Origin of the sequence: Amycolatopsis sp. NBC_01286, assembly GCF_035982555.1 — a bacterium.
Classification (GTDB): Bacteria; Actinomycetota; Actinomycetes; order Mycobacteriales; family Pseudonocardiaceae; genus Amycolatopsis.
Window position 1 is genome coordinate 2,373,935 of sequence record NZ_CP108428.1, and the last position, 57,266, is coordinate 2,431,200.

Genomic DNA, 57,266 nt, shown 5'->3' on the forward strand with positions numbered 1-57,266 from the left:
ACGGGACACTGCCCGGCCCCGGCATGTTCACGCCGCCGGGACCTCCGCCAGGACCGCCGCCCGGACCCCCACCGGGGCCGCCGCCCGGACCGCCGCCGGGTCCGGTTCCGTCGCCGTTGCCGTTCTTGTCGTCCTTCTTCTTGCCGTTCTTGCCCTGGTCGACGTCGACGTTCTCCTGCTGGCCCTGCAGCGCGGAGTACGTCGGCATCTTCTGGCCGTTGTCGTTGCTCGACTTGTAGTAGGTGTTGAAGGCGTCGACGTTGGCCTGGCCCTTGGTGTTGTAGTCGCGGATCGCCCGGTCGGTGTCGGTCGTCCACGGCGTCACCGCGTTGAGCAGGTTGTTCTTCGGCGGGTCCTTCGGGACCTCCTGCACCTGGGCGTGCACCGTGGTGAAGGCGTTGTTCTGCTCGCCGAGGTACTTGTCGGAGTCGGTCAGCTTGGTGCCCGAGTCCTCCATCCAGGTCCGCAGCGGGTGCGCGCCCGCGTTCTGCGCCGCCTCGGAACCGCCGCCCGTCCAGGCCGCGTCCATGTCCTTGGCCAGGCCGTCGATCGTGGTGAGCCGGTCCTGGTAGGCGCCCTTCAGCCGGCTCGCCGCCGCCTGGCCGTTCGAGATCGAGCCCGTGCCGGGGCCGGTGGTGATCTGGTTCCAGATGTCGTAGCAGTCGATCTTGCGATCACCCTGCACGGAGTTGTGGTCGTCCGAGTGCGTCGTCGCCATGTTGTACGCGGCGAACCCGCCGAGCAGGACCAGTTCGAGCATCTCAGCCCCCCATCAAGGTCTGGATCATCGACTCGCCGAACTTCTGCACCACCGCGCAGGGGTCCGTCGCGCCGGTACCGTTGTCGTACTGCACCAGGATGTTGACCGCCAGCTGGTCGGTCACCCCGATGAAGACGCCGCACTTGCCGTCCTTGCGGTCGTCGACCGCGGCGGCGTAGACGGCGGGGTACCCGTAGGCCTGCGTCTCTTCGAAGTAGGCGTCGTTCGCCTTGGTGTCGTAGACGTCCTGCAGGCCGTTCTTGTTCGCCGTCACCGTGGTCACGTCGATCTGGTTGCCCGGATCGGCGGCCTCCTGGAAGGTGCAGCTCGGGCCGTTCGCCGTGGTGCGCGGGGTGCCGTCGCCGAGGGCGAGCTTGGCCCGGCCGGTCGCGTCGATCGTCGTGCAGGCGTCCGACGTGATGTTCGCGGTGTTCAGCGGGCTCGGCACCCGCGGCGCGGAGTCGGCCGCGGACCGCGACGTCTCGCTGCCGCCGGAGTCGGCGGTCGGCGCCGGGTTGGCGGTGCCCCCGGTCTTGCTGGAGCAGCCGGCGACCGCGAGCACGGCGAAGGCCACGGCCGGGACGGCGAGCAGTCGGCGGTTCACGTGGCCTGGTTCCCCGTCTTCGAGAGGTCGGCCTGCGTGTCCGACTCCTTGGTGGTGATCTTCTGCTTCGCGGCGGTCAGCGCCTCGATGTAGTTCTTGACGTATTCCTGCATCTTCTTGTTCTGCTCGAGGAACGCCTTGCCGGACGGGTTCGCGAGCTTCTCCCAGTCGCCGCTGGCGAACTCCTTGCCGGGCGCCTTGACGTTCGCCATCAGGTTGGCGTCGTCGTAGTCGCGCTTCAGGTCGGCCTGGAGGTCCTGCCACTGCTTGATGACGCCGTCGATCTTGGCGGCGTCGAACGTGAACCCGCCGCCACCGGCCGGCGCGGACATGTTGACCTCGTTACCCATCCGGATCCATCCCCTTCGCGTCCCCGCCCATTCTCCTACGACGTGGCCGTTGTGTCCGGGGTTCCCCCGAAACGCGTGAAGGCGGGCCGCCCACCAGGGGCGACCCGCCTTCAGCACGTGCTACTGGCTACTTGGCCTTGACCTCGAGCCGGACCTCGACCTTGACGTCGGGGTGCAGCCGGGCGCCGACCGAGTGCTTGCCGACCGTCTTGATGTGGTCGCGCAGCTCGATGACGCGCTTGTCGAGCAGCGGGCCACCGGCCGCCTTGATCGCGTCCACGATCTCGGCCGAGGTGATCGAGCCGAAGAGCTTCTTCGAGCCCTCGGCCGACTTGCCGGTGAGCTGGATGGCGCCGAGGCCCTCCAGCGTCGCCTTGATCTCCTTGGCGTGGTCGAGGTCGCGGATGCGACGGCTCTCCTGCGCGCGCTGGATCGTGCGGACGTTCTTCTCCGCGCCCTTGGTGGCCGCGATCGCGTAACCCCGCGGGAGCAGGTAGTTGCGCGCGTAACCGTCCTTGACCTCGACGATGTCGCCGGGGCCGCCGAGGTTGGCCACGTCGGTGGTGAGGATGATCTTCGCCATCTCCGGGCCTCCTTAGCGCGCGGTCGAGGTGTAGGGCAGCAGCGCCATTTCGCGGGAGTTCTTGACCGCGATGGCGATGTCACGCTGGTGCTGGCTGCAGTTGCCGGTGACGCGACGGGCACGGATCTTGCCGCGGTCGGAGATGTACTTCCGCAGCAGGTTGGTGTCCTTGTAGTCGATCAGTTCCGGACGGCCCTTTTTCTCGGCCTTGCAGAACACGCAGACCTTCTTCTTGGGCTTGCGAATGGGTGGCTTGGCCACTGGTTACTCCTGGAATTCAACTCTTGTGGATGTGTACGAGATCAGAAGGGAGGCTCGTCGGAGAAGCCGCCGCCACCGCCACCGCTGCTCGCGGCCGGGGCGGAGCCCCACGGGTCGTCGGCCGGCATTCCGCCGCCACCGCCGCCACCGCGGTTTCCGCCGCCACCGCCACCGCCGCCGCCGAAGTCACCACCGCCGCCGCCACCGCGGCTGACCTTGTTGACCTTGGCCGTGGCGTAGCGCAGCGAAGGGCCGATCTCGTCGACCTCGAGCTCGACGACGGTGCGCTTCTCGCCTTCCTTCGTCTCGAACGACCGCTGCTTCAGCCGGCCCTGGACGACGACGCGAGCGCCGCGCGTCAGCGACTCGGCGACGTTCTCCGCCGCCTGCCGCCAGATGTTGCAGCGCAGGAACAGCGCTTCGCCGTCCTTCCACTCGCCCGACTGCTTGTCGAGCGTGCGGGGCGTGGACGCGACGGTGAAGTTCGCGACCGCCGCACCGGACGGGGTGAAACGCAGTTCCGGGTCGGACGTCAGGTTGCCGATCACCGTGATGACGGTGTCTCCAGCCATCGGGAATACCCTTCGGCTCAGGCCTTGGCGGCGACGACGGGCGGCTTGGCCGCGGCGGCGCGCTTGATCTCGCGACGCATGACCTTGGTGCGGAGCACGGTCTCCTGAAGCGACAGCTGGCGGTCCAGCTCCTTCACCGCGTCCGAAGACGAGTTCAGGTCCAGCAGGGCGTAGATGCCCTCGGCGTGCTTCTTGATCTCGTACGAGAGCCGGCGCCGGCCCCAGACGTCGACCTTCTCGACGCTTCCGCCCGAAGTGCGGATCACGTTGAGGAAGGTGTCCAGCGTCGGAGCGACAGTGCGCTCGTCGAGCGTGGGGTCCAGGATGACCATTACCTCGTAATGGCGTGACACAACCACTCACCTCCTATGGGCTCGCGGCCACGGACTGTCCGTAGCAGGAGGGTTTGTCCAGGTAAGGCTACCTGGGGGTGCCGATCGGGCCGGACGGCGGGGGTCGGCTGGGGCTCAGGCGGCCCGGCGCAGGACCCAGGTCCGCACGAGCGCCGCGGTGACGCCGGCGAGCACGATCACCGCGAGCAGCATCGGCAGCTGGACGTCGTCCGGGCCGACGGGCGAGGACATCGACTGCGCGTTGCCGGCGTCGCGGATGTCGGCGCCCTGGCCGGCCTGGTCGCCGGTGCCGACCTGCGGCGCGGAGGCGTCACCGGGCAGCGTGCCGTTGGCCGGGTAACGCACCCCCGGCGCGACGGCGGTGCCCGGGGTCGCGGTGGGAAGGCCGCTGTAGTCGCGCATCGGCGCGGTGCCGCCACTGCCGCCCGCGGTGCCCGGGTTCAGGTTCGAGAGGTTGCCGGTCGAGCCGCCGCCGGGGCTGGTCGCGGTCCCGCCGCCCTGCTGCGCACCGGTCCCGCCGGCACCGGGCTGGCCCGGGGCGACGTAGTTGGTGGCGATGGTGGTCAGGCCGCAGCTCTTGGCGACGCTCGCCGAGACCGCGCCGAGCACCTCGTTCTTGGTGCCGTCGAGCACGCCGAGACCGTTGGAGCCCTTGAGCGCGGTGGCGACCGCGCTGCCGACCGCGGAGCCCGCGATCGTGCCGCCCGCGGCGTTCGGCACCTGGCCGACGGCCAGTGCGCCCTTGCCCGCGATGGTGTCGGCGATCGTGTTCGGCCACACCGAGAGGGCGGTCCAGAGGTGGGAGTTCACGTAGTCCTGCGCGCCCTTGCGGACGATCTCCTTCACGGAGGTGCCCTGCACCGCGACCGTGTCGCCCATGCTGCCGTTCACCGAACCCGTGCAGGTGCCGGCCAGCGTCGTCGCGGCCGAGGCGGTGCCCGCCGACAAGAAGGCACCCCCGGTGACGAAGGTGGCGATGGCGGTGACGGTCAGTGCGCGGCGGGTCGTCTGCCAGGTGGGGATCTTCCGCACGAGCACTGACCTCCGGAGGTCTATCGGGGCGTCGTCCTGGGCAACAGCAACACCAGGTGTACCAGGATCAACGACGGGGGTACGTGAAAGATACTCGGCAGTCGGCTCAATTGGCAGCGGCCATCCGGCGGAGCACCCAAGTGCGGACCAGGCCCGCGCTGACTCCGGAGAGTGCCAGAACGGCGATCAGCAGGGGCAGGTTCGACCCGTTCGTGAAACCGTCCTGTGCGGACGGTAGCGCTTCGGCCCGTCCCGCGGTCTGGATCCCGGAGTTGCCGGCGGCCGCGTCGTTCGGTCCGGTGAGGCCGTACTGCGGGGCGTAACCCGGGATCTGGCTGCCGTACCGGATCGCCGGCGACGGCGTGAACAACCCGGCCGTCGCGAACGGGATGCCGCCGTAGTCGCGCATCGGCGCGTAACCGGAGCCGACGGAGAACGGGAAGCCGCCGAACACCGGGCTCGTCGCGAAGCCGGGCAGGAGCGGGCTGTTGGCGTCCGGGATCGGGGTGGTGCCCTGCGGGGTCCCGCCCTGCGGCGCGCCCCCGGTTCCGCCCTGGGCGGGCGGTTGCTGCGGGTTGCCACCGGTGCCGGGCGCCGGGGACTGCTGCTTGCCGCCGCCGGTCAGCGTGTTCAAACCTTGCTGAGTGCCGCTGGTCAAGCCCTGGACGCTCTGGTTGATCGCGCTGGCGGCGGGTGCGCCGACCCCCGGGAGCGGCGAGACGACGGTGTTCACCACGTTGACGGTGACCTGGCAGAGGGTGCCGAGGATGGCATTGAGCGTGCCGGTGAGCACCTTGGTGCCCTCGGTGACTATGCCGAGGTTGATCGTGGGAATGCCGAGCACGCTGCCGGTGATCTTGTCGCCGGGTTTCGCGGTCACGGTGCTGCCGCAGGGCACGGTCTTCGTCTCCGCGGCCGAGGCGGTGCCTGGCATCCCGAGCACAGCCGAACCCGCGAGGACGAACGCCGTCGCACCGACCGCCGTTGCTCTGCGTGCCCGGTTCTCCATGCTCGCCGCCCCTCGTCTCGTGCCCTCTGCCCAGGACAACGACGTTAAGGCAGACGAGTAACGCCCGCTCGCTCAGGAATGTCCGGCATTCGAGTGGAAGCGGGCGTCACGGTGGGTGAATCTCACGCGGGGCGGCGGCGGATCCAGGCTCGGACGAGGGCCGCCGCGACGATCGCGAGGGCCAGCACCGCGAGCAGCATCGGCAGTTTCGCCGGCGGCGTGACGCCGGGGAGCGCCACCGCGGAGCCGGACTTCTGCTCGTCGACCGTCGGGACCTGCGCGCCCGGGATGATCTGGGCGATCACCGGCACCTGCACCAGGCTGCCGGGCAGCAGCGCGGCGTTGGTGAAGACGCCCGAGATCGCGTCACCCGGCAGGCCCGCGCCGCCGGAACCGGGACCGGTGAGCACCGGGCCGAGGCTGTCGCCGGGCGGGGTTTGCCCAGGCGGCGTCTGCCCCGGCGGCGTCGTCGGCGGGGGCGGCTGCTGGGGCGGCGTCGTCGGTGGCGTGCCGGGCGGCACGGGCAGCTGCGGCACGCCGACGTCTTGCAGGATGCTCTGTGTCGTGTTCCCGACGGCGTTGACCGTGCCCTGCGCGACGGGGCAGACGGCCTTCGCGGCGACGTCGCCGACCACCGGGACGTCACCGAGGCCGAGCGCCCGCACGGTGTCGCCGACCGGGAGGGTCAGCAGGGGCGCCGAGCCGTTCGTGTTCTTCGCGCTCGAGTCGAGGCCGACGGTCAGCCGGTCCGGGGAGTTGAGGGGCGCGCCGGCGTCCAGGAGCAGGCCGTTCGGCCCGCTGCGGGCCTGGCCGTTCTGGAGGGTGGCCGCGCAGTCGCCGCCGAGGGTCGGACTGGAAGCGGCGCTCGCCACGCCCGGTGCCGCGAGGGCGGCGGAAGCGGCGAGCGTGAACCCCAGTGCGGTGATCCGGGCGACGTGCTTCCCCATCGATGCCCTCCGGCAGTCGGACCAATCTGGATCACGGAACGCGCTCACGGTACTCCACGAGCGTCACCATCCGGGTCCGCAGGCCGAAGTTCATCCGGGAGTAGCGTGCTCGGCATGCTGATTGGCGCCCATGTCCGTGACGACGACCCGTTGACCGCGGTCGCCGACCGCAAAGCCGACGTCGTCCAGTTCTTCCTCTCCGACCCCCAGGGCTGGAAAGCCCCGAAGCCGCACCCCCACGGCGAGGCCATCCTGGCCGACCCGGTCGAGGTGTTCATCCACTCGCCGTACCTCATCAACGTGGCGTCGCTGAACAACAAGATCCGGATCCCGTCCCGCAAGAACGTCACGCAGCACGCGGACGGGGCCGCCGCGGTCGGCGCGAAGGGCCTGATCGTGCACGGCGGGCACGTCGGCGCCAACGACGACGTCGAGGCCGGGCTCGACAACTGGCGCAAGCTCTTCGAGCGCGAGCAGGAGAAGGGCGGCTTCAAGGTCCCGATCCTGATCGAGAACACCGCCGGCGGCGAGAACGCGATCACCCGCGACCTCGAGGTCATCGCCCGGTTGTGGGACAAGGTCGGCGAGTTCGGCGCCGGGTTCTGCCTGGACACCTGCCACGCCTACGCCGCCGGCTGGGACCTCGCGACCGCCGTCGAGAAGGTCAAGGCCATCACCGGCCGGATCGACCTGGTGCACCTCAACAACTCCCGCGACGAGTTCGGCTCGACGCGGGACCGGCACGCGAACGTCGTCGAGGGCGAAGGCACGATCGACCCCGAGGCCCTGGTCGCGGTCGCCCGCGAAGCCGGTGCCCCGGTGATCGTCGAAACCCCGGCCGACGGTCAGGCCGCCGACATCGCGTACCTGAAGGAACAGCTCGCCTAAACGGCCACGGCCCGCCGGCGGCGCCGGGTGGCGTTCGGGATGATCACGTCCCGGGCGCCGTCGAGGAAGCCGCCGGCCGGGTCGTCGTCGCCGGCGATCCGGACCAGGTCGGTCGCCGGGCGGTAGATCTCGCGGACCACCAGCACGCACAGGCCGACGACGGCCAGGTCGCGGAGCACGACCGTGCCCAGGAAGAAGCCTTCGGGCAGGCCTTTGTGGTCGACGCCGAGGTAGTAGAACATCCGCGGCACCCACACCAGCGCGTCGATCAGCATCCAGCCGAGCAGCAGCCGCCAGCGCGGGATGGCCAGCACGGCCAGCGGCACCAGCCACAGCGAGTACTGCGGGCTCCACACCTTGTTGGTCAGCAGGAACGCGGCCACGACGAGGAACGCCAGCTGCCCCAGTCGCGGCCGTCGCGGCGCCGCCAGCGCCACGTACGCGATGCCCGCGCAGCAGGCCAGGAACAGCACGGCGATCGTCCAGTTGAGGTAGGTCGGCGGCTGGTTCTTCTGCAGCACGCCGTCGAACCCGGCCCAGCCGGTCGTGTACGAGAAGACGTTGTAGAGCGAGTCCGGGTCCATCGGCCGCAGGGTGTTCAGCCGGAAGAACTCCCACCAGCCGCGGGTCGCGGTGAGGATGAACGGCGCGTTCACCGCCACCCACGTCACGACGGCGGCCGCGGCGGTGCGCCAGAACGGCGTCAGCTTCCCCGCGCGCAGGCAGAGCACGAACAGCACCCCGAGCAGCAGCAGCGGGTAGAGCTTCGCCGTCGCGCCCAGGCCGAGCAGGAGCCCGGCGAGCAACGGCCGTTTCCGGGACCAGGCGAGCAGGCCGGTGGCCGTGAACGCGGTCGCGATCGCGTCGAAGTTGGTGAACGCGTGCACCAGGACCAGCGGTGACGCCGCCACGAGCACCATGTCCCACGGCCGGCGTTTCATCGTCCGGCCGGTGGCCCAGACGGTGATCAGCCAGGCCATCGACAAGAAGAACGCGGAGATGTTGAAGTAGATCGCCACGGGCAACGCGCCGGGCAGCCAGCCGGTCTCGGCGATGTTGAGCCAGCCCGCCGCGAGCTTCGCGTTCACCCACTGGAAGAGCCCGGTGAACACCGGGTACTCCATGTACCGGGTGTCGTTCTCCGCGGTCTGCGAGCTCTCCTTCCACGACGTGTAGTACGGGAAGGTGCTCGGCCGGTCGAGCCGCTCGGAGCTGTAGAGCGGCACGATGTCGGAGTAACACATCGCGACGAACGGGCGGCCCGCGCGCCAGTCGAGCTGGGTGGCGCCGCTGGAGTCCTGGTACTGCTGGATGCAGGAGCCCTTGCCGAACCAGCAGAGCATCAGGGCCAGCGTCGCCAGCAGCAGCCCGACGCGCTGCGGGGACCAGAACCAGTGCCTGCCGACCGCGGCGTGCTCGCCCAGCGGCCCGCCGACGGGTCTGGTGACCGCCGCCGCGAGTGGGTCGTTCCAGCTCGGGACGACCCGATCCGCCCTGCTCAGCGTCACGGGGCCGGGGTCCGGCTCGCGCGTGGTCTCCTCTGGCACGACCGGGATGTTATCGGTGATCGCCCGACGGCGAAGTGAAGGCGACGATCATGCCGGATTCGCGTAGTACGAGGCCAGGACCTCGGCGGCCGCGCCACGCGTGACGATCTCCTCGCCGAAGGAGTCCTCGACGACCTCGATGCGCTGCCAGTGCGGCAGCGGCAGCAGCTCCTCGAGCCGCTCCGAAACGGCGTCACGGTAAGTGCCCGGTTCGTCCCGCACCGCGCGTCCGGCCAGCACGATCCGTTCCAGATCGAGCACCTGGACGAGGTCGGCGAGGCCGATCCCGAGGAAGCCGGCGGCGGTCCGCGTGTCGGGGGCCTGCTTGGCCATGATCTCGACGCAGCCACGCCGCCCGCAGGCGCAGCGGGGGCCGTCGTAGGCGATCGTGGTGTGCCCGAACTCACCCGCGTTGGTCCGCGGGCCGCGGTAGAGGTGCCCGTCGATCAGCAGGCCGACGCCGATGCCGGTACCGACCAGCACGACGGCCGTCGCCGTCGGCTCGCCGTGCGGCCACAGCTGGGCGAACGCGGCGGCGTTGGTGTCCTTGTCCAGCACCACCGGCAGCCCGGTGCGCTTCTCGAGCAGGTCGCGCAGCGGGACGTCGTGCCAGCCGGGCATGCTCGTCGCGTCGCGGACCAGGCCGGCGAGGTGGTCCAGCGGGCCGACCGCGCCCAGGCCGAGGCCGAGCACTCCGAAGCCGTCCGCCAGTTCGAGCGCGGTGGTCCCGATGGCTTCGACGGCCTGGTCGGGGGTGAACCCGACCGGGAGCGGGCCGCCCGCCGTCTCCTCGACCTCGCCGATGAGGTTGGTCCGCAGCACGCGGTACTCGTCGCGGTCGAGGCGCGCGCCGAGCGCGTGGCGGGCGCCGGAGCGGACGGTCAGCTGCGTGCGGGGCTTGCCGACACCCGCGGACGGCTGCCGCTCTTCGTCCAGGAGGCCGGCGTCGAGCAGTTCGGGCACGATCTTGGACACGGCCTGCTGGGTGAGGCCGGTGCGTTCGGCGAGCTCGACCCGGCTGAGGCCACCCGCTCGCAGGATGTGCGTGAGCAGGAGGGCGCGGTTGTGCTCGCGCACGTTGCGCAGGTTCCGCCCGGTGGCCGCCATGGTCTAGATCTTCGCACGCCTGGTCAATTTCGCAACACTGTTGTTTAATGGGCGCCATGGTTGACTGTTTAATGGGCGCCATGGTTGACGACTTGCGGGTGGGCATCCTCGGCTACGGCATCGGGGGACGCGTCTTCCACGCACCGCTGGTGGCGGCGACGCCCGGGCTGACCCCCGCGGTGATCACGACGTCGAGCAACGCCGTCCAGGCGCGCACCGACAACCCCGGCGCGGAGATCGTCCCGGACGCCGACGCGTTGTTCGAGCGCGCGGGCGAGCTCGACCTGATCGTGGTCAGCACGCCGAACCGCACGCACGTCCCGCTCGCGCTGCGGGCCATCGCGGCCGGCGTGCCGGTGGTCGTCGACAAGCCGTTCGCGCCGACCGCGGCCGAGGCCGAGCAGGTCGTCGCCGCGGCGAAGGCGGCCGGCGTCGGGCTCACCGTCTTCCAGAACCGCCGCCTCGACTCCGACTTCCTCACCGTGCGGCAGGTCCTCGACTCCGGCCGCCTCGGCGAGGTGTTCCGCTTCGAGTCCCGCTACGACCGCTGGGTGCCCAAGCCGAAGGACAACTGGCGCGAGTTCGGCGACCCGGCCGAGGCCGGCGGGCTGCTCTACGACCTCGGCGCGCACATCGTCGACCAGGCGCTGCAGCTGTTCGGCCCGGTCACCCGGGTCTACGCGGAGGTCGACCGCCGCCGGGCAGGCGTCCAGGTCGACGACGACGTGTTCGTCGCGCTGCACCACGCGAACGGCGTCCGCTCGCAGCTGTGGGCGTCGGCGCTCGCGGGCACCCAGAACCCGCGGTTCCGCGTGCTCGGCGACCAGGCGACGTTCACCAAGTACGGCCTCGACGTCCAGGAACCCCAGATCAAGACGGGCATGCGCCCCGGCGACGACGGCTGGGGCGTGGAACCGGCGGCGGACGCGGGCAAGATCGGCGTCGGCAACGACGTCAAGACCGTGCCCACCGAAACCGGCCGCTACGAGCAGTTCTACGCCCAGGTGCGCGACGCCCTGCGCGGCGAAGGCGAGTTCCCGGTCGACCCGGAGTCGTCGGTCGCGGCCCTGCGCGTGATCGAGGCGGCGCACCGCTCCGGCGTCGAAGGGATCGTCGTCGAGCTCTGACCCCCGGACCGGCCGTGACCTCGGTGTCCCCCAGCTCCGAGGTCACGGCCTTCTTTTCGGCTACAGGGGTCAGCCGCCCGGATTCGGGTCGCCGCTCTGGCCGGAGTCGTTGCCCCCGTTGCCGTTCCCGTTGTTCCCGGTCGTGTTGTTCCCCGTGGTGTTGCCGTTGTTGCCGCCGCCGTTGCGGTTGCGCTGGCGGTCCTGCAGCTCCTGAAGCCGTTGCTGGAACTGGCGGAGCTGGTCCTGCTGTTGCTGCCGGTCGCCGGGCTGGCCCTGGTTCCGCTGGTCGCGCGGCTGCTGCTGTTGCTGTTGTTGTTGCGGCGGCGGGGGTAGCTGGACCTGCACCTGCTGCTGGTCCACCGGCGAGCTGATCGCCGCGACGCGGTCGAAGCGTTCGGCCGGTTTGCCCTGCAGGTACAGCTGCATGAAGCGGTCCCAGATCGGGCCCGCCAGCGTCGACCCGAACAGCGGCGCGCCACCCGGGCCGTGCAACGCCTTGTCACCGTCGCTGCCCACCCAGACCGCCGCCGAGACCGACGGCGTGTAGCCGACCATCCACGTCTGGGCGTTCGCGTTGGCGGCCGACGCCGGTTCGTCGTTCTGCGGGGTGTGCTGCTGGGTGCCGGTCTTGCCCGCGCACTCGTGGCCGGCCGGGCAGGTCAGGTGCGAGAACTGGATGACCGGCGCCAGCGCCGCCGTCACGTTGCCCGCGATCTGCGCGCTCTTGGCCGCGTCGTTGTCGGCGAACGCGTCCGTGGACCGATCCTGGGCTTCGTACGCCGTTTCGCCGTTCGCGTTGGTCACCTTCTGCACGAAGTGCCGCTGACGCTGGACGCCGCCCGCCGCGAACGTCGCGTAGCCCGAGGCCATGTCCGCCGGCGTCACCTGCGTCGCGCCGCCGCCGATCGAGATGTTGTTGTCACCGGTGAACAACGCGCTGCGGCCGCCGTTGTCCTTCGTGCGGATGCCCGCTTCCTGCGCGGCTTCCGCCACCCCGGACGGCTTCGTCACGTTCAGCACCATGTCGTAGAACACCGTGTTCGTGGACCGCTGCATCGCCTCCGCGACCGTGCACTCGTCGGAGCAGCTGCTGCTGTCACCCGCGTTGCGGATCGGCAGGTTGACGCCGGGGAACGTCCGCGGTGAGGTGCCGTCGAACCGCGCGTCGAGGCCGCGGCCGAGCTTGAGGAACGCCGCCAGGTCGAACGGCTTCATCGACGACCCGGGGTTGTGCGCCTCGTCGGCCCAGTCGCGGCCGGCCTGGTCTTCGCCGTTCGGACCCTTCACCACCGGATCGCCGCCGTAGTAGGCGAGCACGCCGCCGGTCTTCGGGTCGACGGCGACCAGCGCATCGAGGATCTGGGTGTCGGTCTGCTCGGCCATCTGCTCGGTCACGGCCTGCTCGGCCGACTGCTGCGCCTGCGAGTCGATCGTGGTGAACACCTGGAACCCGCCGCGGTAGTACTCCTGCTCGCTGATCCCCTGCGCCGCCAGCTCGGCCTTGACCTGCTTCTTGACGAACGGGTTCAGCGCGCCGGCCTGCTTGCTCTCCACCAGCGGGATCGGGGCCGGGAACTTCGCCGCGGCGCGCTGGGCCGGTGTCAGGTAACCGTTCTTGAGCATCCGGTCCAGCGCCGTCGTCCAGCGGGCCGTGGCGACGGCGGTGTTCTCCGAGCGGCCCGGCTGCTGGATCAGCCCGGCCAGCAACGCGGCCTGCGAGTAGTCGAGCTGGCCGACGTCCTGGCCGAAGTAGGCCTGCGCGGCGGCCTGGATGCCGTACGCGCCGCGGCCGAAGTAGATGATGTTGAGGTAGGCGGTGATGATGTCCGCCTTCTCGTAGGTCTGGTTCATCTTGAACGACTTCGCGAGCTCGGTCCACTTGCGCGTGAGCGTCGGATCGTCGTCGCCGGACGCGTTCTTGATGTACTGCTGGGAAATCGTCGAGCCACCACCGGACCCGCCGGTGACCTGGTTGTACGCCGCCCGCAGGATGCCGCCGACGTCGAAGCCCGAGTTCGTCTCGAACGACGCGTCCTCGGTCGCGATCACGGCTTTCTTGACGACGTCCGGGATCTGGTTCGCCGCCAGGATCTGCCGGTTGCCGCCGGTGGGCACGTCCTTGCCCATCTCGGTGCCGTCGCGGTAGAGGTACGTCACGGCTTGGCCCTGCGCCTGCGCGACGGTCTCCGGTGACGGGACGTCGACGGCCAGGTAGGTGATCGCGAACGCGATCCCGGGGACGACGACGAACAGCCCCGCCGCCACGTACCCGATCCGCCGGATCCGCCGCCAGCGCCGTTTCCGCACGTCCTGCTCGGTGCTCGGCCGGGGCCGCCGCGGCGGCTGACCGGGGCGGGGCAGCAGGATCGGCACCGTCGGCGGGTCGTCCGGCTCGGTGCCGTTGTGGACGTGGTGGGTGATCAGCTCCGGTTCGCTGCCCTGCAGCCCGGCGCGGGGCAGCGGCCGGGCGCCCGGCCGCCGGGGACGTCGGCGGGGATCGGGAGCGCGACCGCGCGAAGTGCGGGTTCGGTCGTTGGTCACGGGCCGGCCTCCACGGTGGGCTGCGGACGCAGTCCTCTCGGAGGGCACACGTACCGCGGCCCACCGTGGTTCAGGCCGTCAGTGGCCCGGATCGTCCCCCGTGGTCGGCGTCTCCTTCGACGACGTCGGCTTCGTGTGCTTCGGCGTGCTCTCCTGCGACGACGACTGGTCGCCGCCGTGGCCGTGGTCGCCGCCGTCGTTCCCGCCGTTGTCGCCCTGGTCGCCGCCCTGGTCGGGGTTCTCGCCCGTGGGCGTCGCGTCGGTCGTCGTCGCGACGTCCGACGACGGCGGCGGGGCGACCTCGCCGCCGATGCGATCCACCTTGTCGAACTTCTCGCCCGGCTTGCCCGCCAGGTAGAGCGACATGAACTTCTGCCACATCGGGCCGGCGATCGTCGAACCGTAGATCGGCGAGTTGTTCTTGCCGTGCAGCGGCTTGTTGCCGTCGCCGCCGACCCAGGCCGCCACCGAGACGGACGGCGTGTAGCCGACCATCCACGTCTGCGAGTTCGCGTTCGCCGCCCACGACGGCTCACCCGCGGTCTTCGTGTGCTGCTGCGTCCCGGTCTTGCCGGCGCACTCGTGGCCGGCCGGGCACTTCAGGTGCGAGAAGTCGATGACCGGCTTCAGCGCTTCGGTGACGTTCCCGGCGATCTGGCGGCTCTTGTCCGAGTCGCTGTCGAACGCGGGCTTGGCGTCGGTCGGCGCTTCGTACGCGACTTCGTCCTGCCCGTTGACGACCTTCGTCACGAAGTGCCGCGCGCGCTGCTCGCCGTTGGCCGCGAAGGTCGCGTACGCCGAGGCCATGTCGACCGGCGTGATCTGCGTTTCGCCACCGCCGAGCGAGATGTTGTTGTCCTTGGTCGAAATGATCGACTGGCCACCGTCGTCCTTGGTCGTGACGCCGGCCTCCTGCGCGGCCTGCTTGACCGGGCCCTGCTTCGTGTCGTTGAGGACCATGTCGTAGAACACCGTGTTCGCCGAACGCATCATCGCCTCGGAGACGGTGCACTGCGTCGAGCAGCTGCTGCCCGGGCCGGCGTTGCGCACGACGCGGCCGTCGAACGTCCGGTTGTTGGAGCCGTCGAACGTCGAGTCGAGGCCCTTGCCCATCTTGAGGAACGCCGTGAGGTCGAACGCCTTCATCGACGAACCCGGGTTCTGCGGGGTGTCCGCCCAGTCGCGTCCGGCCTGGTCCTGCCCGTTGACCTGGATGATCGGCTTGCCGCCGTAGTAGGCGAGCACACCGCCGGTCTTCGGGTCGACCGCGACGAGCGCGTTGAGCAGCTGGTCGTCGACCTGGCCCTTCATCGCGTCGGTGGCCGCCTGTTCCGCGGCCTGCTGCGCCTTCGGGTCGATCGTCGTGTGCACCTGGAAGCCGCCGGAGTAGTAGCGGTCCTCCGGGATGTCGTGTGCGGCGAGCTCGTCCTTCACCTGCTGCACGACGAACGCGGGCGGTGCGCCGGCCTGCTGCTTGCTGTCCTCGAGCGGGATCGGCGTCGGGAACTGCGCCGACTGGCGCTCGGCCGCGCTGATGTAGTTGTTCTTCAGCATCCGGTCGAGCGCGGTGGTCCAGCGGTCGTGCGCGACCTTGTCGTTCTCCGACCGGCCCGGCTGCTGGATCAGTCCGGCGAGCAGCGCCGCTTCCGAGTAGGTCAGGTCCTTCGCGTCCTTGTGGAAGAAGGCCTGTGACGCCGCGCCCACCCCGTACGCCCCGCGCCCGAAGTAGATGATGTTCAGGTACGCGGTGATGATGTCCTTCTTCTCGTACGTCTGGTTCATCTTGAAGGACTTGGCCAGCTCGGTCCACTTGCGCGTCAACGTCGGGGCGTCGTTGTCGGTGGCCTTCTTGATGTACTGCTGGGAAATCGTCGAACCGCCACCGGTACCGGCGGTGGCCTGGTTGTACACCGCGCGCAGCAGGCCGCCGACGTCGAAGCCGGAGTTCGTCTCGAACGACGAGTCCTCGGTCGCGATCGCCGCGTGCTTCATGATGTCGGGGATCTGGTCCGGGCTGAGCAGCACGCGGTTGCCGCCGCGCGGCACGTCCTTGCCCATCGGTGAGCCGTCGGCGTAGAAGTACGACACCGCCTGGCTCTGGTTCTGCGCGACCTCCGTCGGCGACGGGACGTCGACCAGGAAGTACGTGATGACGAACGCGATCGCCGGGAGCACGACGAACACCCCGACGACGCCGTAGCCGACGCGCCGGATGATCTTCCAGCGCCGCTTCTTGCGTTGTTCCGGGGTGAGGACCGGCTTGCCGTCGCCGTCCGGCTCGACGTCGTCGTAGGCGTCCTGCTCCTCGTACGCGTGGTGCGTCATCAGCTCGGGCCCGCCGCTCATCGGCGGCGGCTCGGGCCGGTAGCCGCGCGGCTGCTGCCACGGCTGCTGCGGCTGCGCCGGAGGTTGCTGCTGCGGCCGGCCCCCGGGCGGCGTCGGCGGGCGGCGCGGGCCCTGGCCGCGCGGTCCCTGTGGTCCGGACGGCCCCTGACGGCGCGGATCAGGACCCTGGCCGGGCCAGGAGCGGGATCGATCGTCGGGCACGGGGCAGTCCTCCAGTCAGTGTGGGCGGCAATGGTCGCCACCCCTGTGTTGGAAGGGACGCGCGTGAACCCCGTGGGTTGCCGGATGATCACCCCGGAAACGGTTCAGGGCCCTCCGCGCGATCGCGGAGGGCCCTGAACGTCGGCTAACCCGGGCCTGCGCCCGGTGGGGCGGCGATCCCGCCACCACCTCCGTTGCCGAACGTGTTGCCGATCCCGGGATCGGGGGTTCCCGGCGGGCCGGGTCGCGTCCGGCTCGTCTTCGTGGTCGACGTGTTCGTGTCGGTGTCCGTCGGCTCGGTGCTGGTGGTCGTCTCCGGGGTGCTCGGCGGCGGCGTCGTGGTGGTCGGCGTGTCCGGCGGCTTCGACTGCGTGGTCGTCACGTCGTTGACGTCCTTGCCGATCGCCTGCACCTTGTCGAACTTCTCCGCCGGTTTGCCCTTGAGGTAGAGCTTCATGAAGTTTTCCCACGTCGGACCGGCGACGGTGGCACCGAAGATCGGCTTGTTCTTCGGGTCGTGCAGTGGCTTGTTGCCGTCACCGCCGACCCAGACCGCGGCCGACACGGACGGCGTGTAGCCCACCATCCACGTCTGCGCGTTGCGGTCCTTGTACGCGGCCGGGTCGCTGTCCTTCGCCGTGTACTGCTGCGTACCGGTCTTGCCGGCGCACTCGTGGCCGGTCGGGCACTTCAGGTTCGAGTGCGCGATGACCGGCTGCAGCGCCTCGGTGACGTTGCCCGCGATCTGCTGGCTCTTCGACGCGTCGTCGGCGAACGCCGGGTTGGTCTTGATGTTGTTCTCGTCGAACTCCACCTCGTCCTGCCCGTTCGTCAGCTTCCCGACGAAGTGCTGCTCGTGGTAGACGCCGCCGCTGGCGAACGACGCGTACGCCGCCGCCATGTCCTCCGGCGTCACGGCCGTGCCACCACCACCGAGCGAGATGTTGTTGTCGTCGGTGTAGAGGACGCTCTTGCCGTCCGGCGCGACCTTGACCCCGGCTTCCTTCGCCGCTTCCGCGACCCGCGACGGCTTCGTCACGTTCAGCACCATGTCGTAGAACACGGTGTTCGCCGAGATCTCCATCGCCTTCGCGACGGTGCAGTCCTTGCCGCAGCTGGCGCTGTCACCCGCGTTCCGGACGACACGGCCGCCCAGCGACCGGTTGTTCGAGCCGTCGAACGTCTCGCCGAGGCCCTTGCCCATCTTCAGGAACGCCGTGAGGTCGAACGCCTTCACCGACGAACCCGGGTTGCGGGCCTGGTTGGCGCGGTCCTGGGCGATCTGGTCCTTGCCGCTGGCGTCCTTCACCAGCTCCGGACCGCCGTAGTAGGCGATCACCCCGCCCGTTTTCGGGTTGACCGCGACCAGCGCGTTCAGCAGGTTCTCGTCCGTCTGGCCCTTCATGCCTTCCTGGGACGCCTGCTCCGCGGCCGCCTGGGCCGCCGGGTCGATCGTGGTGTAGATCTTCGCGCCGGTCGAGAACAGCTTGTTCTCGTCGTAGCCCTTGGCCGCCAGCTCGTCCTTGATCCGTTGCTGGAGCTGGTAGGTCATCTTCCCCGAGTCCTGCTCCTTGTTGGAGTTCTTCGCGATCGGGGTCGGGTACTGGAAGCCGGCGCGCTCGTCCGCGCGCAGCCACTTGTTGGCGACCATCTGGTCCATCACGTACGCCCAGCGCTTCTGGGCGTACGCCTCGTTCTCCGAACGGCCGGGGCCCTGGATCAGGCCGGCCAGCAGGGAGGCTTCGGAGGCGTTGAGGTCCTTGGCGTCCTTGTTGAAGTAGGCCTTGGCGGCCGCCTGGATGCCGTTCGCCCCGCGTCCGAAGTAGACGATGTTCAGGTAGGAAGTGATGATCTCTTCCTTGGACTGCTGGTTGTTCATCTTGAACGACTTCGCCAGCTCGGTCCACTTGCGGGTCAGCGTCTGCTGGTCGTTCTGCGTCGCCTGCTTGATGTACTGCTGGGAGATCGTCGAACCACCGCCCTGGCCGCCGGTCACCTGGTTGAAGACCGCGCGCAGGATGCCGGTGACGTCGAAGCCCGAGTTGGTCTCGAACGTCGCGTCCTCCGCCGAGTAGACGGCGTGCTTGACGACCTCGGGCACCTCGCCCGGCTTCAGCAGCTGGCGGTCGCCGCCCGGGGGCAGCTCGCGGCCCAGCTGCTGGCCGTTGGCGTCGAAGTAGGTGATCGGCTGGCTCTGCAGCGCCTTGATGCTCTCCGGCGTCGGCACGTCGACCAGGAAGTAGGTGATGACGAACGCGATCGCGGGCACTACGACGAACAACCCGAAGAAGACGTACGCGCACCGGCGGATGATCTTCCAGCGGCGCTTCTTCTTCTGCGCCGGCGTCAGGACCCTCTTGCCCTTTTCGTCGAGCTCTTCCTGAGGCTCGACGTCGTCCGCGTACTCGTTGAAGGCGGCGTCTTCGTAGCCGTCGTCGTACGGGTCGCGGCCGATGTCGTCGGTGCCGTTGTGCGCGTGGTGGGTGATCAGGTCCGGCTCGCGCCCGGGCGGCGGCACCGGGCGGCGGCCGGGCGGTGGCTGGCGGAAGCCCTGCGGCGGCGACCCGGGCGGACCCTGCTGCGGCCGCTGGCCGGGCGGCGGCGGGACCGGCCGGCGCGCGGGCATGCCCTGCTGCCGGGGTCGCTGCGGACGGCGCGCGGGTTCGTCGGCGGGCCACTGGGGACCGCTTTCGTCGCCGGCCGGCCACTCGGGCGCGGCGCCACGGCCACTGGGGACACCGCGCGGCGGCGTGCCGCGCTGGGGTCGCCGGGGGGCTTCTTCGCCGGGCCAGGCCGGTGCGGGGTCTTCCCCCGGCCACGGGCCTGACTGGGCACGGCGAGGTGCATCTGGCTCCTGGCCGGGCCAGGAGCGGTTGCGATCGTCGTTCACGAATGGGCCTCCCAGACCGGCGCCCGGTAGTGCGCCGTTCTGCGCTCTTCAGCGGTAGTGATGCAGCTCACCGGCCCGCGGTCCTTCGCGGACCGTCGGCCGGCTCCCCCGTGCCGAGGACGTACGACCGGACCAGGTGGTTCCAGTGGCACGCCCGGCACACCTCGACGTCGTACACGGTGAACTCGGCGAACGAGCCGGCCATCCTGGCCAGCTCTTCGGGGGTCCTCGCCGAGCCCGCGACGTGCTTGAGTTCGTCACCGTAGACCCAGGACACCAGGGTCAACGGTTCCTGGCGGCAGATCGGGCAGGGCTGGTCACCGGCCCGGCCGTGGAACTTCGCCGCCCGCAGCAGGTACGGGCTCGCGTCGCAGGCCTCGTGGCTGCCGACGCGCCCGGAGCGGACTTCGGCCAGCAGCGCACGGCGCTGCAAGGCGAAGTCCACGACCTGCCGCTGGTTAATCACCAGGACAGAGTACGGGCTCTTCCTGTGTGGTCCACGCCCCCTAGCGTGACCTCTCTCGCGACCGGTGGGGACACGCCGGACGTTCGATAACTCTCCGGTGACTTTCGCCCACGATCTGCTGATCTCGCCTGTTGGCTTCGCCACTTCGATGTATCGGGGCGATATAGTGGCTGGGTAGGTTGAACCGAGGCGATCATTCGGAGCAACGCCGATCGCCGAGGTTTGTTCCCGGAAGGGGGTGCGGTGTGCTGGAGTTCGCGATCCTGGGTCTTCTGCATGAAGCGCCCATGCACGGGTACGTGCTGCGCAAGCGGCTGCACGACACGCTCGGCACGCTCCGGACGTTCTCGTACGGCTCGCTGTACCCGACCCTGCGGCGGCTGCTGCGGGCCGGGTACCTGGTCGAAGAGCTCGACGAAGCCGACGACCGAGCGTGGTCGAGGCGGGGAAAGCGGGTCTACAAGCTCACTGCGGAGGGCAAAGAGCGCTTCAGTGAGCTGCTCGGCGACGCCGGGCCGCAGACCTGGGACGACGAGGGGTTCGGCGTGCACCTGGCCTTCTTCTCGCGGACCCCGGCCGACGTGCGGATGCGGATCCTCGAAGGCCGGCGGCGGCGCGTCGAAGAGCGCCGCGAAGGTTTGCGCGCCGCGCTGGCCAGGACCGAGGAGAGGATCGATCGCTACACCCGCGAGCTGCACCGGCTGGGCCTGGAGACCAGCGAGCGGGAGGTGCGCTGGCTCAACGAGCTCATCGCGCACGAACAACACGAACAAGCCGAGCGGCAGGGTCCCGAGACCTGAGCCGGGCGGCCGCGCCGCAGCGTAGCGGCAGACCTACTGAACAGACACGGATTGAAGGAGAAACCCCCATGGGCGAGAACCGCCGCGTACGGGTGGCCATCGTGGGCGTCGGCAACTGCGCGGCGTCGCTGGTCCAGGGTGTCCAGTACTACCGCGACGCGGACCCGGCCACCCGCGTCCCCGGTCTGATGCACGTCGACTTCGGCGGCTACCACGTCCGCGACATCGACTTCGTCGCCGCGTTCGACGTGGACGCCAAGAAGGTCAGCCGCGACCTGTCGGAGGCGATCTTCGCGTCCGAGAACAACACCATCAAGATCGCCGACGTGCCGCCGCTCGGCGTCACCGTCCAGCGCGGTCACACCCACGACGGCCTCGGCCGCTTCTACCGCGAGACGATCGAGGAGTCCGACGAGACCCCGGTCGACATCGTCGCCGCGCTGCGCGAAGCGAAGGTCGACGTGCTCGTGTCGTACCTGCCGGTGGGCTCCGAGGTGGCCGACAAGTTCTACGCGCAGGCCTGCATCGACGCGGGCGTCGCCTTCGTCAACGCGCTGCCGGTGTTCATCGCCTCCGACCCGGAGTGGGCGAAGAAGTTCACCGACGCCGGCGTCCCGATCGTCGGTGACGACATCAAGTCCCAGGTCGGCGCCACCATCACGCACCGCGTGCTGGCGAAGCTGTTCGAGGACCGCGGCGTCCAGCTCGACCGGACGATGCAGCTCAACGTGGGCGGGAACATGGACTTCCTGAACATGAAGGAGCTGGAGCGCCTCGAGTCGAAGAAGATCTCGAAGACCCAGTCCGTCACCTCGCAGATCGACCGCGACCTCGGCAAGGCCAACATCCACATCGGCCCGTCCGACTACGTCCAGTGGCTCGACGACCGCAAGTGGGCCTACGTCCGGCTCGAGGGCCGCGCCTTCGGCGACGTCCCGCTGAACCTGGAGTACAAGCTCGAGGTGTGGGACTCGCCGAACTCGGCGGGCATCATCATCGACGCCGTCCGCGCCGCGAAGATCGCGCTCGACCGCGGCATCGGCGGCCCGATCCTGTCGGCCTCCTCCTACTTCATGAAGTCGCCGCCGGAGCAGTACGACGACTCCACCGCGCGCGACGCCGTCGAGAAGTTCATCCGCGGCGAGCTCGAGCGGTAGAGCAGTCCCCCCGTCGAAGGCCGTCACCGCTGGTGGCGGCCTTCTTCGCGTGGTGCACTAAACCGGTGGGGTGGGGCGCGCGTGAGCGTGGTGTGAGTGCGAGCGTTGGGGAGAGCGTGCCGGGGGACCTGGGCGCGCCGACCTTCCACGCCCTGTTCCAGGAGTACTTCGCCCAGATGACCCGGCTCGCGCACCTGCTCGGCGCGGACGACGCGGAAAACGTCGCCCAGGAGGCTTTTGTCAAGCTCCACCAGCGCTGGGACACCCTGACCGACCACACCCGCGTGGCGGGTTACCTGCGCGCGACCGTGGTGAACATGTCGCGGTCGCGCACCCGGCACCTGCGGGTGGTCCGGCGGACGCCGCAGGAGCTGCCGCCGGACGAGCTGTCGGCGGAGGTCCGGGCGGTGGCCAACTGGGAACACCAGCGGATCCGCGCGGTTCTGGGCAAACTGTCCAGGAGGCAGCGCGAGGTGCTGGTGCTGCGCTACTGGCTGGACCTGAGCACGGCGGGCATCGCGGAGACGCTGGGGATCTCCCCGGGCACGGTCAAGGCGACCACGCACCACGCGATGGAGAATCTGCGCAAGCACCTGGGGGACGACCTGGGAGGTGAGCGATGACCGACCTCGAACGCAAACTGGCCGAGACACTGCGGGAGCAGGGCGGGGAGGTCACGCCCGACCTCGCCGGCGCGTGGGCGGAGCAACTGCGCCGCCAGCGAAGGCCGCGAGCGGCCCGCCGCCGGTTGACGGTGCTGGTCGCCCCGCTGGCCGCGGTGCTGGTGGTGCTGACGAGCGTGCTGCTGGCCACCCAGCTGAACTCGGCGCCGACTCCGGTGCCGCCCGCGAGCCGGGGCCAGGAGCTGACGCTGCCCAAGCCCGAGTACTCGCCCGTGGGTCTTGTCGAGAAGGGCGAGCCGATCGCCCTCACCGACTTCGCGGGGCAGACGGACAACTGGACTTCCTACGCGGTCTTCGCCTCGGCCATGGGCACGACCTTGTTCTGCGTCGAGGCGTTTCCCAAGGGGCTGACCGGAGCACCGGTCCACGGTGAGGTGGCGTCGCAGTTCGGCACCAAGTCGCCGTCGTGCGTTCCGCTCTCGACGGGCACCGTGTGTGCCGGGTACGTGGGCGAGACCGGCGGCCCGTTGCCGGCGGGCAAGGCGATCTACCTCGTCAACCCGGCCGTGCGGGAACTGAGTCTCTTCGACGCCAAGGGCGACCTGAGCCAGGCCAAGCGGGTCGGCATGCTGGGCCAGCAGCAGCTCTTCCTCGCCGACGTGACGCCGGGCTCGCCGCCGGTGCGCTTCGACGTCAGCTCGGACGAAGCGCGTCCGGCAAGTCGGTGATCTTCTCCACCACCGCCGTGGCCTGCTTCAGCACCTCGGGGTCCGGCGGGAAGTGCGGGTTCGGCACCGCGTAAACCGCCATCCCGGCCGCCAGCGCCGACCGCAACCCGTTCGTCGTGTCCTCCACGGCCGCGCACTCCGCCGGCGCCACGCCCAGCAGCTCCGCCGCCCGCAGGTACACGTCCGGCGCCGGCTTGCCCGCGCCGACCTGCTCGGACGACACCGCCGCGCCCACCGGCAGGCCCGTGACGTCCAGGAAGCCCTTGATCAGGATCACCGGCGACGAGCTGGCGATCGCCACCGGCCACTTCTTCGCCACCGCCCGCACGACGTCGACCGCGCCGTCGATCAGCGGCGGCCGCTCGGCGTACCGCGCGGCCATCCGCTTGACGACGATCGTCGCGATCTCGGGTGGCGTGAGCCGCGCGCCCAGCTCTTCGACCAGGTAGCGCGCCCATTCCGGGGTGCTCATCCCCTGCTGTGCGCGCGTCGCCTCCTCGCGCCAGGTCCCGCCGTGTTCGGCGACGACCGCGCGGCGGACCTCGTCCCAGATCCGCTCGGAGTCCACGAGTACGCCGTCGAGGTCGAAGATCACCGCGTCCATGCCCCGAGCGTAGCTTGTGAGCCGACTTACTTAGCCACCCTTACTAATATTTGTTAGCATGGCTAAGTGACTTCCCCGATCGCCGATCTCGCCCACCGGCTGCGGCCGCTGGTCTTCCGGCTGTACCACCAGGTGCGCCGCCAGACCCCGCAGCTGACGCTGACCCTCACCCAGGGGTCGGTGCTGAGCGAGCTGGTCAACGGCGGGCCGCGGCGGATGAGCGCGCTGGCCGAGTTCGAGAAGGTGAAGCTGCCGTCGATGACCGACGTCGTCAGCCGCCTCGAACGGCTCGGGCTCGCCACCCGCGCGCCGGACCCCGCCGACCGGCGGGCGGTGCTCGTGGACGTCACCGACGAGGGTCGTCGCTTCTACGCCGAGATGGTCACCGCCCGCGAAGAGTTCCTTCGCGAACGCCTGATCGCGATGGACGACGCCGACCGCGCCGCGATCGAAGCCGCCCTGCCGGCTCTCGCCAAGCTACTCATCGACACGAAGAAAGAAGCACTGATCAGTGATGAGCGCTGAACACCACTCGAGCCTGCTGGACGCGGTCAAGGGCCAGCCCAAGCAGGTGTGGATCACCGCGTTCGCCGCGGTCATCGCCTTCATGGGAATCGGTCTCGTCGACCCGATCCTGCTGTCCATCGCCAAGGGCCTGGACGCGACGCCGTCGCAGGTCACCCTGCTCTTCTCGTCCTACCTCGGCGTCCAGGTCATCGCGATGCTGGTCACCGGCGCGGCGAGCGCGAAGTTCGGGCCGAAGCGCACGGTGCTCGTCGGGCTGACGCTGATCGTCGCGGCCACCGCGCTGTGCGCGGCCGCCGGCTCGATCGAGCAGCTCGTCGGGCTGCGCGCGGTCTGGGGCCTCGGCAACGCGTTCTTCATCGCGACGGCGTTGTCGGTGATCGTCGGCGCCGCGACCGGCGGCCAGTCCGGCGCGATCCTGCTCTACGAAGCCGCGCTCGGTGTCGGCCTGTCGGTCGGCCCGCTGCTGGGCGCCCTGCTCGGCAGCATCTCCTGGCGCGGCCCGTTCGTCGGCACGTCGATCCTGATGGCCGGCGCGCTCGTGCTGTGCGCGATGTTCCTGAAGGGCGACAAGCACGAGAAGCGTGATCCGATCAAGCTGCTCGACCCGCTTCGCGCGTTGAAGCACACCGGCCTGCTGCGCACGTCGGTCGCTTCGGCGCTTTACACCGCCGCGTTCTTCACGGTGCTGGCCTGGTCGCCGTTCGTCCTCGGCTGGAGCGCCATCGCCGTCGGCCTGATCTTCTGCGGCTGGGGCCTGTGCGTCGCCGTCGCGGGTGTCGCGCTCGCGCCGCGGCTGGCCGCCAAGCTCGGTGAGCGTCACGCCGCGGCGGCCGCCGTGTTCGGGTACGCCGTGCTGATGCTCGTGCTGGCCGTGCCGAGCAAGCCGGTGCTGGTCGTCGGGATCATCGTCTCGGGGCTCGTGTCCGGGCTGCTGAACACGCTGTTCACCGGCACCGCGATGTCCATCAGCGACGCGCCGCGCCCGGTCGCCAGCGCGGGGTACAACTTCTGCCGCTGGCTCGGCGGTGCCGTCGCGGCGACGCTGGTCGGGCACGTGGCCGAGTGGTTCGGTTCGCCGCAGGCGCCGTTCGTCGCCGCCGCGGTGCTGTGCGTCGTCGCCGGTGGCCTGCTCTCGCTGCGGGAGAAGAAGGCGGACGCGCACGCCGTGCCGCAGGAAGCCGCGCTCGTCGGCGAAGAGTTCTGACGAAGGCCAGTCCGGCGTTCACTCGAATGTCTGTATTGACTGGTTTGGGAGACTTACGGTCGGTTCGTTCCCGAACTCCCACCATGGAGGCCTCGTGCCCGACCGTCTGCTCCCGCTCTTCCCCGCCCACCCCGGCGGCCGCTCCTCGGTCACCTGCGAATACCGCTGCGGCAACGCTTGCGCGCACCCCGAGCCGAACGAGTCCGGGAACGCGTACTTCGGTGACGTCGTCAAGGACATCTCCCGCCGCCGGGTCTTCAAGGCGGGCGCCGTGATGGCCGCCGCGGCGGGCGGGTTCGCCGCGCTCTCGGGGACGGCGTCAGCTTCGAAGCCGCGTCCGGCGCCCGGAACCGACTTCGACCCCGTCCCGCCGAACAAGCTCGACGCGGTCGTCGTCCCGGACGGTTACGCGCAGCGCGTCGTCATCCGCTGGGGCGACCCGGTGGTGCCGGACGCGCCGAAGTTCGACTTCACCAAGCAGACGGCGGCCGCGCAGGCGAAGCAGTTCGGCTACAACAACGACTTCGTCGGCGTGATCCCGCAGGACGCGCTGGGCCTGAACAACTTGCTCGTGGTGAACCACGAGTACACCGCCGAGGTGCACCTCTTCCCGGCCGACCAGTACGACCCGGCGAACCCGACCGAGGAGCAGGTGAAGATCGCCTGGGCGGCGCACGGTCTTTCGGTGCTGCAGGCCCGGCGCGACCCGGTCCGCGGCGGCCTCGAGGTCGTGCCGAGCCGGTTCGCCCGCCGGATCACGCTCGACACCGTCTTCGAGGTCCGCGGGCCGGCCGCCGGTTCGAAGTACCTGAAGACGTCGGCCGATCCGAGCGGGCGCAAGGTCCGCGGCACGCAGAACAACTGCTCCGGCGGCGTGACGCCGTGGGGCACCGTGCTTTCCGGCGAGGAGAACATCCACCAGTACTTCGCGAACTCCGAGTCGGTCACCGACCCGGTGGCGGCCGCGAGGCTGAAGCGGTACGCCATCGGCACCGGCGCCAGCACCCGCAAGTGGGAGCGCTTCGACAAGCGCTGGGACGTCTCGCAGGAGCCGAACGAGCCGAACCGGTTCGGCTGGGTCGTCGAAATCGACCCGAACGACCCGCACTCGACGCCGGTCAAGCACACCGCGCTGGGCCGCTTCAAGCACGAGGGCTCGAACATCAAGATCACCGCCGACGGCCGGGTCGCCGCCTACTCCGGGGACGACGAACGTTTCGAGTACATCTACAAGTTCGTCTCCAAGGGCAAGTACAAGCCGGGCAAGAGCGCGCACGCGCGGCGGCACAACTCGGCGCTGCTCGACGACGGCACCCTGTACGTCGCGCGCTTCACCGGCGACAGCCCGGCGTCCGAGATCGACGGCACCGGCAAGCTCCCGGCCGACGACGAATTCGACGGCACCGGCGAGTGGCTGCCGCTGGTGAGCGGCGACAAGTCCTTTGTGGACGGATTCACCGCCGAGGAGGTCTACGTCTTCACCCGGCAGGCCGCCGACCAGGTGGCCGCCACGAAGATGGACCGGCCCGAGGACATCGAGCCGAACCCGGTCACCGGCCGGATCTACGCGGCGCTGACCAACAACAGCGACCGCGGCGCGGCGGGCAAGGCGGGCGTCGACGAGGTGAACCCGCGCGTGGCCAACCGGAACGGGCAGGTGCTGGAGTGGGCGGAGGCCCGCGGCGACGCCGCGTCGACGACGTTCTCGTGGCGGCTGCTGCTCGTCTGCGGCGACCCGGCCGCCGCCGACACGTACTACGGCGGCTTCGACAAGAGCCAGGTCAGCCCGATCTCCTGCCCGGACAACGTGGCCTTCGACCGCCACGGCAACCTCTGGGTCTCGACCGACGGCAACGCGCTCGGCGCGAACGACGGCCTGTTCTCGGTGCCGGTGACCGGCCCGGAACGCGGCCACGTCAAGCAGTTCCTGTCGGTGCCGCCCGGCGCCGAGACGTGCGGCCCGAACGTCACCGACCACGTCGTCCTCGTCGCGGTGCAGCACCCGGGTGAGAACGCGGCGAGTTCGGCGACTCCGACGTCGCACTGGCCCGACGGCGGCACCGCGCAGCCGCGGCCGTCACTCGTTTCGGTGTGGAAGAAGGGCCGCTTCGGGCGGCCCGGCCGCATCGGCGAGCGCTGACGCAGCGGGCTCGCGCCGGCCGAGGTTCACCCTGAAGGGGACCGCTCTCGGCCGGTGCGGGCCCGGGCCCCGCGCCATAGTCGGGGGGTGATCTTCTCGGCGCGCGCGATGGCAGTGGCGATGGCGGTCTCGGGCGCGGCGGTGCCCGTGGCCGCGGCTTCCCCCGCGGACCCGCCCCCGGCCTGCGGCGGCGTCGCGGCGAACCCGAGCGTCGAAACGACGGCGGCGAACGGCGCGCCGGACGGTTACGTCTTCACCCCGGCCGCGCCGGTGCCACCTGGGACACCGGCCGCGAAGCAGCCGAAGCTGCTGACCGACCAGGCGTACGCCGTCGACGGCCGGCGGTCCGCGGTGATCCAGACGCCGGACGGCAAGGCGAGCACCGCCTACCAGACCGAGAAGTTCGTGGCGGGCGGCGTTTACACGCTCAGCGTGTCGACCGGCGCCGCGCTGCCGAGCGCGAACCCGGCCACCGGCCTGCGGTTCTACGACGCGACCGGCGCCCAGGTGCTGGAGAACAAGCTCGTCGCCGACCACAACGCGAGCGACGGGCACCTCGCCGAGCAGGACTTCCCGGCGTCAACCGCGCCGGCCAAGGCGTCGGCGGTGAAGTTCTTCGCCACGACCAGCGCGGAACGGCTCCGCTGGGACTGCGTCGTCGTGCAGCTCGCGGCGTACTCGGTGAAGAAGGAAGTGCAGAACCCGGCGACCGGCGCGTGGGGCCCGTTCGCGACGGTCACGGCGGGCGAGACCGCGCACTACCGCGTCACCGTGACGAACGACGGCACGCAGGACCTGACCGGGATCACCGTCCAGGACCCGTGGTGCGCCACGCCGTTCGCGCCGTTCACGCTGGCCGCGGCCGCGAACAAGCAGCTGACCTGCGACCACCCGAACCTGACGGTGGCCGATACCGGGCACGTCAACACGGCGAAGGTCACCGGCGTCCACTACCCCGGCGGCACGCTGGGCGACAAGACGTCGTCGGCGACGATCACCGTGGTCCCGCCGCCGGCGATCGCCAAGATCGGCGACTTCGCCTGGAACGACCGCAACCGCGACGGGCTGCAGGATCCGGGCGAGCCCGGCGTCGCGGGCGTGAAGGTGACGTTGAAGGACGGAGCGGGCGGCACGGTCGGCACCGCGACGACGGATGCGAACGGCAAGTACGGCTTCGAGAAGCTGAAGGACGGCACCTACCAGGTCTGCTTCGCCGTTCCGGCGGACTTCACGGTGACGCGCAAAGACGCCGGCAACGACGACCAGGACTCCGACGCGGATCCGGACGGCTGCACCGCGCCACGCACCCTGGGCGGCCCGAAGCGCGAGGACTTCTCGGTGGACCTCGGCCTGGCCCCGCCGACGAACCGGATCGGCGACTTCGCCTGGACCGACACCGACGGCAACGGCCTCCAGGACGCGGGCGAGCCGGGACTGGCCGGGGTGAAGGCGGTGCTGAAGGACGGCACGAGCGTCGTCACCGGCCCGGACGGCGCCTACGCCTTCACCGGCCTCGAAGACGGCACCTACGAGGTGTGCTTCACGGCCGACGGGCACACGCCGACGAAGAAGGACGCCGGTGACGACACTCGCGACTCGGACGTGGACCCCTCGGGCTGCGCCTCCCGGACACTCGGCCCGGGCAACCGCGACGACCGCACGGTGGACGCCGGGTTCGTCGTTACGGTGGGGGCATGACGGATCTTCCCCTGGCCCTCGTGACCGGAGCCTCGCGCGGAATCGGCGCGGCGGTCGCCCACCAGCTCGCCCCGACGCACCGCCTCCTCCTCGGCGGCCGCGACGAGGACGCACTGGACGCACTGGCGAAGGAACTGCCGGGCGCGACCCCGTGGCCGGTGGACCTGACCGACCAGGCCTCCCTCGAACGGGCCGCCGCGGACATCGCGTCCCTGGACGTCCTGATCCACTCGGCCGGAGTGGCCCGCCTGGGCCGGGTCGAGGCCACACCCGCCGACGCGTGGCGGGAGAACTTCGAGGTCAACACCGTGGCGGTGGTCGAGCTGACCCGCCTCCTGCTCCCGGCCCTGCGAGCGGCCCACGGCCACGTCGTGGTGATCAACTCGGGAGCGGGCCTGAACGCCCGCCCGGGCTGGTCCCCGTACGCGGCGAGCAAGTTCGCCGTCCGCGCCTTCGCCGACGCCCTGCGCGAGGAGGAACCGGACCTGCGCGTGACGTCGGTCTACCCGGGCCGCACGGACACGGAGATGCAGCAGAAGATCTTCAAGGGCGAAGGCCGCGAGTACGACACGTCACACCTGCTGAAGGCGGACTCGGTAGCCACGGCGGTGGTCACGGCGGTCTCGGCAACCCCGGACGCCCACGTAACCGAGGTCATCCTCCGCTCCCGCTGACCAGGCGGCCCCCCACCCGCCCCAGGGGGGCTGCCCCGTGTCCAGTCTATCGGTGGCGGCCGACAGACCAGGCGTTTCGCGGCCTCACGGCCCGGGTTGTCCACATCCAGCGGGGGCTGTGGACAACCCCGCTTAAGGCCTGCAACTCGCGTGCGTCAAGCCCGCAGCCGGGCCGCGGTTTCGGCTACGGCGGCCTGCACCTTCGAGCGGTCCACCCGCAGCGACTCGCCGTCGGCCACCACCTGCTCGCCCGCTACCCACACGTCCCGGACCCGGCGGGAGCCCGCCGCCCAGACGAGGTTCGACAGCAGCTGGACGTCCGGGACGTCCAAGCCGCACGCGAATGCCGGGTCGTCCAGGTCGATGTGGACCAAGTCGGCCCAGCGGCCCGGCTCTAGTGCGCCGATGTCGTCACGGCCCAGGGCCGCGGCGCCGCCGCGAGTCGCGAGCAGGAACGCGTCCGCCGCCGTCAGTACCGTCGAGTCGCCCGTCGCGAGGCGGGCGAACATCGCCGAGAGCTGCAGTTCTTCCCACAGGTCGATGTCGTCGTTGGACGCCGGGCCGTCGGTGCCGAGGCCGACCGCGACGCCCGCCGCGCGCAGCTCGGCGATCCGCGCGATGCCCGAAGCCAGCTTCGCGTTCGAACCCGGGCAGTGCGCCATACCGACACCGTGCGCGGCGAACAGCGCGATGTCCGCGTCCGACAGGTGGATCGCGTGCGCGGCCAGCACCCGGCCGTCCAGCATGCCGAGCTTGGCCAGGAACGCGGGCACCGAGCCGTGCACTTCGCGAACCGCAAGGTCCTCCGCCGCCGCCTCGGCGATGTGGATCTGGATCAGCGCGCCACGTGAAGCAGCCGACTCCGCCGTCGCGCGCAGGCCCTCCTCCGACAGCATGTACGCGGAGTGCGGGCCGTAGCCGAGTTCGACGCGGTCGCCCGGGCCGAAGCGCAGGCCGTCCGCGTCGATCCAGCGCTCGATCGCGGCCAGCTGGGCGCGCCAGTCGAGGCCCGGCAGCTCCATCACCGGCGGCGCGACCAGCACGCGCCCGCCCGTCGTGAGGACGGCGTCGACCAGCTGCTCGCCTTCGAAGTACATCTCGGCGCTGGTCGTGACGCCGTGACGCAGCATCTCGACCGAGCCCAGCAGCATGCCGGTGCGGACGTCTTCGGGCCGCAGCTTCGCCTCGGCGGGCCAGATGATCTCGTTGAGCCACGGCAGCAGCGGCAGGTCGCCGCCCATGCCGCGCAGCAGCGTCATCGGGCTGTGCGCGTGCGTGTTGATCAAGCCGGGCAGCAGGATGCCGGTCAGGGTGGTGACCGGTGCGGCGGACTCGGGGGCGGTGGCCACCGGTCCGCAGTACGAAATTCGCCCATCGGTGTCGACATCGACGACCGCGTCGCGCAGGAGTGAACAGGACGGGTCGGCGGGGAGAACGACAGGAGCGTGGAAACGGCGTTGCATGTCGGGATACTACGCACCCGGAATTACGAGACGACTCCGCTCCGCCACGCCCAAGCCGCGATCTCCACCCGGTTCCGCGCGCCGATCTTGCCCTGCACCGACGCGAGGTGCGTCTTCACCGTCGAGAGCGACAGGTAGAGCTCCGACCCGATCTCGGTGTTCGTCAGCCCGCGCGCGGCCGCCTTCACGACGTCCATCTCGCGCGCGGTCAGCGGCTCGGAAGGCGGCTTGACCTGCGGTTTCGCTGGGCCGCTGCCGTCGAAGTGCTTGAGCAGCCGGACGGTGATCTGCGGCGACACCAGCGCGTCGCCGCGGTCGGCCGCGCGGACTGCCTCGATCAGCAGCGCCGGGCCGGCGTCCTTCAGCAGGAAGCCGGACGCGCCGTTGCGCAACGCCGTGTGCACGTACTCGTCGAGGTCGAAGGTGGTGACCACCACTACCTTCAGCGGGTCGGTGACGTCCGGGCCGGCCAGCTGCCGGGTGACCTCGAGGCCGTCGAGGCCGGGCATGCGGATGTCGAGCAGGCAGACGTCCGGGCGCAGTTCGCGGGCCTTCGAGACCGCCGAGACGCCGTCCGCGACGTCGGCGACGACCTCGATGTCGTCGTGGGAGTCCAGGATCATGCGGAACCCCATCCGCACCATCTCCTGGTCGTCGGCGATCAGTACCCGGATCACTCGTCCCCTTCCGCTTCTTCCGTGGCGGCCAGCGGCAGCCAAGCTTCGACGCGCCAGCCGCCGTCCGGGCCGCGCCCGGCCGAGAGCCGGCCCTTCAGCAGCGCGACGCGTTCGCGCATGCCGACCAGACCGTAGCCGCCCGAGCCGCCGGCGGGCCGGTGCGTGCGCTCGCGCCCGTTGTCCGTCACCCGCAGGTGCAGTTCCGTGCCGTTCGCCTCGGCGAGCACGAACGCGTCGGTTGCGTCCGCGGCGTGCTTGCCGACGTTCGTCAGCGACTCCTGCACCAGCCGCAGCGCCGAGCGGCCGACCTCGTGCGGCAGGTCCGGCGGCAGGTCGAGGTGCATCGACGTCGGCACGCCGTGGTTGGCGCCTTCGACCAGCTTCCGCAGGTCGGCGCCGAGATCCGTGGTCGCCTGCTCGCTGAACTCGCTCGACCCGGCGGGCGCGTCGCCGCGCATCGAGCGGACCAGCCGCCGCATCGCCGCCAGAGCCTCGACGCCGGCGTTCTCGATCCGGCCCATCGCCTCGACGGCGATCTGCGGGTTCTTCTCGGCCATCATCCGCGCGGCCTGCGCCTGCACCACGATCCCGGTGACGTGGTGGGCGACGACGTCGTGCAGCTCGCGGGCCAGCGCCATCCGCTCGGCGGTCTGCGCCTCGGACACCGCGGACTGGACGACCGTGGTGCGCTCGGAGTCCCGCGACCGCAGCATCAGGCCGACGGCGATCGAGATGCCCAGCATCAGCGCCGCGGCGAAGGCCAGGATCGACAGCGTTTGCGGGTCGGTCTGCAGGTTGCCGGCGGGCTGGTTCGAGTTGACGATCGCCGCGAGCGCGACGACGGCCGACAGCACGGCCACCCGGGCCCACGAGGCGCTCAGCCCCCGGGCGCGGGTCAGGGTGACCACCACGCCCATCCCGGCGATGACCTGCACGAACGGCACTCCGCCGGGCATCGGGTAGGAGCTGCGCAGCTGCAGCAACGGCGTGATGACCGCGGAGAGCAGCAGAACCCCGGCGATGGCGAGGACCGCGTCCGCGGGCCGCCGCGGCGACAGCACCGCGATGACGGCCGCGACGAGCGAGCAGAACAGGATCGGGAAGCCGCGGGCGGTGCTGGAGTACGTGTAACCGAACTCGAAGATGAGCGCGAACCCGAGCAGCCCGATCAGCGGCCACTGCCCCATCGCCAGCTCGTTGACCCGGCGCAGCTTGCGCGTCCGCGGATCGGCCTTCGGGCCGCGGTCGCGGATCGCGATGGCGGGCACCACCGCGCCGGCGAGCAGCAGCACGCCGAACAGCAGGGCCTGGTAGAGCGATCCGCCGTCCAGGTCGCCGACGCCCCGGTAGCGGCCGAAGACCGCGACCAGGCACCCGACGACCAGGGCGCTGACCACGCAGAACGCCACGCCCGCCCGCGCCCGGCGAGTCACGTAGTAGAGCATCAGCTCCCCCGCCACGATCTCGGTGATCGTCACCTTCGGCAGCACGCTCGAGTACGGCGGGATGTGGAACGCGTGGATGAAGAGGGTGGAGAACACCAGCACGGCGGCACCCGCCGCACCGGCGACGGCGGCCCGCTTCTGGGCCCAGAGGGCACAGGCCACCATCGCGAACATGCCGGGCAGCAGCCCGAAGTCGACGAAGCGCGAGCCGTGTTCGTCGAGTGCGGCCTGTGTTGTGTAGACGAGGTCGAAGAGCAGCGCGGCGAACAGCACGGCCGCGGGCACACCGATGCGCCGCACCAGGGCGGCGGTGCGGGTGTAGAGGGTGTTCGGCGGAGGCGCGGCGGTCACAACGTGACGTTAGAGGATCCGCGGGCGTCCGCACCTTGGCCGAGTGGCTCGCGCTCCCTCGGCCGATCGGCCGATGCGGGCGGGCCCGTGACTGGCCGTCTGCCCGAAGTGGACATCCCTTGCTCTCGGCGAAGCTCAGCGGCATCAAGATCCGACCGACAGGGAGAACCTCGTGGACCCGAACACTCCACAGTGGACCGATGGCCCGGTGTTGTCCGGCCGTGGGCTCGTCAAGCGCTACGGCGCGCAGTACGCCCTGGCCGGCATCGACATCGACATCCAGCCGCGGGACGCCGTCGCCATCGTCGGGCCGTCGGGCTCGGGCAAGACGTCGCTGCTGCACGTGCTGGCCGGCATCCTCCGGGCCGACGACGGGCAGATCTTCCTGGCGGGGCAGCGGATCGACCACCTCGGCGAGAAGAAGCGCAGCGAGCTGCGCCGCACCGAGTTCGGTTTCGTCTTCCAGTCCGGGATGCTCGTCGCCGAGCTGTCGGCCGAGGAGAACGTCGCGCTGCCGTCGCTGCTGGCCGGGCTCGGCCGCAAGGAGGCCATCGAGGCCGGGCGCCAGTGGCTTTCGCGGCTCGGCCTGGCCGGCAAGGAGCGCCGCCGTCCCGGCGAGCTGTCCGGCGGTGAGGCCCAGCGCGTCGCCATCGCGCGGGCGCTCACCCACCGGCCGAAGGTGATCTTCGCCGACGAGCCGACCGGCGCCCTTGACACCCGCACCGGCCGCGACACGATGGACGCCCTGCTCGGCGCCGCCCACGAGACGGGCGCCGCGGTGATCGTCGTGACGCACGACCGCGAGCTGGCCGAGTCGATGCCGAAGACCGTCGCCATCCGGGACGGCCTGATCGCCACGAGGCTCGCGGCATGAACTCGCTGCAGATCGCCCTGCGGGTGCTGAAGGTCGACCGGCGGACCCGGACGTCGGCGATCCTCACCGCGGTCGGGGTGGCCGTCGCGACCGGGCTGGTGCTGCTGCTGGCGACGCTGCCGTTCGCCACGGTGCAGCGCGAGGAACGCGCCCTCTGGCAGGGCGACCAGTTCTACAGCCGCGGTTCCGACACCCCGGCCAAGCTGGTGTACTCCGCCTCGAAGGACTACTTCGACGGCAAGCAGATCATCCGCGTCGACGTCGCACTGGCGCCCGGCGCCACCGCGGCCGGGCTCGAGCTGCCGCCGGGGGTGCCGCAGCTGCCCGGGCCGGGCGAGACCGTCGTGTCGCCCGCGCTCGGCCGGTTGCTGCAGAGCAACTCCGCCGCGCAGCTCGGCGACCGGTTCGGCAAGCCCGTCGGCGCGCTGGGTGACGACAGCCTGCGGTTCCCCGAGCAGCTCGTCGCGCTCACCGGGCACACGGCGGACCAGATGCCGGAGGCCTCATCGCAGCTCGCCGAGTTCCCGAAGGGTGCGGCGCGGCCGGACGGCCTGCTGATGCTGCTGTCCTGGGTCGGCATCATCGTGCTGCTGGTGCCGAGCCTGGTGCTGGTCGCGTCGTCGGCGCGGCTGACCGCGGCCCGGCGCGAGCGGCGGCTGGCCGCGCTCCGGCTGGCCGGCGCGACGCCGGGGCAGGTCACGAACATGGTGGCCGCCGAGACGACGTTGTCCGCGGGCATCGGCGCGCTGCTCGGCCTGCTGCTCAGCCCGGCACTGCGCGGCCTCGCGTCGTTCGTGCCCTGGGCGGGCGGCACCTGGCAGGCGGCCGACTTCACGCTGCCGGTCGGCCTGACGGTGCTCATCGTCGTGGCGATCCCGGTGCTCGTGGTGCTGGCCGGCGTTCTCGGCCTGCGGCGGGTGCTGAAGAACCCGCTGTTCGCCACCGGCGGGCACACGAAGAAGCCGTTGCGCTGGTGGCGGCTGCTCGCCCTGCCCGCGGCCGGGCTGTTCTTCCTCTACGCGGTGTCGACCTCGGGTGACTCCGGCGGCATCGGGATGGTCATGGTGGGGCTGTTCCTGCTGGTCGGCTCGGCCGCGATCGTCGGGCCGTGGGTGACGTCGGCGGTGGGCGGCACGTTCGTCCGGATCTGGCGGCGGCCGTCGTCGCTGCTCGCCGGCCGTCGCCTGCGTGACGACCCGAAGAGCGCCTACCGCGCGTCCGCCGGGATCGTGCTCGCGGTGTTCGCCGGGTCGATGGCGCTGACGCTGCTGCCGACGTTCGAGTCGATGGCGGGCGGCGGCCGGTCCTTCCAGGACTCCGTGCTCTACGTCGACACCGACGGTCAGCACGCGAGCAAGATCGTCGAGCAGGCCAACGGCTCGCTGCAGAAGTACGGCCAGTCCGAGAAGGCCGTCGCGGTCGGGCAGGTCTACCTGGTCCAGGGCGAGGGCTCGCACCGCACCGGCAACCGGGCGCTGGTGATGAGCTGCGCGGACGCGGTCAAGCTGACCCGCTTCGGGCTCACCGCGGAGAACTGCACGGGTGGTCCGGCCGTCTTCGGCGACTCGGCGCTCGACCTGGCGCAGTACAAGATCGCCGACGACTGGGACGGGGCGGCCGTGGCCGTCAAGTCGGGGACGCGGACGGAAGCCGTCCACCTGCCGGACTCCGACCTGGCCGGCACGTCGATCATCGACCCGGCCGCGCTGCCGGACGGCCTGGCGCGGAAGTACGTCACCGTGGTCGCGCCGACCACCGACGCCAACCGCGAGATCGTCCGCACGGCGCTGGTCGCGCCGGCCGCCGGCGAGGAGATCGGCAGCCGCGACCAGTACCTGTTCAACCAGCAGACCGAGCTCGGTGACCTGCGCCGGGTGACCGTGATCGGGCTGCTCGCGGCCGGTGTCCTGGCCGGGTGCAGTGCCGCGGTCGCGACCGCCGGCTCGGTGATGGACCGCCGCCGCACCTTCGGCGCGCTGATGGCCGCCGGCACGCCGGTGCGGGTGCTGTCGAGGGCGCTGCGGATGGAGGCCGCGCTGCCCGCATTGGTCGCCACCATCGGTGCGGGAATCGTCGGGGTACTCGTCGGTGTTGGGCTCTACAGCATGGTCGATCCACGCGGGATCGTGCTGAGTCCGTGGCTCCTGGCGCCGGTGGTGCTGGGGGTCGGTGTGGCCCTGCTCGGCGCGTCGGTCTGCACGCCCGCCCTCAAGCGGGTCCAGGCCGAGCCGCTGGCCGAGGAATAGGACGTTCGCCCTTCTGTCGGGGGAGGGGCGAGCACCGGGGGTAGTGAGCTGAAGGGGACCTTTCTCCGCGGGGATCCGGGGAGAGGTCCCCTTCAGCGTTTCTAGCGCTTCTCGAAGATGAGGTCGTGCGAGACGCGGCCGTCGACGTCGGCGCGCTGCTCGAACTTGGTCACCGGCCGCCACTCCGGGCGCGGCGCCCAGCCGTCGTACCGGTTCTTCAACGCCGGCTCGGCGGAGCAGACCTCGAGCATCTGCTCGGCGTAGTTCTCCCAGTCGGTCGCCATGTGGAACGTCCCGCCGGGCGCGAGCCGCGACGCCACGAGCGCGGCGAACGACGGCGACACGATCCGCCGCTTGTGGTGCTTCTTCTTCGGCCACGGGTCCGGGAAGAACAGCCGGACGCCGTGCAGCGTCCCGGGCTCGACGTGCTCGGTGAGCAGCACGACGGCGTCACCGTGCAGCAGCCGCAGGTTCTCGACGCCCAGCTTTTCGGCGCGCAGCATCAGCTGGCCGAGGCCCGGGTCGTAGACCTCGACGGCGACGTAGTTCAGCTCCGGCGCCGCGGCGGCCAGCTGCGACGTCGTCTCGCCCATGCCGGAGCCGATCTCGACCAGCACCGGCGCCTCGCGGCCGAACCACGCGCCGAAGTCCAGCGTCCCGGCGGGCAGCTCGCCCACCGTGCGGCCGACTTCAGGCCACAGCTCGTCCCACGCGCGTTGCTGCCCGACGGTCATCCGGCCACCGCGCTTGACGTAGCTGACGACGCTGCGCAGCCGTCGACTGTCCTCGTTTTCCACCAAGCGAGGCTAACCGGTGGTCACCGAGCGGCTTCGAACTCCCCGAGCCGGGACCGCAGGCCGGCCAGTCCGGCGACCGGGATCGGGTCCGGCGTCGGCCCGGTGTGCGCCGGGAGGACGTCGATCCAGCCGCCGTGCCGATCGGTGTTCATCACCGTCGTGGGAATCGCGTGTCCCGATTTCCCGCGTTCGGACGGCATGAACTCCCAGTAGCCCGATTCGCCGTCCGCGGCCCAGGGGACGAATTCCCAGCCCGGCCGCCTGCCGAGCAGTTGCGCGATGCGGTCCTCGACGCGGAAACCCTGTTCCCGGGAATCGAGCTTGCCGTCCGCGACCGCGCGCAGCCACCACGGCGCGGGGATCGGTCCGGCCATCCCGGCCGACGCGCGGAACAGCGCCAGCACGCTGTCCTCGGGCGCGCGATGCACCCAAGCACGGCGAAGTTCCGCGGGCGTGCCCGCCGCCATGGCGTTCTGCGGGAGTTCGATGGCCCGCGACCATTCAAGATCCAACATGGGTTCGAGCCGCGGTGCGTCGTCTTCGACGCGGGCCCGGGGAATCGTGCTGCCCAATTCTTGACCGGTGTCCACCGCCAAGGATCACCTCCAGGGGAGCTCAGACGGGTCCGGTTCACTCACTTACGAATATTGCCTGGTCATAGCATTATGTCCGGCGCCTGTGAGAGAAGCCACAACGTTTTCATCTTCTCTTAACACAGTTTTGTGGAGTAGTGAGACGGCGATCACGCTCAGGCGTCACGCTTCGCCGTGACGACCACGCCGGCCACGAACAGGGCAACGCTGATGGCCGCGAAGTAACCGAGGTAGCCCCACGGGCTCAGCGGCGCGGCCGACAGCTGCAGCGGCCCGGCGGCGAAGCCACCCGCGCCGACGAACTCGTCCGCGGCGTGGAACGGCATCCACTGGTAGATGTGCCTGCCCGCGCCCGGGATGAAGACGACCAGGCCCTCCAGCAGCTGCGTCCACACGAGCACCGCGGCCAGTGCGAAGGCGACGTTGCGCAGCAGCAGCGCGACCCCGACGCCGGCCACCGCGGTGAACAGGAAGACCAGGCTCTGGCCGAGCACCGAGCGCCACTCCGCACCCGAGTGCAGCGCGAGATCGGCGTCCGGCTGCACCAGCGTCCCGACACCCCAGGCGCCGAAGCCGACGACCAGCCCGAGCACGGCACCCACCGCGCCGATGATCGTCACCTTCGCCAGCAGCGCGGGCACCCGGCGCGGGACGGCCTGGAAGGTCAGCCGCATCGTGCCCCAGCCGAACTCCGACGCCGTCGCGAGCACGGCGAGCACGAGCAGCACGGTCCGGCCGTTGCCACTCGCGAGCTGCGTGTTGCCGACGGTCGCCGGGATCTCCGGCCCGGCCAGCGCGAAGAACAGCGCGGTGAAGCCGAGCGGCGCGACGAACGCGAGGGTCAGGCACCACCACGGCGCCCGGGTGCTGAAGAGCTTGATGCGCTCGGCGCGGAGCAGGTTCGACGTCGTCGTCACTTCGCGACCTCCGGAGCGGCGGAGAATTCGACGGCCTCGCGGGTGAGGTCGAGGTAGGCCTGCTCGAGCGAGCCGGTGATCGGGCTCAGCTCGTGCAGCGTCGCGCCGGCGTCGAAGGCGAGCTGCCCGATCCGGTCACTGTCCACTCCGGACACCACGAAGGCGCCGTCGGCCTCGGTGAACTCCACCTGCCCGGTGAGCGCGGCGCGCAGCTCGTCGGCGTGCGGGGTGCGCACGCGCACGCCGTGGTGGCTCGTGCGGGCGACGAACTCGTCCATCGTGCCCTGGTAGATCAGCCGGCCCCGGCCGATGACGACCAGGTCCTGGGCGGTCTGCGCCATCTCCGGCAGCAGGTGGCTCGACACGAACACGGTCCGGCCCTCGGCGGCGAGCGAGTGCAGCAGCTGCCGGATCCAGGCCATGCCCTCGGGGTCGAGGCCGTTGACCGGCTCGTCGAACAGCAGCACACGCGGGTCGCCGAGCAGCGCGGCGGCGATCCCCAGCCGCTGCAGCATGCCGAGCGAGTACCGCCCGGCCCGCGTCTTCCCGACGCTCGTCAGCCCGACCAGCGCCAGCACCTGGTCGACGCGCTTGTCGGGGATGCCGTTGGTCGCGGCCAGCCAGCGCAGGTGGTCACGCCCGCCGCGGCCGGGGTGGCGCCAGCCGGCGTCCAGCATCGCGCCGACCGTCGTCAGCGGGTCCTTCAGCTCTCGGTACGGAACGCCGTCGATGAGCACGGTCCCGGCGTCCGGCGTGTCGAGGCCGAGGATGAGCCGCATCGTCGTGGACTTGCCGGCGCCGTTCGGGCCCAGGAACCCGGTGACGCGGCCGGAGCGCGCGGTGAAGGTCAGCTGGTCCACGGCGGTCGTGTCGCCGTACGCCTTGGTCAGTGCCGTCGCTTCGATCATCCGCCCACCCGTCCCGTCGCGGTGAGCCTAGCGAGAAACGAAAAATCCGGGTCGCCCCCCGACAGCGCGACCCGGATTTCCCGTTTTCCCCTGTTTCCCCTCAGGCGTCCCGCTTCTTCGCCACCCCGAGGGCGATGAGCAGGAACACGATCGAAACCCCGGCGAAGTAGGCCAGCGCCCAGCCCGGGCTCAGCGGCGAATCCGACGGTGCCGGGCCGTTCCCGGCCGGCGTCGAGCCGACGAGGAACTTGTTGGCCACGTTGAACGGCATCCACTCGTGGATGTGGTTGCCGATCTTCGGGATCAGCTGCACCAGGCTCTCGACGGCCAGCGCGTAGATGAGCAGCAGCGCGATCGCGCCGGCGCTGTGCCGGATCATGATGCCGATGGCGACGGCGAGCACCGCGCTGAAGGCGAAGATCAGGCCGAGCCCGGCGACGTTCGCCCAGTCCTGGCCGGTGGTCAGCGCGAGGTTGTCGTTCGGGCGCATCAGCTTGGCGAGGCCCCACGCGCCGAACCCGGCGATCTCGCCGAGGATCAGCGCCATCAGCCCGACGACGACGGCCTTGGCGACCAGCGCCGGCGAGCGGTGCGGCACCGCCTGGAACGTGGTGCGGATGGTGTTGAAGCGGTATTCGGTGGTCACCGCGAGGGCGGCGAGCACCATGACGACGGCGATGCCGAACTGCGAGCCACCGAACTGGGTGGCCGAGACGGTCAGCGAGTCGCCGGCCTCGGTGGCGCCGGCCAGAATGGCGGCGAAACCGACGGACAGGACGAGGGTGATGAGCGCGCACCACCACGGCGAGCGGGTGGTGAACAGCTTGATGCGTTCGACCGCGAGCAGGTTCATGATCTTGGTTTCCCCGTGGAATTCGGTTACTTGGCGGACTCGAGCACTTGGTGCGCCTCGGCTTCGAGACCGGTGTGGTATTCGACGGAGTCGCCGGTGATCTGCATGAAGGCCTGCTCGAGCGAGCCGGTCTGCGGGCTCAGCTCGTGCAGCACGATCCGGTGCTCGGCGGCGATCTCGCCGATCTTGTCGCTGTCCATCCCGGACACGACGAGCGCCTTCTCGTCGCCGGTGACGCCGGCGCTCGCGCGCTGCAGGACGTCACGCAGCTCGGTCAGCTGCGGCGAGCGGACCTTGACCGTGTTCTCCGCGGCGCGGGAGACGAAGTCTTCGGTCGACGACTGCGAGATCAGCTGCCCGCGGCCGATCACCACGAGGTTGCTGGCGGTCAGCGCCATCTCCGAGAGCAGGTGGCTCGACACGAAGACCGTGCGGCCTTCCTCGGCCAGCCGGTGCATGAACTTCCGGATCCAGAGGATGCCCTCCGGGTCGAGGCCGTTCACCGGCTCGTCGAACAGCAGCACCTCGGGGTCGCCCAGCAGAGCGGCCGCGATGCCGAGCCGCTGCGACATGCCGAGGGAGAACCCGCCGGCGCGCTTGCTCGCGACGTTGCTCAGGCCGACGGTGTCGAGCACCTCGTCGACGCGGGCGGCCGGGATCTTGTTGGACTTCGCCATCCACTGCAGGTGGGCGCGCGCCGAGCGGTTGGGGTGCACCCACTTCGCGTCGAGCAGCGCTCCGACGGTCCGCAGCGGCTGCTTGAGGTCGTGGTACTTCTTGCCCCCGATGGTGACCTGGCCCCCGGTGGGGTTGTCCAGGCCGAGGATCATGCGCATGGTGGTCGACTTGCCCGCTCCGTTGGGACCGAGGAAGCCGGTGACCTGCCCCGCGGCCACGGAGAACGACAGGTTGTTCACCGCCAGCGTCTTTCCGTACCGTTTGGTGAGGCCCGTTGCCTCGATCATGGCTTGCTCCTCTTCGCCCCTCGCTTACGACGTACCTATCGTCGCGGGTGAGGACCTGTTCGCGCGTCACCCTGTAGACCGAACCGGGCCCCCTACCTGAGTAGTACCTTCCTGGCTTTTCGGCCGATGCGCGATCGGTGATGACCCTGACCCGACCCTGATGCCGACACGGGTGACACCATTAATGAACTGTGATTCAATAATGGCGTGGCCCGGCCGAGGAGCATCACCGACGAGCGGCTGCTGGCCGCGGCGGAGACCGTGATCGGCCGCTGCGGACCCGGCTTCACCCTGGCCCAGGTGGCCGCCGAGGCCGGGGTCGCGGTCGGCACGGCCGGGCAGCGCTTCGGGTCGAAGGCCGGTTTGCTGCAGGCGCTGAGCCGGCGCGCGACGGCCCGCGCGGTCGAGCAGATGCGGGCGTGCGCGGATTCCTGGGATGACCCGATCGTGGGACTGCGCGAGGCGGCCGTGACGGTCTACGCGGTGCTCGGCGACGCCGAAGAGGCGGCCAACCACCTGGGCCAGCTCGGCGTGGACATCGGCGACCCGGTGCTGCGGGCGCTGCTGGGCGAGCACTACGCGGCGGTGGAGGCGGAGCTGGGCCGCCTCGTCCGCGCGGCGGCGGGCGAGCTGCCGCACGCGCCGAGCGTGCCCCGCGCCGCGCGGGCGCTGCTGGCGGTGATCAACGGGGTGTCGCTGGACTGGTCGATCCGGCCGCAGGGGCGGCTGGCCGACCGGCTGGCCGAGGACGTCGACGCGGTGCTGACCGCGTGGCGGGGACGGGAGAAGACATGAGTTTGCTGGGCAAGGTCGCGGTGGTCACGGGGGCGACCCGGGGCTGCGGCCGCGCGATCGCGGTGGAACTGGGCCGCGCGGGGGCGACGGTGTACGTCACCGGCCGGTCGACGCGCGAAACGACGTCACCGATGAAGCGCCCGGAAACGATCGAGGAGACGGCGGAACTCGTCGAAGCGGCGGGCGGCAAAGCCGTCCCGGTGCGCTGCGACTTCACGTCGGTGTCCGATGTGGACGCTCTGAAGGCCCGCATCGAGTCCGAAGTGGACGGAGTCGACATCCTGGTCGACGACGTCTGGGGCGGCGACATGTACTTCCACTTCGACGCGCCCTTCTGGGAAACGCCGCTGGAAGACGCGCTGAGCCTGACGCACAACGCGCTCGACACGCACCTCATCGCGCTGCACAAGCTGCTGCCGCTGGTCGTCGCCCGCCGCGGGCTCGTGCTGGAGGTGACCGACGGCGACAACGACGACTACGTCGGCGCGGGCCTGCCGTACTACCTGGCCAAGTGCGGCATCCGCGCGCTCGGCCGCGCACTGGGCGTCGAGCTGAAGAAGAACGGCTGCGTCGGCCTCGCCGTCACCCCGGGCTTCCTGCGCTCGGAATCGATGCTGGACATCTTCGAGGTCACCGAAGCCACTTGGCGCGACGCGGTAGGCAAGCTCGCCCCGGTCGACTTCAAGATCTCCGAGACCCCCTACCTGCTGGCCCGCGGCGTCGCGGCCCTGGCCCAAGACACCGACGTCGCCCGCTTCGCGGGGCAAACGCTGGCGTCCTGGACCCTGATGAAGGAGTACGGCTACACGGACATCGACGGTGACCGCCCGGACTTCGGCCGCTGGCTCACCGAAGTCCGCAACGCGGGCAAGAACCCGGCAACCACACCCCCGGACGACTACCGCTAGCCCAACCCGTCACTTTCACGTGAAAGTGACACCCCGGACCCCTGTAAGCGGCACTTTCACGTGAAAGTGCCGCTTGTGGATAGCTTTTCGAGGTTGTGGACAAGTGGCATCTTGTTGATCTTGGGACGGTGTTGCGTGCGCTGGCGTGCCGCAGGCTTGTCCAGTGTTCCGTGATCACAGTAGTGACCTGGTCGACTTCGCCGAGCCCTTCGTCGGTAGCCAAGCTGTAGCCGAGGGCGTGGTGACGTCGCGAGCTTTGCGGTCTCCCTTGTTCACCCGGTTGTTCCGAAACATCTACGTCGCGTCGGCGGTTGAAGTCACGCATTCGATGCGATGCCAGGCTGCTGCTTTGCTCGCACCGCGAGGCTCCGTCCTGTCCGGGTGCTCGGCCGCGGCCGTCAGGGGCTTCGAGTTGGTCGGCACCCACGATCCGGTCGAGTTCGTTCTGCCGGAAAGCTTGCTGTTCGCTCGTCAGGCAGGTGTGCACATCCGGAGGACCAGCCGTGGACAGATCGACAGTGAGGCGTGGGGCGACGTTCGCCTCGCTACGCCACTGCGGTTGACCATGGATGTCTTGACGAACACCAAGCTCCACCGGTCGCTCCCCCGAGTCGTCGGTTATCTCGATGTCCTCCTCCGCTCCGGGCTGGTGGACTTGGCTGAACTTCGCGACTACCTCGAGTCGCGCCGCGACAATGGGATGGTTCGAGCTAGGAAAGCGGTCGAGCTGGCTGATGCACGCTCGGAGAGCGTTCCTGAGTCCGAGCTGCGGGTGTGGCTGACCGTCGCCGGGCTGAAACCCGACATCCAGGTCAACGTCGTGGCCGGGGCAGGTGTCTTCCTCGGTCGCCTCGATCTGGCGTTCCAAGAGCAGAAGCTGGCGGTCGAATACGACGGTGAGTGGCATCTCGGGGGGAGCCAGCCACGTCGTGACGAGCTACGCCGCGCCGCGATCGAAGCCGAGGGATGGCGTTTCGTGGTCGTCACCAAGGCCGACTTGTACGGCGAACCGAAGCGTGTGGTCGAAGTCGTGCGAGCGGCACTTTCACGTGAAAGTGCCGCTTGAGCCGCTAAGCGAGGCCGGGGCGGGCGAGGCCGGTTTCGTAGGCCAGCACCACCGCCTGCACCCGGTCGCGCAGGTCCAGCTTCGCCAGGATCCGGCCGACGTGCGTCTTCACCGTCGCCTCCGAGAGGAACAGCGCCTCGGCGATCTCCAGGTTCGACATGCCCTTGGCGATCAGCACGAGCACCTCGCGCTCGCGGTCGGTGAGCACGTCCAGCTCGGCCGTGTCGCGCATCGGCGTGCCGCCGGCGCCGACGAAGCGGTCCAGCAGCCGGCGCGTCACCGACGGTGAGACGACGGCGTCGCCCGAAGCCACCGCCCGCAACGCCGAGACCAGGTGGTCGGGCTGGGTGTCCTTCAGCAGGAACCCGCTCGCCCCGCCCTGCAGCGCCGCGTAGACGTACTCGTCGAGGTCGAACGTCGTCATCACGAGCACCCGCGCGGTGCCGTCGGCGACGATCTTCTTCGTCGCCTCGACGCCGTCGAGCACCGGCATCCGGACGTCCATCAGGACAACGTCGGGGCGCAGCTGTTCGGCCAGCCGGATGGCCTGGGCGCCGTCACCGGCCTCGCCGACGACGTCGATGTCCTCCTGCGCGCCCAGCACCATCCGGAACCCGACACGCATCAGTTCCTGGTCGTCGACGACCACCACACGGATCACTGCGCCAACCTAACCGGCAGCGCCGCGCGGACCTGCCACCCACCACCCGGTGCCGGGCCGACTTCGAGCGTCCCGCCGTAGACGTGGGCGCGTTCGCGCATGCCGATCAGCCCGTTGCCGCCCGGGACGGCCAGCCGGGGCGTGGCGCGGCCCGCGGGGATCAGCTGCGGGAGGCGGCCGGCGCCGTCGTCGGACACCAGGACCTCGACCAGGTCGCCGGTCCGGTGCAGCCGCACGGACGCGGTCGCGCCGCGCCCGGCGTGCTTGAGCGTGTTGGTCAGCGACTCCTGCACGATCCGGTACGCCGCGAGCGACACGCCGGCGGGCAGGTCGCCGAGCTCGTCGGTCTCCAGCGTCACCGGCACACCCGCCGCGCGCATCCGCTCGGCCAGGTCGGCGATGGCGTGCGCGTCCGGCTGCGGGACGCGCGGCTCGCCTTCGGCGCGGTCGTTGCGCAGGACGTCGAGCAGCGCGCGCAGCTCGCCGAGCGCGCCGCGGCCGGTCTCGGAAATCGTCTGGAGGGCTCGCTGGGCGAGCTCGGGGTTGCTGCGGATCGCGTACGAGGCGCCGTCGGCCTGTACCACCATCACGCTGACCGCGTGCGCGACGACGTCGTGCAGCTCGCGCGCGATGCGGCCGCGTTCCTCGGCCACCGCGATCCGGGTGGCCTGGTCGCGTTCGGTTTCGAGCAGGTGCAACCTCGCCTCCACTTCCACGTCGTAGGCGCGGCGCGCCCCGACGAACTCGCCGAGCGTCCAGCACAGCGCGATGCCGAACGCCAGGAACAGCACCGCGATGAGGATGTCCCCGGACTGCTCGATCAGCAGCTGGACGGCCGACGCGACCACGACCGCGCCGACGAACACCACGCCCTGGCGCCGTCCGGCGTAGACGACGACGGAGTAGATGCTCATCGCCAGCCCGGCCGCGCTGCCGATGCCGAGCATCAGCGCCGCGTGCACGATGCTGATCACCAGCACGACGTACGCCGACCACAGCGGCGACTTCCGCCGGAACACCAGCGGCGTCACCATCGCGATGATCACCGGGATCCCGACGTACCAGGGCGGCAGTTCGGGCACCTCGGCGAAGCCGTCGGCGGCGAAGAGCATCAGGTCGAACAGCCCGAGCAGGACGGCCAGCACCGAGTCGCCCGCCATGGGGTGGGCACGCATCCAGAGACTCAGCCGTCGCACCAGGCAACACTAGGTCCCGGCCCGCGGATCCCGCGTCGGTCGCCGGTACCACCTTCGGTGCGACCCAGGGATGAGGCTCGTGGGACGATTCCCGGGGTTGTCCGTACGACGGGAGGGCTGGGGGCCGTGACGTCACCGGAGCAGGGCCGGCTCGCCGGTCCGCTGTCGATGTCCGTGGCCAACCTGTGCCACCGCCTTCAGTCGCAGGTGTCCGCGCGGACGTCGGCCGGGTTCGCCGAGGTGCTGCGCCGGCTCGGCGCGCCGCTGCAGGTGGCCGTCGCCGGGCGGATCAAGTCGGGCAAGTCCACGCTGGTCAACGCCCTGATCGGGCGCCGGGTCGCGCCGACCGACATCGGCGAGTGCACCCGGCTGGTGACCCGCTTCCAGTACGGCACGGTGGACCGCGTCGAGATCGTCTTCACCGACGGCCGCAAGCAGGTGCTCCCGTTCGCCTCGGACGGGATGATCCCGGCCGAGCTGGGCGTCGACATCACCAAGGTCTCGCACATCGAGGCCTACCTGACCAACGCCGTCCTGCAGGGCATGACGGTGATCGACACCCCCGGCCTCGGCTCGCTCGACGCCGCGTCGGTGTCGCGCACCGAGCTGCTCCTCGGCGCCGCGAAGCACCGCAAAGACGACGAAGAGGGCTCCGACGACCTCGACGACACCTCGCGCAACGCCGTCGCCGGCGCCGAGGCCGTCCTCTACGTCGTCACCCAGGGCGTCCGCGCCGACGACCAGCAGGCGCTCGCCGCGTTCACCGCGGCCACCGCGAGCCGCGAGGCCGGCCCGGTCAACGCCATCGCCGTCCTGAACAAGGCCGACACCATCGCGCCCGAGTCGGTCGAGGGCTCCGACGGCGACATCTGGAAGGCCGCGACGATCCTCTCGGAGAAGCAGGCTTCGACGCTCAAGCCGCGCGTCGCCGACGTGCTGCCGGTGATCGGGCTGATCGCGGAGTCCGCCGAGTCGGGCGGCTTCACCTCCGCCGACGCCGAGGCGCTGCGGGCGCTGGCCGACCTCGACGACGACGTCCTGCAGACCATGCTGATCTCGGCCGACATCTTCACCAGCTGGGAGTGCGACGTCCCGGCCGGCACCCGGCTGCGCCTGCTGGAGAAGCTCGACCTGTTCGGCGTCTCGCACGCCGTCGACGTCATCCGCAAGGAACCGGAGATCACGGCGGGCGCGCTGCGGCGGTCTCTGCTGGACGCGTCGGGCCTGGAAGCCGTGCGGCAGCGGCTGTCGATCGTGTTCGCCGCCCGCGCCGACGGGATCAAGGCGGCCGCGGCGCTCGCGTCGGTCACCGCGCTCGCGCACGCCTCCGGCGATCCGGCCGAGCGCCAGCGCGTGCACGACGCCATCGAGGTGCTGCTCGCCAAGCCCGAGGCCCACCAGCTGCGGCTGCTCGAAGCGCTGACGCTGGTCGCCTCCGGCGCCGTCGACATGCCCGAAGACCTCTCCGAAGAGGTGCTGCGGGTGGGCAGCAACGCCGACATCGGCGCCCAGCTCGGCAAGCCGGGCGCGCCCCGGCCGGAGCTGGCCGCGCACGCGCTGGAGCGCGCGGGCTGGTGGCGGTCCTTCGCGTCGTTCGGCGCGACGCCCGCGCAGAGCCGCGTTGCGCACGTGGTGCACCGTGCATATTTCCTGATCTGGCAGCAGGTGCGCGAGCCACAGGCCTGACGCTTGTTTCACGTTGCCGACTTCTCCTGGAGAAGCGGCTTTTCCGCGTACTGTGGAAAGCGTGCAGCTGGAGAACACGACATCCTGGCGAGCGGGCTGGAGCAGCGAGACGGAGATCGACGTCGCGCTGTACATCCGTGACGCCTTGGCGCTGTCCGTTTCCGAAGGACAGGTCCTGCCGCCGGTGGAGCCGCAAGTCCCGGTGCACGTCCCGCCGGAGATCGACCGCGCCGCCGTCCAGGAGCAGTGGGCGGACTGGTGGAACGACCTCCTCGCGTTCCTGCGCGGCCGCGTGGACCCGGATCCGCGCAGCCCGCGCAACCGCTACGGCAGGCCCGCGCTCGCCCACGATTCGGCGATGCGCCAGGCGATCGAGTACTTCGCCCCGGCCGCGTCCCGGCACTTCGCCAACGCGCGCGGCCCGGCGCTGCGCGGGGCGGGCGAGCCGTCGGGCACGACCCCGTGGGCGCCCGGCTTCTACCGGCGCCAGATCGTCGCCGGCGAGCGGCTCGGTCAGCTCGTGCGGGAGGCCGAGGTCCGGCAGGGGCGGCGCGCGTACCCGTTCCGGCTGAACGTCATCGAGATCTCCGTGGCCGGCTCGATCTGCCTGCGCACGGCCGACGACCAGCTGCTGGTCTCGTCCCGGTTCGCCGAGGACGGCCCGGGGCTGGAGGCCAAGCTCCGCGAGGTCATCAACGAGCTGGTCTGACCCCCGGCTTTCATAAACCGAGCGCGCGGTCTGATAATGGACGGCATGGAGACGACCGTCGACGAGCCGTCGTGGCTGCGCACCGGGTCCTGGGTCGGCTGCCCGCTGGCGGGCGCCGCGCTGGGCGTCGGGGTGTGGGCCATCGCCGCGTGGGTCACCGGCCTGCCGGCCTTCCCGTTCCAGGGTGTGTTCAAGGTGCTCACGAAGCTGCCGCAGCCGTGGGCGACGCTCGCCGCCGTCGCCGGCGGCCTGGTGCTCGGGTTCGCGTTCGCGGTGATCTGGGCGCACGACCGGCTGGTCGTCACGGTGTCGCCGGCCCGCGTCACGCTGGTCCGCGGTGAGAAGACACGGCGCATCGAAGCCGAGCTGGACGCCGTCTACCTCGACGGCAAGGAGCTCGTCCTGCACACCGTCGACGGCCGGGAGATCGCCCGCGAGAAGACCGACCTCGGCGGGCCCGAGCTGGCCAGGGCGTTCGCCGAACACGGCTACCCCTGGCTCGACGAACCGCCGGCCGAGCGATGAGAACGGTCGACCCCGCGAAGCACGCGGCCAAGCGCCGGGCGATCGTCGACGCCGCCGCCGGGTGCTTCGCCGAGAAGGGCCTGGAGCGGACGACGACCGCGGACATCTGCCGCGCCGCGGGCATCAGCTCCGGCAGCCTCTTCCACTACTTCCCCACCAAGCGCGCGGTGTTCACCGCGATCTTCGAGGAGGACGCCCGCGACACGGCCGAACGGCTCGCCGCGGCGGCCGAGGCGCCCGACCCGTGGACCGCGCTGCTCGACGTCGCGCTCGCGCTGGCGGCCGAGGTCGCGCACCCCGCCATCGCCCGGCTGGTGCTCGAGGCCGCCGCGCAGGCCGCGCGCGACGACGAGTTCGCCGCGCTGATCCGGCGCAACGAACGCGCGCTGGCCGACGGCCTCGCCGTCTTGATCGAGCGGGCCGTGGCCGCCGGGCTGATCGACCCCGGCGTCCCGCCGCACGCCGCGGCGGGCTGGGTCGCCGCCCTCGCCGACGCGCTGATCACGCGGGCGGCGTTCGACCCCGACGTCGACACCGCGGCCGAACTCGCGGTCCTCCGGACGATCTTGATCCGGTTCCTTCGCCCGGTTTCGCCCCCGGATGGCGTCTGAGTGCTCCAAACTGGTGGAATCTGCGGTGAGCCGGACGGGGTGGTGCGGGTGGCGTGGTTTCGGAAGGACGGCGTGGTGGATGCCGACGAGACGCCCACCGGCCAGATCCCGGCGCTGAGCATCGCGCAGATCATCGAAGAGGCCGACGCGGAGAAGGGAACCGACGGCGCGAAGCCGGCGTCGGACACCGATGTGCACCCCTTGCAGCCGGTCATCACCTCCCCGATCGACCTAGAGCACGCACTCGCCGATCGCCAGGCCTTGATCCAGATGTGCTTGTACGCACTGGATCGCGCCCGCAGCGGCGGTGTTGTCGAACGGCTCGAAGAGGGGCTGGCCGCGATCGGCGTCCAGGCCCTGCGGCCCGACGGCGAGCGGTTCGACCCGGCCCGGCACGAAGCCGGCGGCGCGCTGCCGACCGAAGACCCGTCGCTGGACGGCGTCGTCGCGGAAACCGAGGTCACCGGCTTCGCCGACCACGACCGCCTGCTGCGTGCCCCGATCGTCATCGTCTACGCGAAGAAGACCCCGTGAGCGCACCCACCGCGCCGAGCCTGCCCGCGCAGGTCCAGGCGGCCCGTGACCAGCTGCTGACCGTCGTCCGCGACGCCGACCCCGACGCCGCCAGGTGGGTCGACGCCATCCGGAAGGCGCGGCCGAAGAAGCCGGCCGTCGTGGTCGTCGGCGAGACGAACCGCGGCAAGAGCTCCCTGGTCAACGCCCTGCTCGCGCGACCGGGACTGTCCCCTGTGGACGCCGACGTCGCCACCGCCACCTACCTCGTGTTCGACCACGCGGAGACCTGGGGCGCGCAGGCCTGCTACCCCGGCCAGCTGGCACCGGTGCCGATCGACCTCGGCCAGCTGATCAACTGGGTGTCGGCCGCGCACGAGCTGCCGCCGGGCCAGATCCCGCCGCGCTACGTCGAGGTCACCGGCCCGGTGCCGCTGCTCGAACGGCTTTCGCTGGTCGACACCCCCGGCGTCGGCGGGCTCGACTCGATGCACGGCGAGCTGGCCAAGGAGGCCGCCGCGGGCGCGACGGCGCTGCTGTTCGTCGTCGACGCGTCCGCGCCGTTCACCTCGACCGAGCTGCAGTTCCTGCGCGACGTCGGCGAGCGCGTCGAAACCGTGGTGTTCGCGCTGACCAAGGTGGACATGTTCCGCGGCTGGCGCGAGGTGCTGGCGGCCGACCGGCAGCTGCTGGCCGAGCACGCGCCCCGCTTCGCCGACGCCGTGTTCCACGCGGTGTCGCCGCGGATGTTCGAGACGGCCGCGAAGGCGCCCAACGAGCAGATGGCCGCGATGCTGCGGGAGAAGTCCGGCATCGCAAGCGTCCAGACGGCGTTGCAGGAGCTGCTGGTCGGCCGCTCGGCGATGCTCGGCGAGGCCAACACGCTGCGCGCGTTGTCCAGCGCGCTCGCCGTGCTCAAGGCGAAGCTGCAGGCCGAGAGCCGGGCGCTGTCGGCGGGCGAGGCCGAGGCCGAGCAGCTGCGCGAACGCCGTGACCAGCTGCAGGCCGAACGCCGGACGTCGACCCGCGGCTGGCAGCTGAAGCTGCGGGGCGAGGTGCAGCGCACCCGCGTCGAGGTGCTGCACGAGAGCAGCCGCCAGATGCGGGACGCGCAGACCCACTTCCGGCAGCTGATCGATGCCGCGAAGCGCGACGAGCTGACCGCGTTGCCGCAGCAGGTCGACATCGCGCTGCAGACGACGTCGCAGCGGATCTCGATGCTGCTTTCCCAGCGGCTCAACCAGGTCACGAACGTCTCGCTGTCGGAGCTGTTCTCGCCGGAGGAACTGGACGTCATCCGCGCGCAGTTCGCGCGCGCCGGCGGGCCGCCGGTCGTGCTGCGCCCGCCGGACAAGAAACCGCCGACGGCCGAGGACAAACTGCTCGTCTTCATGGGCATCTCGGGCGGCGTCGGTGCGGGCAAGGTGGCCGCGCTGCCGCTGGCCGGCGTCGCGATCCTCAACCCGGTGGTGCTGCCGGTGACGATCATCATCGGCCTCGGCGCGGGCTGGTGGATGGCCCGCACGCGCAAGCACGCGGCCGACAAGCAGCACATGAAGCAGTGGCTCGTCGAAGCCATCGCGGACGCCCGCTCGACGCTCGACCAGCTCGTCGCCGAGCAGCTCATCGAGGCCGAGCAGCAGCTGTCGATGGCCCTGGACGAGGCCCTCGGCCGGCGCATCGACGCGATCGAGGCCGAGCTGAAGGAAGTCGACAAGACGATCAAGATGGGCGCCCAGGAACGGGCGAAGAAGATCGCGATCGTCTCGAAGCGGCTGAAAGAAGTCAGCGACGGCCGTGACCGGGCCGAAGCGTTCCTGACCCGGATCCGGGCATTGCGGGACAAGCCGGCCTGAGCGCGCGTCCGGTTGTGGTGGGGAACCGAACCGGCCTACGGTGAGTCATACCCTCAGACAGCAGGTCGGAGAACGGCGTTACCCGGTTCGAAGGGGGAAGTCCCATGTGGGTCGACGAGAGTGGCGGCAGCGACACCGACGCCAGTGGTGCCGAGGCGATGACCGTGCACGTCGACGGCCAGGAGTACCAGGCCGAGGTCAACTACGACGTGAACGACGACGGCGTCAACGACACCGCGATCGTCGAACACGACGACGGCACGGCCCAGGCCTTCATCGACACGAACCACGACGGCCAAGCCGACCAGTACGCCGTCCTCGACGAGACGGGACACGTCGTCGAGCAGGCCGTCTACGACGAGGCCAGCGGCGAGTGGATCCAGTCGGAAGGCGGGGGCCACGACGACTCCGACTCCGGCACCGGCCACGAGGACAGCTCCGGCGGCCACATCCACGCGGACATGCCGGACGGTGAGGTCGACGCGGGGGCGGCGACCATCGACACCGACCACGACGGACACAACGACACCGCCGTCGTCGAGACGAAGAGCGGCGGCACCATCGCCTTCACCGACAAGGACGGCGACGGCGAAGCGGACATCGCGGTGCAGGTCGACGCCGACGGCACGTCCACGACGTTCGAGCACAGCGGCCCCGGCCAGTGGACCGAGGTCTCCAGTGGACTGCTGGATTCGGGCAGCGACCAGCAGATCGGCGACCCCGCGGGTGACGCCGAGTGGGGCGGCGCCGGCACGCAGACGCTCGAGGGCGTCGCGCACATCGACTCCGGCACCGGGCAGTGGATCTCGCCCAACTGAAACGTTACCCAGGTCACAGTTTGAAAGCCCGGCGCACGCGCGCCGGGCTTTTTTCATGTCGCAAATGAAAACAAGCAGGTCACGGGTGTGAGGCCGCCCACCGCAAGATTTACTGCGAATGCACCGATCCGGTGACGTCTGAATCGATTCCCTTATCGTTCTTGTGAGAGAACGTACACGTCAGCTCTCGGTTACCTGCCGGTCATGCGGCTACTCTCGGGGAATCCCAAAAAACGCACACCGGCTTCGCCAGCCGGTGTGCGAAGCCATTCGGTCGCCGGCAACGCAGCCCGCTCCGGAACACAGCCGTTCCGAGCGGGCTCATTTGTCGTCGGAAGTCAGGAGCAGAGATGACCGCAGTCGCCATCCCCGGACTGGACACCGCGCCGACGACGCACACCGGCGTGCTGTCCTTCGTCCGGGAGGTCGCCGAACTGACCACCCCGGACCGCGTGGTGTGGGTCGACGGGTCTGACGAAGAAGCCGCCCGGATCAACCAGGAGCTCGTCGAAGCCGGCACGTTCGTGCAGCTCAAGTCGAAGCCGAACTCCTTCTGGGCCACCTCCGACCCCAACGACGTCGCCCGCGTCGAGGACCGGACCTTCATCTGTTCGGAGCGTCCCGAGGACGCCGGTCCCACCAACAACTGGACCGACCCGGCCGAGATGAAGGCCACCATGACCGAGCTCTTCCGGGGCTCGATGCGCGGCCGCACGATGTACGTCATCCCCTTCTGCATGGGCCCGCTCGCCGACGAGAATCCCAAGCTGGGTATCGAAATCACCGATTTCGCCTACGTTGTCGCCTCGATGCGCGTGATGACCCGCGCCGGCCGCGCCGCCCTCGACAAGTTCGTCGGGCCGGACGGCAGCGAGCGCGAATTCGTGCCCGCGCTGCACTCCGTCGGCGCGCCGCTCGAGCCCGGTCAGAAGGACTCTTCCTGGCCGTGCAACGAAACGAAGTACATTTCGCACTTCCCGGAGGAGCGCGCGATCTGGAGCTACGGCTCGGGTTACGGCGGCAACTCGCTGCTCGGCAAGAAGTGCTACTCGCTGCGCATCGCCTCGGTGATGGCGCGCGACGAGGGCTGGCTCGCCGAGCACATGCTGATCCTCAAGCTGATCTCCCCCGAGGACAAGGTCCACTACGTCGCGGCGGCGTTCCCGAGCGCCTGCGGCAAGACCAACCTCGCGATGCTGCAGCCGACCATCCCGGGCTGGCGCGCCGAGACCCTCGGTGACGACATCGCCTGGATGCGCTTCGGCGAAGACGGCCGGCTCTACGCGGTCAACCCGGAGTTCGGCTTCTTCGGCGTCGCGCCGGGCACCGACTGGCACACCAACCCGAACGCCATGCGCACCATCGAGCAGGGCAACACGGTCTTCACGAACGTCGCCCTGACCGACGACGGCGACATCTGGTGGGAGGGCATGGAGAACCAGCCCGAGCACGCCACCTCCTGGAAGGGCCAGGAGTGGACGCCGGAATCGAGCGAGAAGGCCGCGCACCCGAACTCGCGCTACTGCACGCCGATGTCGCAGTGCCCGATCCTCGCCGACGAGTGGGACGACCCCAAGGGCGTGCCGATCTCGGCGATCCTGTTCGGCGGCCGCCGCAAGACCACGGTGCCGCTGGTCAACGAGGCCCGCGACTGGCAGCACGGCGTCTTCATGGGCGCCACCATGTCGTCGGAGACGACGGCCGCGGCCGCCGGCGCGGTCGGCAACGTGCGCCGCGACCCGATGGCGATGCTGCCGTTCCTCGGCTACCACGCCGCCGACTACTTCAAGCACTGGCTGACGCTGGGCAAGAACGCCGACGCGAACAAGCTGCCGAAGATCTTCTACGTCAACTGGTTCCGCCGCGGCGACGACGGCCGTTTCCTGTGGCCGGGCTTCGGCGAGAACTCGCGCATCCTGAAGTGGGTCGTCGACCGCGTCGAGGGCAAGGGCAACGCGGTCGAGACGCCGATCGGCTTCGTGCCGCGCGCCGAGGACCTCGACACCGAGGGCCTCACCGAGTCGCTCGAGGACATCCAGGCCGCTCTCGACGTCAAGCCCGAGGAGTGGCGCGCGGAGCTGCCGCTGATCGAGGAGTGGTTCGACAAGATCGGCGACACCGTGCCGACGTCGCTGCGTGACGAGCTCGACGCGCTGGCCCAGCGCCTCGCCTGAGTCTCTCTGCCGAGAAGGGGACGTCCCGTGTGGACGTCCCCTTCTTGATGTCTGCAGGTAGGTTCGCCCCATGAGACCGTTCCGCTTCGGGGTGGCGCTGGTGGCGCCCGGCTCACGGGCCGAGTGGGTGGCGAAGTGCCGCCAGGCCGAGGATCTCGGTTACGACGTCGTCGGCGTGGTCGACCACCTCGGGCGGGTCGCGCCGGTGCCGGCGCTGCTGCTGGCGGCCGAAGCGACCGAGCGCGTCAAGCTGAACACCTACGTGCTCAACGCGAGCTTCCACAACCCTGTGCTGCTGGCCCGCGACCTCACCGGGCTCGACGAGTTCACCGGCGGCCGCCTCGAGATCGGGATCGGCGCGGGTTACGTCCGCGCGGAGTTCGAGGCCGCCGGGATCGAGTGGGGCACACCCGGGCAGCGGTTCGCGCGGCTGAAGCGCGTGGTCGCCGAGATCGAGCGCGCGTACGCGGGTCGCCCCCGGCCGCCGCTGCTGCTCGGCGGCCGCGGCGACCGGATGCTGGAGTTCGCCGCCGAGCACGCCGACACCATCGCCTTCACCGGCACCGCGCCCGGCGCGGCCGAGGGACGGCTGGCCCTGGCCGGTCCCGCCGCGGTCGCCGAGCGCGTCGACTTCGTGAAGCGGGCGCTCGGCGGTCGTGACACCGAGCTCAACCTGATGGTCCACCTCGTCCGGATCACCGACGACCGGCAGACGGCGCTCGAAGAGGCCCACCGGCTCGTGCCGCACCTCGACGTCGGCGAGCTGGGCGAGCTGCCCACCGTCCTCATCGGCTCGGCGGAAGCGGCGGCCGAGCAACTGCTGCGCACGCGCGAGACGCTCGGCATCAGCTACTTCACGGTGATCGAGGACGACCTGACCAGGCTGGCCCCGGTGATCGAAAAGCTCCGCTGAGTACCGTGTCCCTATGACTGGGGACTTCCGCTTCGGCGTGAACATGGTCGTGCCGGACAGTCGCGCCGCGTGGGTCGGGAAGTGCCGCCAGGCCGAGGACTTCGGCTTCGACGTCGTGTCCGCGGCCGACCACCTCGGGTTGGCGCCGCCGTTCCCGGCGCTCGTGCTCGCCGGCGAGGTCACTTCACGCGTCAAGCTCAACACCTACGTGCTCAACACGCCGTTCTACAACCCGGTGCTGCTCGCCCGCGACGTCACGGGCACCGACCGGTTCACCGACGGCCGCCTGGAGCTGGGGCTCGGCGCGGGGTACGTCAAGGAGGAGTTCGAGGCCGCCGGGTTGCCGTTCCCGTCCGCCCGCGAGCGCGTCGACCACCTCGAACGCACGATCCTCGAGCTCAAGCGGTCCTACGCCGACCCGGAGCACAAGCCCGCGCCGGCGCGTCCGGAAGGCCCGCCGCTGCTGCTCGGCGGCCGCGGCGACCGGATCCTGACCCTCGCCGCCGAGCACGCCGACATCATCGGCTTCACCGGCACGGCCAAGTCGCCGGACGCCGGCGCGCTGGTCCCGGCGAGTGCCGAGGACATCGGGGAGCGCGTCGAGTTCGTCCGATCGAAGCTCGGCGACCGCGAGGTGGAGTTCAACCTGCTCTGCCACTTCGTGAAGATCACCGAAGACCGCGCGGGCGCGCTCGAGGACCTCGCGAAGCTGACGCACGGCGTGCTGAGCGCCGAGCAGCTCGCCAGAGTCCCGACCGCGCTGGTCGGCCCACCCGCCGCGGTCGCCGAGCAGCTCCACGCGCACCGCGAGCGGTTCGGGCTGACCTACTTCACCGTCCTGGAGCACAACATGGCCCAGTTCGCCCCGGTCCTCGAAGCGCTCCGATGATCGACGCGAAGGGGATCGGCGTCCGCGCCGGCGACATCTGGCTGTTCGACGACCTCGACTTCAGCGTCGACGCCGGTGAGGTCGCCGCGATCGTCGGGCCGAACGGAGTCGGCAAGT

At 70.5% G+C, this 57,266-nt stretch carries 55 protein-coding genes (2 of these 55 running past the window's edge); 27 read left to right on the forward strand and 28 right to left on the reverse strand.

From position 1 onward, the window contains the following. The 10 genes from OG570_RS11505 to OG570_RS11550 all read right to left on the reverse strand — a co-directional run. A protein-coding gene (locus OG570_RS11505; RefSeq protein ID WP_326956487.1) for a hypothetical protein crosses the window boundary here: on the reverse strand, positions 1–760 show its 5' portion. The gene continues 638 nt to the left of window position 1, outside the view; the window shows 760 of its 1,398 coding nt (coding positions 1–760); its start codon is at positions 758–760; its stop codon lies beyond the left edge, outside the window. Between the two features lies 1 nt (position 761). Then, the gene (locus OG570_RS11510; RefSeq protein ID WP_326956488.1) at positions 762–1,364 is read right to left on the reverse strand and encodes a DUF3558 domain-containing protein; all 603 of its coding nucleotides are present in this window, start codon (positions 1,362–1,364) and stop codon (positions 762–764) included. After that, positions 1,361–1,714, reverse strand: a complete 354-nt coding sequence (locus tag OG570_RS11515) for a hypothetical protein (protein WP_326945375.1) — start codon at positions 1,712–1,714, stop codon at positions 1,361–1,363. The genes OG570_RS11510 and OG570_RS11515 overlap by 4 nt, the downstream gene beginning before the upstream one ends. Positions 1,715–1,841: 127 nt before the next feature. Further along, positions 1,842–2,297: a 50S ribosomal protein L9 gene (rplI, locus tag OG570_RS11520; RefSeq protein WP_247059561.1), complete on the reverse strand. Its 456-nt coding sequence runs from the start codon at positions 2,295–2,297 to the stop codon at positions 1,842–1,844. Between the two features lie 12 nt (positions 2,298–2,309). Continuing rightward, entirely contained in the window at positions 2,310–2,558 is a 249-nt protein-coding gene (rpsR, locus tag OG570_RS11525) for a 30S ribosomal protein S18 (protein WP_003098744.1), read from the reverse strand. Between the two features lie 41 nt (positions 2,559–2,599). Further along, positions 2,600–3,130: a single-stranded DNA-binding protein gene (locus OG570_RS11530; RefSeq protein WP_247059560.1), complete on the reverse strand. Its 531-nt coding sequence runs from the start codon at positions 3,128–3,130 to the stop codon at positions 2,600–2,602. 17 nt (positions 3,131–3,147) lie between these two features. Next, complete coding sequence (gene rpsF / locus OG570_RS11535; protein ID WP_247059559.1) at positions 3,148–3,483, reverse strand: 30S ribosomal protein S6; 336 nt, start codon at positions 3,481–3,483, stop codon at positions 3,148–3,150. Between the two features lie 114 nt (positions 3,484–3,597). After that, positions 3,598–4,521: a hypothetical protein gene (locus OG570_RS11540; RefSeq protein WP_326945373.1), complete on the reverse strand. Its 924-nt coding sequence runs from the start codon at positions 4,519–4,521 to the stop codon at positions 3,598–3,600. A gap of 100 nt (positions 4,522–4,621) precedes the next feature. Continuing rightward, entirely contained in the window at positions 4,622–5,524 is a 903-nt protein-coding gene (locus OG570_RS11545) for a hypothetical protein (RefSeq protein WP_326956489.1), read from the reverse strand. A gap of 122 nt (positions 5,525–5,646) precedes the next feature. Beyond that, positions 5,647–6,471: a hypothetical protein gene (locus tag OG570_RS11550; RefSeq protein ID WP_326956490.1), complete on the reverse strand. Its 825-nt coding sequence runs from the start codon at positions 6,469–6,471 to the stop codon at positions 5,647–5,649. 114 nt (positions 6,472–6,585) lie between these two features. Between OG570_RS11550 and OG570_RS11555 the strand changes: the two genes are divergently transcribed. Continuing rightward, on the forward strand, positions 6,586–7,359 hold the full coding sequence (locus OG570_RS11555; RefSeq protein WP_326956491.1) for a deoxyribonuclease IV: 774 nt from the start codon (positions 6,586–6,588) through the stop codon (positions 7,357–7,359). On the opposite strand, the gene OG570_RS11560 is transcribed toward OG570_RS11555, so the two are convergent. Both OG570_RS11560 and OG570_RS11565 read right to left on the reverse strand, forming a co-directional pair. After that, on the reverse strand, positions 7,356–8,906 hold the full coding sequence (locus OG570_RS11560) for a glycosyltransferase family 87 protein (protein ID WP_326945370.1): 1,551 nt from the start codon (positions 8,904–8,906) through the stop codon (positions 7,356–7,358). The two genes, OG570_RS11555 and OG570_RS11560, sit on opposite strands and share 4 nt — an antisense overlap. A gap of 48 nt (positions 8,907–8,954) precedes the next feature. After that, complete coding sequence (locus OG570_RS11565) at positions 8,955–10,013, reverse strand: ROK family transcriptional regulator (RefSeq protein WP_326945369.1); 1,059 nt, start codon at positions 10,011–10,013, stop codon at positions 8,955–8,957. Between the two features lie 80 nt (positions 10,014–10,093). On the opposite strand from OG570_RS11565, the gene OG570_RS11570 reads away from it, so the two are divergent. Then, positions 10,094–11,140 carry a Gfo/Idh/MocA family oxidoreductase gene (locus OG570_RS11570; RefSeq protein ID WP_247059547.1) on the forward strand — a complete coding sequence of 349 codons (1,047 nt, stop codon included), beginning with the start codon at positions 10,094–10,096 and terminating at the stop codon, positions 11,138–11,140. Positions 11,141–11,209: 69 nt separating this feature from the next. On the opposite strand, the gene OG570_RS11575 is transcribed toward OG570_RS11570, so the two are convergent. From OG570_RS11575 to OG570_RS11590, 4 genes are all read right to left on the reverse strand, one after another. Continuing rightward, a complete protein-coding gene (locus tag OG570_RS11575) occupies positions 11,210–13,681 on the reverse strand; it encodes a transglycosylase domain-containing protein (RefSeq protein ID WP_326956492.1) in 2,472 nt (823 codons plus the stop codon). Between the two features lie 78 nt (positions 13,682–13,759). Next, on the reverse strand, positions 13,760–16,027 hold the full coding sequence (locus OG570_RS11580; protein ID WP_326959980.1) for a transglycosylase domain-containing protein: 2,268 nt from the start codon (positions 16,025–16,027) through the stop codon (positions 13,760–13,762). Positions 16,028–16,373: 346 nt separating this feature from the next. Beyond that, a complete protein-coding gene (locus OG570_RS11585; RefSeq protein ID WP_326956493.1) occupies positions 16,374–18,854 on the reverse strand; it encodes a transglycosylase domain-containing protein in 2,481 nt (826 codons plus the stop codon). Positions 18,855–19,185: 331 nt separating this feature from the next. Next, positions 19,186–19,584, reverse strand: coding sequence for a DUF5318 domain-containing protein (locus OG570_RS11590; RefSeq protein ID WP_247059540.1), 399 nt, complete (start codon positions 19,582–19,584; stop codon positions 19,186–19,188). Positions 19,585–19,829: 245 nt separating this feature from the next. Between OG570_RS11590 and OG570_RS11595 the strand changes: the two genes are divergently transcribed. The 4 genes from OG570_RS11595 (at position 19,830) to OG570_RS11610 (ending at position 22,892) form a co-directional block, all read left to right on the forward strand. After that, positions 19,830–20,384, forward strand: coding sequence for a PadR family transcriptional regulator (locus OG570_RS11595; protein WP_247059539.1), 555 nt, complete (start codon positions 19,830–19,832; stop codon positions 20,382–20,384). Positions 20,385–20,452: 68 nt separating this feature from the next. Further along, a complete protein-coding gene (locus tag OG570_RS11600; protein ID WP_247059538.1) occupies positions 20,453–21,541 on the forward strand; it encodes an inositol-3-phosphate synthase in 1,089 nt (362 codons plus the stop codon). Between the two features lie 92 nt (positions 21,542–21,633). Beyond that, positions 21,634–22,164 (forward strand): RNA polymerase sigma factor, encoded by a 531-nt coding sequence (locus tag OG570_RS11605; protein WP_247059537.1) that lies wholly within the window; start codon positions 21,634–21,636, stop codon positions 22,162–22,164. Beyond that, the gene (locus OG570_RS11610) at positions 22,161–22,892 is read left to right on the forward strand and encodes a hypothetical protein (protein ID WP_326956494.1); all 732 of its coding nucleotides are present in this window, start codon (positions 22,161–22,163) and stop codon (positions 22,890–22,892) included. The genes OG570_RS11605 and OG570_RS11610 overlap by 4 nt, the downstream gene beginning before the upstream one ends. Here the strand turns inward: OG570_RS11610 and OG570_RS11615 are convergent. Further along, complete coding sequence (locus OG570_RS11615; protein WP_326956495.1) at positions 22,858–23,496, reverse strand: HAD family hydrolase; 639 nt, start codon at positions 23,494–23,496, stop codon at positions 22,858–22,860. The genes OG570_RS11610 and OG570_RS11615 overlap by 35 nt on opposite strands. A gap of 66 nt (positions 23,497–23,562) precedes the next feature. On the opposite strand from OG570_RS11615, the gene OG570_RS11620 reads away from it, so the two are divergent. The 5 genes from OG570_RS11620 (at position 23,563) to OG570_RS11640 (ending at position 29,740) form a co-directional block, all read left to right on the forward strand. Continuing rightward, positions 23,563–24,021: a MarR family winged helix-turn-helix transcriptional regulator gene (locus tag OG570_RS11620; protein ID WP_326945364.1), complete on the forward strand. Its 459-nt coding sequence runs from the start codon at positions 23,563–23,565 to the stop codon at positions 24,019–24,021. Continuing rightward, the gene (locus tag OG570_RS11625; protein ID WP_326956496.1) at positions 24,011–25,228 is read left to right on the forward strand and encodes an MFS transporter; all 1,218 of its coding nucleotides are present in this window, start codon (positions 24,011–24,013) and stop codon (positions 25,226–25,228) included. Before OG570_RS11620 ends, OG570_RS11625 begins: the two co-directional genes overlap by 11 nt. A gap of 94 nt (positions 25,229–25,322) precedes the next feature. Further along, the gene (locus OG570_RS11630) at positions 25,323–27,368 is read left to right on the forward strand and encodes a PhoX family protein (RefSeq protein ID WP_326956497.1); all 2,046 of its coding nucleotides are present in this window, start codon (positions 25,323–25,325) and stop codon (positions 27,366–27,368) included. 87 nt (positions 27,369–27,455) lie between these two features. Further along, positions 27,456–29,066 (forward strand): DUF7850 domain-containing protein, encoded by a 1,611-nt coding sequence (locus OG570_RS11635; RefSeq protein WP_326956498.1) that lies wholly within the window; start codon positions 27,456–27,458, stop codon positions 29,064–29,066. After that, positions 29,063–29,740 (forward strand): SDR family oxidoreductase, encoded by a 678-nt coding sequence (locus OG570_RS11640; protein ID WP_326956499.1) that lies wholly within the window; start codon positions 29,063–29,065, stop codon positions 29,738–29,740. Before OG570_RS11635 ends, OG570_RS11640 begins: the two co-directional genes overlap by 4 nt. A 155-nt stretch (positions 29,741–29,895) precedes the next feature. Here OG570_RS11640 and OG570_RS11645 read toward each other — a convergent pair whose 3' ends face one another. From OG570_RS11645 to OG570_RS11655, 3 genes are read right to left on the reverse strand one after another with little or no spacing between them, the layout of a single operon-like run. Next, positions 29,896–31,203, reverse strand: a complete 1,308-nt coding sequence (locus OG570_RS11645) for an amidohydrolase family protein (RefSeq protein WP_326956500.1) — start codon at positions 31,201–31,203, stop codon at positions 29,896–29,898. 23 nt (positions 31,204–31,226) lie between these two features. Continuing rightward, positions 31,227–31,880, reverse strand: a complete 654-nt coding sequence (locus tag OG570_RS11650; protein ID WP_326945358.1) for a response regulator transcription factor — start codon at positions 31,878–31,880, stop codon at positions 31,227–31,229. Beyond that, positions 31,877–33,676 carry a sensor histidine kinase gene (locus OG570_RS11655; RefSeq protein ID WP_326945357.1) on the reverse strand — a complete coding sequence of 600 codons (1,800 nt, stop codon included), beginning with the start codon at positions 33,674–33,676 and terminating at the stop codon, positions 31,877–31,879. The genes OG570_RS11650 and OG570_RS11655 overlap by 4 nt, the downstream gene beginning before the upstream one ends. Positions 33,677–33,848: 172 nt before the next feature. Between OG570_RS11655 and OG570_RS11660 the strand changes: the two genes are divergently transcribed. Both OG570_RS11660 and OG570_RS11665 read left to right on the forward strand, forming a co-directional pair. After that, positions 33,849–34,550, forward strand: coding sequence for an ABC transporter ATP-binding protein (locus OG570_RS11660; protein WP_326945356.1), 702 nt, complete (start codon positions 33,849–33,851; stop codon positions 34,548–34,550). Beyond that, complete coding sequence (locus OG570_RS11665; protein WP_326956501.1) at positions 34,547–36,796, forward strand: FtsX-like permease family protein; 2,250 nt, start codon at positions 34,547–34,549, stop codon at positions 36,794–36,796. Before OG570_RS11660 ends, OG570_RS11665 begins: the two co-directional genes overlap by 4 nt. 101 nt (positions 36,797–36,897) lie before the next feature. On the opposite strand, the gene trmB is transcribed toward OG570_RS11665, so the two are convergent. The 6 genes from trmB to OG570_RS11695 form a co-directional block, all read right to left on the reverse strand. Then, a complete protein-coding gene (gene trmB / locus OG570_RS11670; protein ID WP_442788312.1) occupies positions 36,898–37,569 on the reverse strand; it encodes a tRNA (guanosine(46)-N7)-methyltransferase TrmB in 672 nt (223 codons plus the stop codon). A gap of 44 nt (positions 37,570–37,613) precedes the next feature. Beyond that, entirely contained in the window at positions 37,614–38,165 is a 552-nt protein-coding gene (locus OG570_RS11675; RefSeq protein ID WP_247063827.1) for a hypothetical protein, read from the reverse strand. Between the two features lie 176 nt (positions 38,166–38,341). Beyond that, the gene (locus tag OG570_RS11680) at positions 38,342–39,103 is read right to left on the reverse strand and encodes a hypothetical protein (protein WP_326945353.1); all 762 of its coding nucleotides are present in this window, start codon (positions 39,101–39,103) and stop codon (positions 38,342–38,344) included. Continuing rightward, positions 39,100–40,011: an ABC transporter ATP-binding protein gene (locus OG570_RS11685; protein WP_326956502.1), complete on the reverse strand. Its 912-nt coding sequence runs from the start codon at positions 40,009–40,011 to the stop codon at positions 39,100–39,102. The genes OG570_RS11680 and OG570_RS11685 overlap by 4 nt, the downstream gene beginning before the upstream one ends. Before the next feature lie 100 nt (positions 40,012–40,111). Then, complete coding sequence (locus tag OG570_RS11690; protein WP_326945351.1) at positions 40,112–40,864, reverse strand: hypothetical protein; 753 nt, start codon at positions 40,862–40,864, stop codon at positions 40,112–40,114. Between the two features lie 26 nt (positions 40,865–40,890). Next, a complete protein-coding gene (locus OG570_RS11695; RefSeq protein ID WP_326945350.1) occupies positions 40,891–41,829 on the reverse strand; it encodes an ABC transporter ATP-binding protein in 939 nt (312 codons plus the stop codon). Positions 41,830–42,036: 207 nt separating this feature from the next. Between OG570_RS11695 and OG570_RS11700 the strand changes: the two genes are divergently transcribed. The 3 genes from OG570_RS11700 to OG570_RS11710 all read left to right on the forward strand — a co-directional run bounded on the left by OG570_RS11700 (position 42,037) and on the right by OG570_RS11710 (position 44,598). Further along, positions 42,037–42,624: a TetR/AcrR family transcriptional regulator gene (locus tag OG570_RS11700; protein WP_326956503.1), complete on the forward strand. Its 588-nt coding sequence runs from the start codon at positions 42,037–42,039 to the stop codon at positions 42,622–42,624. Then, positions 42,621–43,532, forward strand: a complete 912-nt coding sequence (locus OG570_RS11705) for an SDR family NAD(P)-dependent oxidoreductase (RefSeq protein ID WP_326956504.1) — start codon at positions 42,621–42,623, stop codon at positions 43,530–43,532. Before OG570_RS11700 ends, OG570_RS11705 begins: the two co-directional genes overlap by 4 nt. A gap of 163 nt (positions 43,533–43,695) precedes the next feature. Further along, positions 43,696–44,598, forward strand: a complete 903-nt coding sequence (locus OG570_RS11710) for an endonuclease domain-containing protein (RefSeq protein ID WP_326956505.1) — start codon at positions 43,696–43,698, stop codon at positions 44,596–44,598. A gap of 4 nt (positions 44,599–44,602) precedes the next feature. On the opposite strand, the gene OG570_RS11715 is transcribed toward OG570_RS11710, so the two are convergent. Beyond that, entirely contained in the window at positions 44,603–45,259 is a 657-nt protein-coding gene (locus OG570_RS11715) for a response regulator (protein ID WP_247059510.1), read from the reverse strand. Continuing rightward, on the reverse strand, positions 45,256–46,434 hold the full coding sequence (locus OG570_RS11720; RefSeq protein WP_442788313.1) for a sensor histidine kinase: 1,179 nt from the start codon (positions 46,432–46,434) through the stop codon (positions 45,256–45,258). Before OG570_RS11720 ends, OG570_RS11715 begins: the two co-directional genes overlap by 4 nt. Before the next feature lie 189 nt (positions 46,435–46,623). On the opposite strand from OG570_RS11720, the gene OG570_RS11725 reads away from it, so the two are divergent. The 11 genes from OG570_RS11725 to OG570_RS11775 all read left to right on the forward strand — a co-directional run. Further along, positions 46,624–48,141, forward strand: a complete 1,518-nt coding sequence (locus tag OG570_RS11725) for a dynamin family protein (protein WP_326959982.1) — start codon at positions 46,624–46,626, stop codon at positions 48,139–48,141. Between the two features lie 61 nt (positions 48,142–48,202). Beyond that, positions 48,203–48,850 carry a hypothetical protein gene (locus OG570_RS11730; RefSeq protein ID WP_326945347.1) on the forward strand — a complete coding sequence of 216 codons (648 nt, stop codon included), beginning with the start codon at positions 48,203–48,205 and terminating at the stop codon, positions 48,848–48,850. A gap of 45 nt (positions 48,851–48,895) precedes the next feature. Beyond that, positions 48,896–49,375, forward strand: coding sequence for a YqeB family protein (locus tag OG570_RS11735; protein WP_326945346.1), 480 nt, complete (start codon positions 48,896–48,898; stop codon positions 49,373–49,375). Continuing rightward, complete coding sequence (locus OG570_RS11740; RefSeq protein WP_326956506.1) at positions 49,372–49,986, forward strand: TetR/AcrR family transcriptional regulator; 615 nt, start codon at positions 49,372–49,374, stop codon at positions 49,984–49,986. Before OG570_RS11735 ends, OG570_RS11740 begins: the two co-directional genes overlap by 4 nt. Positions 49,987–50,178: 192 nt before the next feature. Beyond that, on the forward strand, positions 50,179–50,520 hold the full coding sequence (locus tag OG570_RS11745) for a nucleotide exchange factor GrpE (RefSeq protein WP_442788314.1): 342 nt from the start codon (positions 50,179–50,181) through the stop codon (positions 50,518–50,520). Further along, positions 50,517–52,355 (forward strand): dynamin family protein, encoded by a 1,839-nt coding sequence (locus OG570_RS11750; protein ID WP_326945343.1) that lies wholly within the window; start codon positions 50,517–50,519, stop codon positions 52,353–52,355. Before OG570_RS11745 ends, OG570_RS11750 begins: the two co-directional genes overlap by 4 nt. A 104-nt stretch (positions 52,356–52,459) precedes the next feature. Continuing rightward, positions 52,460–53,173 carry a hypothetical protein gene (locus OG570_RS11755; protein ID WP_326945342.1) on the forward strand — a complete coding sequence of 238 codons (714 nt, stop codon included), beginning with the start codon at positions 52,460–52,462 and terminating at the stop codon, positions 53,171–53,173. 350 nt (positions 53,174–53,523) lie between these two features. Beyond that, entirely contained in the window at positions 53,524–55,347 is a 1,824-nt protein-coding gene (locus OG570_RS11760) for a phosphoenolpyruvate carboxykinase (GTP) (RefSeq protein ID WP_326945341.1), read from the forward strand. A gap of 70 nt (positions 55,348–55,417) precedes the next feature. Beyond that, positions 55,418–56,260 carry a TIGR03621 family F420-dependent LLM class oxidoreductase gene (locus OG570_RS11765; RefSeq protein WP_326956507.1) on the forward strand — a complete coding sequence of 281 codons (843 nt, stop codon included), beginning with the start codon at positions 55,418–55,420 and terminating at the stop codon, positions 56,258–56,260. 13 nt (positions 56,261–56,273) lie between these two features. After that, positions 56,274–57,149 (forward strand): TIGR03621 family F420-dependent LLM class oxidoreductase, encoded by an 876-nt coding sequence (locus OG570_RS11770; protein ID WP_326956508.1) that lies wholly within the window; start codon positions 56,274–56,276, stop codon positions 57,147–57,149. Continuing rightward, positions 57,146–57,266 carry the start of an ABC transporter ATP-binding protein gene (locus OG570_RS11775; RefSeq protein WP_247059500.1) on the forward strand. 485 nt of this gene lie beyond the right edge of the window, so 121 of the gene's 606 nt are visible here — the first part of the coding sequence; the start codon lies at positions 57,146–57,148; the stop codon falls past the right edge of the window. The genes OG570_RS11770 and OG570_RS11775 overlap by 4 nt, the downstream gene beginning before the upstream one ends.

Excerpts from the sequence above, each read along its gene's own strand:
- OG570_RS11515 (WP_326945375.1), bottom strand. The coding sequence starts at position 1,714 with ATGGGTAACGAGGTCAACATGTCCGCGCCGGCCGGTGGCGGCGGGTTC.
- rplI (WP_247059561.1), bottom strand. The coding sequence starts at position 2,297 with ATGGCGAAGATCATCCTCACCACCGACGTGGCCAACCTCGGCGGCCCC.
- OG570_RS11530 (WP_247059560.1), bottom strand. The coding sequence starts at position 3,130 with ATGGCTGGAGACACCGTCATCACGGTGATCGGCAACCTGACGTCCGAC.
- OG570_RS11545 (WP_326956489.1), bottom strand. The coding sequence starts at position 5,524 with ATGGAGAACCGGGCACGCAGAGCAACGGCGGTCGGTGCGACGGCGTTC.
- OG570_RS11550 (WP_326956490.1), bottom strand. The coding sequence starts at position 6,471 with ATGGGGAAGCACGTCGCCCGGATCACCGCACTGGGGTTCACGCTCGCC.
- OG570_RS11555 (WP_326956491.1), top strand. The coding sequence starts at position 6,586 with ATGCTGATTGGCGCCCATGTCCGTGACGACGACCCGTTGACCGCGGTC.
- OG570_RS11565 (WP_326945369.1), bottom strand. The coding sequence starts at position 10,013 with ATGGCGGCCACCGGGCGGAACCTGCGCAACGTGCGCGAGCACAACCGC.
- OG570_RS11570 (WP_247059547.1), top strand. The coding sequence starts at position 10,094 with ATGGTTGACGACTTGCGGGTGGGCATCCTCGGCTACGGCATCGGGGGA.
- OG570_RS11580 (WP_326959980.1), bottom strand. The coding sequence starts at position 16,027 with ATGAGCGGCGGGCCCGAGCTGATGACGCACCACGCGTACGAGGAGCAG.
- OG570_RS11585 (WP_326956493.1), bottom strand. The coding sequence starts at position 18,854 with ATGCCCGCGCGCCGGCCGGTCCCGCCGCCGCCCGGCCAGCGGCCGCAG.
- OG570_RS11600 (WP_247059538.1), top strand. The coding sequence starts at position 20,453 with ATGGGCGAGAACCGCCGCGTACGGGTGGCCATCGTGGGCGTCGGCAAC.
- OG570_RS11610 (WP_326956494.1), top strand. The coding sequence starts at position 22,161 with ATGACCGACCTCGAACGCAAACTGGCCGAGACACTGCGGGAGCAGGGC.
- OG570_RS11615 (WP_326956495.1), bottom strand. The coding sequence starts at position 23,496 with ATGGACGCGGTGATCTTCGACCTCGACGGCGTACTCGTGGACTCCGAG.
- OG570_RS11625 (WP_326956496.1), top strand. The coding sequence starts at position 24,011 with ATGAGCGCTGAACACCACTCGAGCCTGCTGGACGCGGTCAAGGGCCAG.
- OG570_RS11640 (WP_326956499.1), top strand. The coding sequence starts at position 29,063 with ATGACGGATCTTCCCCTGGCCCTCGTGACCGGAGCCTCGCGCGGAATC.
- OG570_RS11645 (WP_326956500.1), bottom strand. The coding sequence starts at position 31,203 with ATGCAACGCCGTTTCCACGCTCCTGTCGTTCTCCCCGCCGACCCGTCC.
- OG570_RS11665 (WP_326956501.1), top strand. The coding sequence starts at position 34,547 with ATGAACTCGCTGCAGATCGCCCTGCGGGTGCTGAAGGTCGACCGGCGG.
- OG570_RS11685 (WP_326956502.1), bottom strand. The coding sequence starts at position 40,011 with ATGATCGAAGCGACGGCACTGACCAAGGCGTACGGCGACACGACCGCC.
- OG570_RS11690 (WP_326945351.1), bottom strand. The coding sequence starts at position 40,864 with ATGAACCTGCTCGCGGTCGAACGCATCAAGCTGTTCACCACCCGCTCG.
- OG570_RS11695 (WP_326945350.1), bottom strand. The coding sequence starts at position 41,829 with ATGATCGAGGCAACGGGCCTCACCAAACGGTACGGAAAGACGCTGGCG.
- OG570_RS11705 (WP_326956504.1), top strand. The coding sequence starts at position 42,621 with ATGAGTTTGCTGGGCAAGGTCGCGGTGGTCACGGGGGCGACCCGGGGC.
- OG570_RS11720 (WP_442788313.1), bottom strand. The coding sequence starts at position 46,434 with ATGCGTGCCCACCCCATGGCGGGCGACTCGGTGCTGGCCGTCCTGCTC.
- OG570_RS11725 (WP_326959982.1), top strand. The coding sequence starts at position 46,624 with ATGTCCGTGGCCAACCTGTGCCACCGCCTTCAGTCGCAGGTGTCCGCG.
- OG570_RS11735 (WP_326945346.1), top strand. The coding sequence starts at position 48,896 with ATGGAGACGACCGTCGACGAGCCGTCGTGGCTGCGCACCGGGTCCTGG.
- OG570_RS11740 (WP_326956506.1), top strand. The coding sequence starts at position 49,372 with ATGAGAACGGTCGACCCCGCGAAGCACGCGGCCAAGCGCCGGGCGATC.
- OG570_RS11755 (WP_326945342.1), top strand. The coding sequence starts at position 52,460 with ATGTGGGTCGACGAGAGTGGCGGCAGCGACACCGACGCCAGTGGTGCC.
- OG570_RS11760 (WP_326945341.1), top strand. The coding sequence starts at position 53,524 with ATGACCGCAGTCGCCATCCCCGGACTGGACACCGCGCCGACGACGCAC.
- OG570_RS11765 (WP_326956507.1), top strand. The coding sequence starts at position 55,418 with ATGAGACCGTTCCGCTTCGGGGTGGCGCTGGTGGCGCCCGGCTCACGG.
- OG570_RS11770 (WP_326956508.1), top strand. The coding sequence starts at position 56,274 with ATGACTGGGGACTTCCGCTTCGGCGTGAACATGGTCGTGCCGGACAGT.